Source organism: Roseateles agri (assembly GCF_034043675.1).
In the GTDB taxonomy this organism is placed as follows: Bacteria; Pseudomonadota; Gammaproteobacteria; order Burkholderiales; family Burkholderiaceae_C; genus KK5.
The window spans coordinates 55,606-113,276 of sequence record NZ_JAXCLA010000006.1; the positions used below are offsets into that span (position 1 = coordinate 55,606).

The 57,671-nt window shown below is 67.9% G+C and carries 40 protein-coding genes (2 of these 40 only partly in view); 19 read left to right on the forward strand and 21 right to left on the reverse strand.

The genetic code is table 11. The features are described 5' to 3' along the window. On the forward strand, nucleotides 1-118 hold the final stretch of the coding sequence (locus tag SNE35_RS18405; protein ID WP_320424427.1) for an L-threonylcarbamoyladenylate synthase. The gene continues 521 nt to the left of window position 1, outside the view; 118 of the gene's 639 nt are visible here — the last part of the coding sequence; its start codon lies beyond the left edge, outside the window; it ends in the stop codon at nucleotides 116-118. Here the strand turns inward: SNE35_RS18405 and SNE35_RS18410 are convergent. From SNE35_RS18410 to SNE35_RS18435, 6 genes are read right to left on the reverse strand one after another with little or no spacing between them, the layout of a single operon-like run. Beyond that, nucleotides 87-467 (reverse strand): glutaredoxin family protein, encoded by a 381-nt coding sequence (locus SNE35_RS18410; protein WP_320424428.1) that lies wholly within the window; start codon nucleotides 465-467, stop codon nucleotides 87-89. The two genes, SNE35_RS18405 and SNE35_RS18410, sit on opposite strands and share 32 nt — an antisense overlap. An 8-nt stretch (nucleotides 468-475) precedes the next feature. Then, nucleotides 476-826, reverse strand: coding sequence for a RidA family protein (locus SNE35_RS18415; RefSeq protein ID WP_320424429.1), 351 nt, complete (start codon nucleotides 824-826; stop codon nucleotides 476-478). After that, complete coding sequence (plsY, locus tag SNE35_RS18420; RefSeq protein WP_320424430.1) at nucleotides 823-1,500, reverse strand: glycerol-3-phosphate 1-O-acyltransferase PlsY; 678 nt, start codon at nucleotides 1,498-1,500, stop codon at nucleotides 823-825. Before plsY ends, SNE35_RS18415 begins: the two co-directional genes overlap by 4 nt. A gap of 6 nt (nucleotides 1,501-1,506) precedes the next feature. Then, complete coding sequence (locus SNE35_RS18425) at nucleotides 1,507-2,001, reverse strand: aminoacyl-tRNA deacylase (RefSeq protein ID WP_320424431.1); 495 nt, start codon at nucleotides 1,999-2,001, stop codon at nucleotides 1,507-1,509. Nucleotides 2,002-2,038: 37 nt separating this feature from the next. Continuing rightward, the gene (locus SNE35_RS18430) at nucleotides 2,039-2,242 is read right to left on the reverse strand and encodes a hypothetical protein (RefSeq protein WP_320424432.1); all 204 of its coding nucleotides are present in this window, start codon (nucleotides 2,240-2,242) and stop codon (nucleotides 2,039-2,041) included. Beyond that, the gene (locus tag SNE35_RS18435) at nucleotides 2,239-2,820 is read right to left on the reverse strand and encodes a flavin reductase family protein (RefSeq protein WP_320424433.1); all 582 of its coding nucleotides are present in this window, start codon (nucleotides 2,818-2,820) and stop codon (nucleotides 2,239-2,241) included. Before SNE35_RS18435 ends, SNE35_RS18430 begins: the two co-directional genes overlap by 4 nt. Before the next feature lie 75 nt (nucleotides 2,821-2,895). Between SNE35_RS18435 and SNE35_RS18440 the strand changes: the two genes are divergently transcribed. The 6 genes from SNE35_RS18440 (at nucleotide 2,896) to SNE35_RS18465 (ending at nucleotide 7,157) form a co-directional block, all read left to right on the forward strand. Beyond that, a complete protein-coding gene (locus SNE35_RS18440) occupies nucleotides 2,896-4,335 on the forward strand; it encodes an aldehyde dehydrogenase family protein (protein WP_320424854.1) in 1,440 nt (479 codons plus the stop codon). 132 nt (nucleotides 4,336-4,467) lie between these two features. Beyond that, nucleotides 4,468-4,665: a hypothetical protein gene (locus tag SNE35_RS18445; RefSeq protein ID WP_320424434.1), complete on the forward strand. Its 198-nt coding sequence runs from the start codon at nucleotides 4,468-4,470 to the stop codon at nucleotides 4,663-4,665. A gap of 80 nt (nucleotides 4,666-4,745) precedes the next feature. Further along, nucleotides 4,746-5,114: a hypothetical protein gene (locus SNE35_RS18450; protein WP_320424435.1), complete on the forward strand. Its 369-nt coding sequence runs from the start codon at nucleotides 4,746-4,748 to the stop codon at nucleotides 5,112-5,114. Further along, nucleotides 5,111-5,653 carry a cell division protein FtsI gene (locus SNE35_RS18455; protein WP_320424436.1) on the forward strand — a complete coding sequence of 181 codons (543 nt, stop codon included), beginning with the start codon at nucleotides 5,111-5,113 and terminating at the stop codon, nucleotides 5,651-5,653. Before SNE35_RS18450 ends, SNE35_RS18455 begins: the two co-directional genes overlap by 4 nt. Before the next feature lie 39 nt (nucleotides 5,654-5,692). Further along, the gene (locus SNE35_RS18460) at nucleotides 5,693-6,412 is read left to right on the forward strand and encodes a flagellar basal body L-ring protein FlgH (RefSeq protein WP_320424437.1); all 720 of its coding nucleotides are present in this window, start codon (nucleotides 5,693-5,695) and stop codon (nucleotides 6,410-6,412) included. Nucleotides 6,413-6,428: 16 nt separating this feature from the next. Continuing rightward, complete coding sequence (locus SNE35_RS18465) at nucleotides 6,429-7,157, forward strand: Crp/Fnr family transcriptional regulator (protein ID WP_320424438.1); 729 nt, start codon at nucleotides 6,429-6,431, stop codon at nucleotides 7,155-7,157. On the opposite strand, the gene SNE35_RS18470 is transcribed toward SNE35_RS18465, so the two are convergent. After that, nucleotides 7,120-8,496: an MATE family efflux transporter gene (locus SNE35_RS18470; RefSeq protein WP_320424440.1), complete on the reverse strand. Its 1,377-nt coding sequence runs from the start codon at nucleotides 8,494-8,496 to the stop codon at nucleotides 7,120-7,122. The genes SNE35_RS18465 and SNE35_RS18470 overlap by 38 nt on opposite strands. Before the next feature lie 56 nt (nucleotides 8,497-8,552). Next, nucleotides 8,553-10,733, reverse strand: coding sequence for a catalase/peroxidase HPI (katG, locus tag SNE35_RS18475; RefSeq protein ID WP_320424441.1), 2,181 nt, complete (start codon nucleotides 10,731-10,733; stop codon nucleotides 8,553-8,555). Between the two features lie 266 nt (nucleotides 10,734-10,999). Here katG and SNE35_RS18480 point away from each other — a divergent pair, with 266 nt between their 5' ends. After that, complete coding sequence (locus SNE35_RS18480) at nucleotides 11,000-11,374, forward strand: hypothetical protein (protein ID WP_320424443.1); 375 nt, start codon at nucleotides 11,000-11,002, stop codon at nucleotides 11,372-11,374. 70 nt (nucleotides 11,375-11,444) lie between these two features. Here the strand turns inward: SNE35_RS18480 and SNE35_RS18485 are convergent, their stop codons facing one another. Together SNE35_RS18485 and SNE35_RS18490 are read right to left on the reverse strand one after the other, a co-directional pair. After that, nucleotides 11,445-12,077 carry an excisionase family DNA-binding protein gene (locus SNE35_RS18485; protein ID WP_320424444.1) on the reverse strand — a complete coding sequence of 211 codons (633 nt, stop codon included), beginning with the start codon at nucleotides 12,075-12,077 and terminating at the stop codon, nucleotides 11,445-11,447. A 120-nt stretch (nucleotides 12,078-12,197) separates the two neighbouring features. Further along, complete coding sequence (locus tag SNE35_RS18490; protein ID WP_320424445.1) at nucleotides 12,198-12,584, reverse strand: Hpt domain-containing protein; 387 nt, start codon at nucleotides 12,582-12,584, stop codon at nucleotides 12,198-12,200. 206 nt (nucleotides 12,585-12,790) lie between these two features. Between SNE35_RS18490 and SNE35_RS18495 the strand changes: the two genes are divergently transcribed. Both SNE35_RS18495 and SNE35_RS18500 read left to right on the forward strand, forming a co-directional pair. Further along, the gene (locus SNE35_RS18495) at nucleotides 12,791-15,316 is read left to right on the forward strand and encodes a hybrid sensor histidine kinase/response regulator (protein ID WP_320424447.1); all 2,526 of its coding nucleotides are present in this window, start codon (nucleotides 12,791-12,793) and stop codon (nucleotides 15,314-15,316) included. Between the two features lie 20 nt (nucleotides 15,317-15,336). Then, nucleotides 15,337-16,440 (forward strand): HD-GYP domain-containing protein, encoded by a 1,104-nt coding sequence (locus SNE35_RS18500; protein WP_320424448.1) that lies wholly within the window; start codon nucleotides 15,337-15,339, stop codon nucleotides 16,438-16,440. On the opposite strand, the gene SNE35_RS18505 is transcribed toward SNE35_RS18500, so the two are convergent. Then, a complete protein-coding gene (locus SNE35_RS18505; protein WP_320424449.1) occupies nucleotides 16,404-17,381 on the reverse strand; it encodes a GlxA family transcriptional regulator in 978 nt (325 codons plus the stop codon). The two genes, SNE35_RS18500 and SNE35_RS18505, sit on opposite strands and share 37 nt — an antisense overlap. A 131-nt stretch (nucleotides 17,382-17,512) precedes the next feature. Here SNE35_RS18505 and SNE35_RS18510 point away from each other — a divergent pair, with 131 nt between their 5' ends. Beyond that, on the forward strand, nucleotides 17,513-18,316 hold the full coding sequence (locus SNE35_RS18510) for an SDR family NAD(P)-dependent oxidoreductase (RefSeq protein ID WP_320424450.1): 804 nt from the start codon (nucleotides 17,513-17,515) through the stop codon (nucleotides 18,314-18,316). Between the two features lie 48 nt (nucleotides 18,317-18,364). On the opposite strand, the gene acpA is transcribed toward SNE35_RS18510, so the two are convergent. Further along, on the reverse strand, nucleotides 18,365-20,068 hold the full coding sequence (gene acpA, locus SNE35_RS18515) for an acid phosphatase (protein WP_320424451.1): 1,704 nt from the start codon (nucleotides 20,066-20,068) through the stop codon (nucleotides 18,365-18,367). Nucleotides 20,069-20,286: 218 nt separating this feature from the next. Here acpA and SNE35_RS18520 point away from each other — a divergent pair, with 218 nt between their 5' ends. The 3 genes from SNE35_RS18520 to SNE35_RS18530 all read left to right on the forward strand — a co-directional run bounded on the left by SNE35_RS18520 (nucleotide 20,287) and on the right by SNE35_RS18530 (nucleotide 25,650). Next, complete coding sequence (locus tag SNE35_RS18520; RefSeq protein WP_431312766.1) at nucleotides 20,287-21,531, forward strand: cytochrome-c peroxidase; 1,245 nt, start codon at nucleotides 20,287-20,289, stop codon at nucleotides 21,529-21,531. Nucleotides 21,532-21,727: 196 nt separating this feature from the next. Further along, the gene (locus SNE35_RS18525) at nucleotides 21,728-24,658 is read left to right on the forward strand and encodes a di-heme oxidoredictase family protein (RefSeq protein ID WP_320424453.1); all 2,931 of its coding nucleotides are present in this window, start codon (nucleotides 21,728-21,730) and stop codon (nucleotides 24,656-24,658) included. After that, nucleotides 24,655-25,650: a glycoside hydrolase family protein gene (locus tag SNE35_RS18530; protein WP_320424454.1), complete on the forward strand. Its 996-nt coding sequence runs from the start codon at nucleotides 24,655-24,657 to the stop codon at nucleotides 25,648-25,650. Before SNE35_RS18525 ends, SNE35_RS18530 begins: the two co-directional genes overlap by 4 nt. Here SNE35_RS18530 and SNE35_RS18535 read toward each other — a convergent pair. Next, nucleotides 25,647-27,482: an ATP-binding protein gene (locus SNE35_RS18535; RefSeq protein WP_320424456.1), complete on the reverse strand. Its 1,836-nt coding sequence runs from the start codon at nucleotides 27,480-27,482 to the stop codon at nucleotides 25,647-25,649. The genes SNE35_RS18530 and SNE35_RS18535 overlap by 4 nt on opposite strands. A 77-nt stretch (nucleotides 27,483-27,559) precedes the next feature. Here SNE35_RS18535 and SNE35_RS18540 point away from each other — a divergent pair, with 77 nt between their 5' ends. The 4 genes from SNE35_RS18540 (at nucleotide 27,560) to SNE35_RS18555 (ending at nucleotide 31,330) form a co-directional block, all read left to right on the forward strand. Then, nucleotides 27,560-27,976: a hypothetical protein gene (locus SNE35_RS18540; RefSeq protein WP_320424457.1), complete on the forward strand. Its 417-nt coding sequence runs from the start codon at nucleotides 27,560-27,562 to the stop codon at nucleotides 27,974-27,976. Nucleotides 27,977-28,017: 41 nt separating this feature from the next. After that, on the forward strand, nucleotides 28,018-28,638 hold the full coding sequence (gmk, locus tag SNE35_RS18545; RefSeq protein WP_320424856.1) for a guanylate kinase: 621 nt from the start codon (nucleotides 28,018-28,020) through the stop codon (nucleotides 28,636-28,638). 12 nt (nucleotides 28,639-28,650) lie between these two features. Further along, nucleotides 28,651-28,854 (forward strand): DNA-directed RNA polymerase subunit omega, encoded by a 204-nt coding sequence (rpoZ, locus tag SNE35_RS18550; RefSeq protein ID WP_320424458.1) that lies wholly within the window; start codon nucleotides 28,651-28,653, stop codon nucleotides 28,852-28,854. A gap of 199 nt (nucleotides 28,855-29,053) precedes the next feature. Next, nucleotides 29,054-31,330, forward strand: a complete 2,277-nt coding sequence (locus SNE35_RS18555) for a RelA/SpoT family protein (protein WP_320424459.1) — start codon at nucleotides 29,054-29,056, stop codon at nucleotides 31,328-31,330. Nucleotides 31,331-31,336: 6 nt separating this feature from the next. On the opposite strand, the gene greB is transcribed toward SNE35_RS18555, so the two are convergent. After that, nucleotides 31,337-31,900 carry a transcription elongation factor GreB gene (gene greB / locus SNE35_RS18560; RefSeq protein ID WP_320424460.1) on the reverse strand — a complete coding sequence of 188 codons (564 nt, stop codon included), beginning with the start codon at nucleotides 31,898-31,900 and terminating at the stop codon, nucleotides 31,337-31,339. 34 nt (nucleotides 31,901-31,934) lie between these two features. Here greB and SNE35_RS18565 point away from each other — a divergent pair, with 34 nt between their 5' ends. Further along, a complete protein-coding gene (locus tag SNE35_RS18565) occupies nucleotides 31,935-33,050 on the forward strand; it encodes a CaiB/BaiF CoA transferase family protein (protein WP_320424461.1) in 1,116 nt (371 codons plus the stop codon). Nucleotides 33,051-33,053: 3 nt separating this feature from the next. On the opposite strand, the gene SNE35_RS18570 is transcribed toward SNE35_RS18565, so the two are convergent. The 7 genes from SNE35_RS18570 to SNE35_RS18600 all read right to left on the reverse strand — a co-directional run. After that, nucleotides 33,054-35,579, reverse strand: coding sequence for an FG-GAP-like repeat-containing protein (locus SNE35_RS18570; RefSeq protein ID WP_320424462.1), 2,526 nt, complete (start codon nucleotides 35,577-35,579; stop codon nucleotides 33,054-33,056). Nucleotides 35,580-35,756: 177 nt separating this feature from the next. Beyond that, on the reverse strand, nucleotides 35,757-36,569 hold the full coding sequence (locus SNE35_RS18575) for an efflux RND transporter periplasmic adaptor subunit (RefSeq protein ID WP_320424463.1): 813 nt from the start codon (nucleotides 36,567-36,569) through the stop codon (nucleotides 35,757-35,759). Beyond that, nucleotides 36,566-38,551: a preprotein translocase subunit SecA gene (locus SNE35_RS18580; RefSeq protein WP_320424465.1), complete on the reverse strand. Its 1,986-nt coding sequence runs from the start codon at nucleotides 38,549-38,551 to the stop codon at nucleotides 36,566-36,568. Before SNE35_RS18580 ends, SNE35_RS18575 begins: the two co-directional genes overlap by 4 nt. Continuing rightward, a complete protein-coding gene (locus SNE35_RS18585) occupies nucleotides 38,548-40,719 on the reverse strand; it encodes a site-2 protease family protein (RefSeq protein ID WP_320424466.1) in 2,172 nt (723 codons plus the stop codon). The genes SNE35_RS18580 and SNE35_RS18585 overlap by 4 nt, the downstream gene beginning before the upstream one ends. Next, complete coding sequence (locus SNE35_RS18590) at nucleotides 40,707-42,563, reverse strand: efflux RND transporter periplasmic adaptor subunit (protein ID WP_320424467.1); 1,857 nt, start codon at nucleotides 42,561-42,563, stop codon at nucleotides 40,707-40,709. Before SNE35_RS18590 ends, SNE35_RS18585 begins: the two co-directional genes overlap by 13 nt. A gap of 56 nt (nucleotides 42,564-42,619) precedes the next feature. Then, nucleotides 42,620-43,195, reverse strand: coding sequence for a COG1361 family protein (locus SNE35_RS18595; RefSeq protein WP_320424468.1), 576 nt, complete (start codon nucleotides 43,193-43,195; stop codon nucleotides 42,620-42,622). A 36-nt stretch (nucleotides 43,196-43,231) separates the two neighbouring features. After that, a protein-coding gene (locus SNE35_RS18600; RefSeq protein ID WP_320424469.1) for an Ig-like domain-containing protein crosses the window boundary here: on the reverse strand, nucleotides 43,232-57,671 show its 3' portion. It continues 28,556 nt past the right edge of the window; only the last 14,440 of its 42,996 coding nucleotides appear in the window; its start codon lies off the right edge, out of view; its stop codon occupies nucleotides 43,232-43,234.

Consider the following 57,671-nt stretch of genomic DNA (forward strand, 5'->3'; position numbering starts at 1 on the left):
CGGCGCCTGCGCGGCCAAGCCGACCACGGTGATCGACATGACGGCCGACGAACCGGCCATCGTGCGCATCGGCGGCGGCGATCCGGCTAGCCTGGGACTGCAGCTCGAGGAAGGCTGAGGATCTCGGCGACCCGCTTGGGATCGAAGCCGACCACGGTACGCCCACGCACCACCATCGTCGGCGTGCCCAGGCCGCCACGCGCCTGGAACTCGGCCAGGCAGGCAGCGTCGGTCTCGATCATGCATTCCTTGAACGGCACCTGCTGCTCGCTCATCCACTCGCGGGCGCGCTCGCAGTAAGGGCAGGTCTGCGACGACAGCATCACGATGTCGCCCGGCTTGGCCGCCGCGCGTAGGGCCTGGGCCTGCTGGTCCTTGTGCCGGCCCTGCAGTAGTTGCACACCGCCATAGACCAGCCCGACGATCAAGGCCAGCGAGACATAACTGCGAACTCGCTCGGACAGCATTTAGGGCCTTAAACGGCGGCAGTAACGACCACTTCCAGCCGCCAGCCCGGACGGGCCAGGTTGGCCTGTACGGTGGCGCGCGGCGGGGTGTTGCCGGGCGTGACCCAGGCGTCCCAGACGGCGTTCATGCCGGGGAAGTCGGCCAGGTCGACGATGAAGATCTGCGTCATCAGGATGCGGCTCTTGTCGGTGCCGGCGCGGGCCAGCAGCGCGTCGATCGCGCCGAGCACCTGCTTGGTCTGGGTCTCGATGTCGCTGGTCTGGTCGCTGGGCACCTGGCCGGCGAGGTAGACCACGCCGTTGTGCACGGCCATTTCGGACAGACGCGCGCCGACGTCGAATCGCTTCACTTCGCTCATTTGGAATGACTGCCTTTCTTTTTGACGGAATGGGGTTGCGCGGGCTTCGCAGCAGAGGCACCGGCCTTCTGGCCGATCTTGCTCTCGGTGCCCGCCATCAGCTTCTTGATATTGCCCTGGTGGCGCCAGACCAGCAGCAGCGCCATCACGACCAGCACGCCCGCAGTGGGCGGCGAATCCCAGACCAGCATCTCGTAGACCGGCGCCAGTGCGGCGGCGACGATGGCCGCCAGCGATGAATAGCGGCTGAAGTAGGCGACGGCGAGCCAGGTCGCCAGCGTCGCCAGGCCAAGTTCCCAGTTCAGCGCCAGGATCACGCCCAACGCGGTGGCCACGCCCTTGCCGCCTTCGAACTTGAAGAACACCGGCCACAGGTGACCGAGGAAGGCGCCCAGGCCCACCAGCGCGGCGGTGCCTTCATCGAGGCCGAAGCGCTCGCCGTACAGCTTCACCAGCAGCACCGGGATGAAGCCCTTCAGCGCGTCGAACACCAGCGTCAGCACGGCGGCCTTCTTGTTGCCCGAGCGCAGCACGTTGGTGGCACCCGGGTTGCCGGAGCCGTAGCTGCGCGGGTCCGACAGGCCCATCGCACGGCTGACGATCACGGCAAAGGACAGCGAGCCGATCAGGTAGCCGCACACCGCGGCCAGCAGGGGAAAGAGGGTTTCTTGCATAACCATCTATTGTGCAATGGCGCACTGCACGGGCCGGGCGCCGACAAGCCCCGGCAGCAACTTGGGGTCGATGCCGACGAGGTAGCCGCGCCGGCCGCCGTTGATGCAGATCGTGGGCAACTCCAGGATCGTGGACTCGACGAACACCGGCATCTCTTTGCGCGTGCCGAAGGGCGAGGTACCGCCCACCATGTAGCCGCTGTGGCGCTGCGCCACGTCCGGCTTGCAGGGCTCGACCTTCTTGCACGGGATCTGGCGCGCCAGCTCCTTCAGGCTGACCGTGCAGTCGCCGTGCATCAGCACGATCAGCGGCTGGGCCTTCTCGTCCTGCATCACCAGCGTCTTGACGACGGCATGTTCCTCGACGCCGAGCTGCTTCGAGGACTCGGCCGTGCCACCATGTTCCACGTAGTCGTAGACGTGTTCGGTGAACGGGACCTTGTGCTGGCGCAGGAACTGCGTGGCCGGCGTTTCGCTGACGTGGGCGCTCTTTTTCGACATGGCCGGCATTCTCGCTCGCGTGCCTGACTGCTGGGTCTCAGCGGCGCACGAAGTACGGCACCGCCGCCAGCACGACGCCGACGACGACCATCAGCCAGGTGTTCGTCACGAAGTACGGGAACACGGCCAGCGCGATGCCGCACAGTAGCGGCACGATGGCGCCCTGCTTCTTGCCGTAGACGAAGTAGCCTGCGCCCAGCGAGCCGAACAGCAGGCCCCAGAGCAACTGCGCGCTGTTCACGGCTCGCGCCTGTCCAGCGTCCGCGCCTGCACCGTCAGCGAGGGCACGGCGAACAGGCCGGCGCCGAGGTGATGCAGCGTGTGCAGCTCGGTGTTGTCCTCGCGGAAGGACCAGCGGCCGTGGGTGAACACGCGCGGATCGGACTGCGCGGAGACGACCTCGACGAAGAAGGTGTCGTAAGCTTCCTCAGAGCGCGGCTCGCGGATCAGCCGGCATTCGAGCCAGGCGATGCAGCCGGCCACCAGCGGCAGGCCCAGCACCGGGCCGTCGAAGGCCTCGATGCCGTAGGCGTCGAACTTGTCGATGCCGGCGCCATGCACGCTGCCGGCCGTGTAGGCCACGTCCGCATTGGCCTTGCACGGGATGCTCAGCGCCAGCTCGCCGCTGGCCAGCGCCAGTTCGCGCGTGGTGGTGCTTTTGTCGAGCACGATGGCAATGCGCGGCGGCGTGAACTCCACCGGCATGGACCAGGCGGCGGCCATCACCGTGCGGCGGCCTTCGTGCCGTGCGCTGACGAGCACGGTCGGGCCATGGTTGACGAGGCGGCTGGCGTGGGAGAGATCGACGGTTTCGCGCATGGCCGGCATTGTCTCCGCTCCCGTCGTATCCTGTGGAGCTTGACGACGATCGCATTGCTGAAGGAGACACCGACCATGCGCGACTACCTGAAGTTCTACATCAACGGCCAATGGGTCGACCCGCTGAGCCCGCGCTCGCTGGACGTGATCAACCCCGCCACCGAGGCCGTGGCCGGCCGCATCTCGATCGGCTCCGCGGCCGACGTGGACCGCGCGGTGCGTGCCGCACGCGCCGCCTTCGCCACCTACTCGCAGACCTCGCTGGACGAGCGCGTGGCGCTGCTGGAAAAGATCATCGAGGAGTACAAGAAGCGCTACGCCGACATGGCCGCCGCGGTCACCGAGGAGATGGGCGCGCCGGCCAAGCTGGCCAACGATTCGCAGGCCGCCATCGGCATCGGCCACCTGAGCACCGCGCTGTCCGTGCTCAAGGAATACAAGTTCCAGGAGGCGCGCGGCACCACGACCCTGTTCAAGGAACCGATCGGCGTCTGCGGCTTCATCACGCCCTGGAACTGGCCGGTCAACCAGATCGCCTGCAAGGTGGCACCGGCGCTGGCCGTGGGCTGCACGATGGTGCTGAAGCCCTCGGAGATCGCACCGTTCTCGGCCCAGGTGTGGACCGAGATCCTCGATGCCGCCGGCGTGCCGGCCGGCGTGTTCAACCTCGTCAACGGCGACGGGCCGGGCGTGGGCACGGCGATCGCGAGCCACCCCGAGGTGGACATGGTCTCGTTCACCGGCTCGACCCGCGCGGGCATCGAGGTGGCGCGCAATGCGGCGCCCACGGTCAAGCGCGTGCACCAGGAGCTGGGCGGCAAGTCGCCCAACATCATCCTGCCCGATGCGGACTTCAAGCGTGCGGTGACGAGCGGCGTGCGCGGCGTGATGCAGAACTCCGGCCAATCGTGCAACGCGCCGACGCGGATGCTGGTGCCGAATGCACGCATGGCCGAGGCGCTGGAGTACGCCAAGGCCGCGGCCGAGGCCACGACGGTGGGCGACCCGGTGAGCAGCGGCGCGACGATCGGCCCGGTCGTCTCGGCCGCGCAGTGGGACAAGATCCAGACCTTGATCGCCAAGGGCCTGGAAGAAGGCGCGACCTTGGTGGCCGGCGGCCCGGGCAAGCCAGAGGGCCTGTCGACCGGCTACTACGTCAAGCCGACGATCCTCGGCGGCGTCAACAACGCGATGACGGTGGCGCGCGAGGAGATCTTCGGGCCGGTGCTGGTCATCATGGGCTACGACACCGTGGACGAGGCGGTCGAGATCGGCAACGACACGGTCTATGGCCTCGCGGCCTACGTGTCCGGCGGCGACATCGACGCGGCCCGCAAGGTGGCCTCGCGCCTGCGCGCCGGCCAGGTCAACATCAACAGCGCGCCGACCGACCTGAACGCCCCCTTCGGCGGCTTCAAGCAATCGGGCAACGGCCGCGAATGGGGCGAGGACGCCTTCGGTGAATTCCTCGAAACAAAGGCGGTGGTGGGCTTTACACCGCGCAGCAAGACCTGACCCTGAGGTATCCCTTCGGTGACATCCGTCACCGAGGAGCCGATCTGGCGCGTTCGGAAGGCCCTTTATCGGGCCTTCTCCTTTTAGTGGTCTGGGAACAATGGATTCCACGCCAACAACGAAGGTGCCGCGATGCAGATCCACTCCGCCACTCCCAGTTCCCACACGGCCGCGCGCACCGATGCGCACAAGCCGGCCGCGGGCAAGGCCGCCGGCGCGCAGGCCGCAAGCGGCGGTGCTGCGTCCTCCTTCGCCGCCCAGCTCGATTCCGCCCGCACGGCGCAGGCGCAGCCGGCGGCGGCAACACCTGGCACCGCCGCACGGCCATGAGCTGGCTGTCCATCGGCAGCGACGCGGCCGTGAGCCGACCCGCCGGAACATTTCAGTCGACGCCACCAAGTGGACATACGGTGGCAAAGACCGCAACAAACAATGCGCTGAAGCACGCAGGCCAGGGTGTGCAGGCCAAGTTCAGCCCGAAGGGGCTGGAGCTGGCTGCTCAGGGCGCGGACAAGCTGGCCACCGCCGCCCGGCTGACCGCGCAGGGCCTCGGCGAGATCAGCTCGGCCACCGCGGGCGGCATCGGCTCGATGGCCCAGGAAACGGGTGACGCGATCGGCAGCGCCATCGCCGGCGTGCAGTCGGCGGCGCGCGGCTCGGTGAACACCGTCAGCAATGCGGTGTCCGCCGGGGTCGATCAGGTCAGCGATGCGCTGGACTCGGTCACGTCTGCCGCGGCGCTGACCGGCCTCGTCGGCCTGGCGATCGTCGGCGCGTGAACAAGACCGGCGTCATCGCGGTGGCGGCCCTGGTGCTGCTCCTGTCCGGCTGCTCGGTGCTCGGCGGGATCACCACGGCGGAGCTGCTTAGCAGCGCCGCCGGTCCGGTGGCCAGTGCGGCACTGGGCCGTGCGTCGGGCCAGGCCAGCAACACCGTCCATCACGGCGACGCGCCGGTGAAGGCGCTGTGCATCGAGTTCAACCGCTCGGCGCCGCTGCCCGACCTGGTGCCGGCGCTGCAGGCGGAACTGCGCAGCCAGCGCGTGGACAGCCGCGTCTACGAGGCCGACACGCAGACGCCGGGCTGCGAGGTCTGGCTGCGCTATGCGGCCAGCGTCGAATGGGGCAAGCCGCCACTGTCCGACAACTACCGGCCCTATCTCAGCTCGGCTTCGCTGAGCCTGCGCCGGGCGGACGGGACGGTGATGGCGACCAGCGACTACCGGCTGGACCCGGAGATGGGCATGAGCCGCTGGGCCGACACCCGGCGCAAGCTGGCCAGCACGGTCCGTGCGCTGATCACCGGGTTCGAGGATTGAGATCGAGGAGGGATCGATGAAGAACTACGAGCAAGAATCATGAAGAAGCATCCCGAGCAAACCGCAGCGACCACGCGCGCGGCGCTGGCTGCGGCGCTGACCGTCGCACTGGCAACCACGGGCTGCTCCAGCACGCCGCCGACAGTCGTGCCCGGCCCGCTGCAGGCCGCGCCGCTGCAACCTGCGCTGTTCGTCGAGCGGCCCAACAACGGCGCGATCTTCCAGCCCTACATGACGGCCAACTCGCTGTTCTCCGGCGAGCGCCGCCCGCAGGCGATCGGCGACACGCTGAAGGTCAACATCGCCGAGAAGATCAAGGCCGAGCAGGACCTGGGCACGACGACGAGCCGCAGCAACCAGATGGCCGTCAAGGGCCCCGGCGGCAGCAGCAAGTCGACCTTCATCAACTCGCTGCTGAACGCGAACACGAGCGCCTCGGGCAGCGACGGCTATACCGGCAGCGGCAAGGCGACGTCCAACGGCAGCTTCGACGCGCAGTTGGCCGTCTCCGTCATCAACGTGCTGCCGAACGGCCACCTGCTGGTGGCCGGCGAGCGGCGCATCGGCCTGGACGCCAGCGCGCAGGTGCTGCGCTTCTCGGGCGTCGTCGATCCGCAGAACATCCGGCCCGGCAACCAGGTGGATTCTGCCGACGTGGTCAACGCGAGCCTGGAGAACGTGGCGCAGGGTGACATGTCGGACGCGGCGCGCCGCAACTGGCTGCAGCGCGTGCTGACGCGGGCGACCTCGGTGTGGTGACGGAGCCCGGTAGACGATGAAGTTGGTTCAAGGACTCGGCCACCTGGCCGAAGGCCGCCACGCCAAGGGCACGCTGATCATCACCGAAGGCGCCGTGCTGGAGGAGTGGATCCTGATCGACAGCGGAGTGGTGAGCCTGTGCGCCCGCGTCGCTGGCATGGAGGTCGCGGTGGCCACGTTGTGGCGCGGCGACGTGATCGGCTGGGATTCGCCGCTGGGCCGCGAGCAGGCGCGCTTCGACGTGCGCGCGATGGGTGAAGTGCGCACCTTGCGGCTGCCGGCCGGCCAGGCCCCGCAAATCCATGCGCAGATGGCGGCGGCGACCGAGGCACGGCTGCAGCAGCAGATCTTCATGCGCCTGGCCGGCAACGGGCTGCAGCGCCTGGTCAGCGTGCTCGCGACGCTGGCCGCCGCGCTGACCGAGGCCGCGCAGCGCCTGCCGCCCAGCCTGGCACTGCCGCTGGTGCAGGGTAGCCTGGGCGATCTGTCGGGGCTGTCGAGACGGCAGACCTGGATCTACCTGGGCCAGTTGTCCCAGGCGGGCTGGGTCCGCACGACCCGCACCCGCGTGCTGCTCGACGGCCTCGATGCCTGGCTCGCGCTGCCGGCCGAGATCGAGCGCGAGGGCCTGGCCTGCATCGCGACCCTGGAGCTATGCACGGCGGCGCTGGAGCGGCTGAGCCGAGGAACCGCCGAGATCCGCGCGCTCACACCAGTCGCACGATCTTCCGCTTCCGCCAGATGAGCTGGTAGTAGCCGGCCTGCAGCACCAGCATCGTCAGGAAGGCGATCGGATAGGCCATCCACACGCCGGTGATGCCGAAGTGCCCGGCCAGCGCGTAGGCCGAGGGCACCTCGACGGCCGCGATCGCGGTGATCGACAGGGCCGTCGGCACGATCACCGCGCCGGACGCGCGCATCACGCCGCTCAGCACCGCCGCGAAGCCGTAGATGATGCTGCCCCACAGCATCACGTGCAGCAGCGTCTGCGCCAGCTCGACCACCGGCTGGCTGGTGATGAACAGGCCCAGCAGGTCGCGCGACAGCGCGTAGCCCAGCAGCACGAGCCCGCCGGTCAGCAGCACGTTCATCTGCAGGCCGGTGCGGGCGATCGCACCGAGGCGATCGGCACGGCCCGCGCCGATCGCCTGCGCGCCGAGGATGGACGAGGTGATGGCGATCGACAGCGCCGGGAACTGCACGTAGTTCACCACCTGATTAACCGCGCCGTAGGCGGCCGTCGCGTCCGGGCCGAAGCTGTTGACCAGCGCCAGCAGCGCGATCTCGGCCAGCGACATCACGATCACCTGCAGGCCCGTGGGCAGGCCGATCTTGAGCACGAGCTTCAGCAGCTTCAGGTCGATGCGCAGCGCGCGCAGCATCTCCATGTCGGGCGCGAGCGGATGCTTGCGCCAGCGCATGTACAAGGTGAGGCCGGTCAGCGCGATCAGGAAGGCGCAGATCGACGCGGCCGCGGCCGAGGTAACGCCGAGCATCGGCAAGCCCCACCAGCCGCGGATGAAGGCCGGCGTCAGCACTGCGGAAACGGCGGTGGACAGGGTCAGCGTGAGCAGTGGCGTCACCGTGTCGCCGACGCCGCGCATCAGCGCGGTGGACAGGATGTAGACCAGCAGGCCCGGCATGGCCCACATCATCAGCCGCGCGTAGCCGAGCGCCTCGGGCAGCACCTCGGGCGGCGTGCGCAGCAGCTTCAGCATGCCCTCGGTGAAGAGGCCGCCGAGCAGCGCGATCACGACGCCCAGCACGAGGCAGACAGCCAGCGCCGTGCCGGCGATCGCCTTGACCTTGTGCGTCTCGCGCGCGCCCCAGGCCTGACCGATCAGCACCGAGGCGCCGGCCCCGACGCCGATCACCAGCGAGATCAGGAAGAACACGACCGGAAACACCGAGGCCACCGCGGCGAGCGCGCGCGTGCCCAGCATCTGGCCGATGAAGACGTTGTTGAAGGTGCCCGACAGCGCCTGCAGCACATTGCTGAGCACCATCGGGCCGAGGAAAACGAGAAACACGCGCCACAGGGGGCGCGTGTCGGGCGGGCGGGAAGACGATGAAGGGGGCGGCATCAGGCGATTGTGATGCACGCCCTTTTCTGGATCGTCAATCGACCGGTCAGGACCGGTCAGCGCAGGTCGAAGCGGTCCAGCTCCATCACCTTGTTCCACGCGGCGACGAAGTCACCCACGAACTTGCCCTTGGCGTCCGCGCTGGCATAGACCTCGGCGAGCGCGCGCAACTGCGCGTTGGAGCCGAACACCAGGTCCACGCGCGAGCCGGTCCACTTCACGGCGCCGGTCTTGCGGTCGCGGCCCTCGAAGGCCTCGGCGGCCGGCGAAGTGGGCGTCCAGGCGGTGGACATGTCGAGCAGGTTGACGAAGAAGTCGTTGCTCAAGGTGCCGGGCTTATCGGTGGACCGGCCCAGCTTGTCAGCACCCAGCACGCGCAGGCCGCCGATGAGCACCGTCAGCTCCGGTCCGGTCAAGGTCAGCAACTGCGCCCGGTCGATCAGCAGCGCCTCCGCCGGCACCGCGAAGCGCGCCTTCTGGTAGTTGCGGAAGCCATCGGCAGCGGGCTCCATCGGGGCGAAGGATTCGACGTCGGTCTGCGCCTGCGAGGCATCCATGCGGCCCGGGCGGAAGGGCACCGTCACCGGTTGGCCCGCATCGGCCGCCGCCTTCTCGACCGCGGCGGCACCGGCCAGCACGATCAGGTCGGCCAGCGAGATCTTCTTGCCGCCGGTCGCCTTGGCATCAAAAGCCTCGCGGATTGCTTCGAGCTTCGCCAGCACCTTCGCCAGTTGCTCGGGCTGGTTGACGGCCCAGTCCTTCTGCGGCGCCAGCCGGATGCGTGCGCCGTTGGCGCCGCCACGCTTGTCGGAACCACGGAAGGTGGAGGCCGAGGCCCAGGCGGTGGACACCAGTTCCGCCACCGTAAGACCCGAGGCGAGCACCTGCTGCTTCAACGCGGCGATGTCCTGCGCGTCCACCAGCGGATGGTTTACCGCCGGGATCGGGTCCTGCCAGATCAGTTCTTCGGCCGGCACCTCGGCGCCGAGGTAGCGGGCGCGCGGGCCCATGTCGCGGTGGGTCAGCTTGAACCAGGCGCGGGCAAAGGCGTCGGCAAACTGTTCCGGATGGGCGAGGAAGCGGCGCGAGATCTTCTCGTAGGCCGGGTCGACGCGCAGCGAGAGGTCGGTCGTCAGCATCGTCGGCAGGATGCGCTTCGAGGCATCGTGCGCATGCGGGATCGTGGCCGTGGCGTTCTTCGCGACCCACTGGTGCGCGCCGGCGGGGCTCTGGGTCAGCTCCCATTCGTAGCCGAACAGGTTCTCGAAGAAGTTGTTGCTCCACTTCGTCGGCGTGGTCGTCCAGGTAACTTCCAGGCCGCTGGTGATCGCATCGGCGCCGTGGCCCTTGCCGAAACTGTTGCCCCAGCCGAGGCCCTGGGCTTCCAGTTCGGCGGCCTCCGGGTCCGAGGACACATGGCTGGCCGGTCCTGCGCCGTGGGTCTTGCCGAAGCTGTGGCCACCGGCGATCAGGGCGACGGTTTCCTCGTCGTCCATGGCCATGCGGGCGAAGGTCTCGCGGATGTCCTGGGCGGCGGCCAGCGGGTCTGGATTGCCGTTGGGGCCTTCCGGGTTCACGTAGATCAGGCCCATCTGCACGGCGCCCAGCGGGTTCTCCAGCGTGCGGGTGCCAGGCTCGCCATCGGCGTAGCGCAGGTCGCCGCCGAGCCAGGTGGTCTCGCGGCCCCAGTAGACGTCGAGATCCGGCTCCCAGACGTCGGCGCGCCCGCCGGCGAAGCCGAAGGTCTTGAAGCCCATGGTTTCCAGCGCGACGTTGCCGGTCAGGATCAGCAGGTCGGCCCAGGAGATCTTCTGGCCATATTTCTGCTTGATCGGCCACAGCAGGCGGCGCGCCTTGTCGAGGTTCCCGTTGTCGGGCCAGCTGTTCAGCGGCGCAAAGCGCTGCTGGCCGCGGCCGGCGCCGCCCCGCCCGTCACCGACGCGATAGGTGCCGGCGCTGTGCCAGGCCATGCGAATGAACAGCGGGCCGTAGTGGCCGAAGTCGGCCGGCCACCAGTCCTGCGAGTCGGTCATCAGGGCGGCCAGATCCTTCTTGACGGCCGCCAGATCGAGGGTCTTGAACTCGGCGGCGTAGTCGAAGCCGCCGCCAAGCGGGTCGGATTTGTCGGAATGCTGCTGGAGGAGGTCCAGCCGCAGTTGTTTGGGCCACCAGTCACGGTTGGTGGTACCGCCGCCGGCGCCGGGGTTGAAGGGGCACTTCGCTTTTTCGCTTGCCATCACGGCCTCCTTGGGTTGGGAGGCCAAATTCTGTGCCAGCACCCCGGCCAAAGCGACTTGGAAAACTCAATCCCGGCGATAGCCGTCGGTCATGCTGCAGTGCATCATTCCTATTTCTTGAATGGTCACTTCAGAATTCCCTAGTGTTTACCCTCGGTCACAACTTGTACAGTTCAACCCATGGATGAAGCGTGTGCCGAGTCCAACAACAACCGGCTGCCAGACCTTCGAGGGACCCAGGCAGCCAATGTAAAGAGGATCGCATCATGAAGACCGTTCTGACCATCGCCGCCGCCCTGCTCTCCACCGCAACCCTGGTTGCCGCCTCGCCGGCCGAAGCAGCTCAAGGCTACGACCAATACCGCCGCGCCGTGCTCGGCGACACGACCGTCGCCTCGGCTGACGCCAACGTGCAAACCCGCGCCGTGCGCGTTCCCGGCTCCTACGCCCAGTACCTGATCAACAACGGCGCCGACAAGTCCGCCGCCCTGATCACTGCCGCCCACGCTGGCGAGCAACCGGTTCTGGCACAAGTCGCCGTGCAAGCGAAGCAACCGCGCCTGACCCCGGCACAAGCCTACGCCAAGTCGATCGGTAACGACGTGCGCGTCGCCAACGAAGCCGTGACCAGCGCCGAATAAGTTCAGCGCTAGAAGCGTAAAAAGCGCGAAGGCCGCCCAATCGGGCGGCCTTCGCTTTTTTGCGAGCAGTTCAGGGCAGTTTGGCTGCGGGAACCTGGGAGGGGGCGATCGCAGCGACAGCGCGCTGCAAGAGCCGAATGAAGGTTTCCGGATCGATCGGCTTCGGGATGAAGACGACACCTTCAGGAAAACTGCCCAGCGTTGCCAGTTCGGCCGGGGTCTGGCTGGAGACGGCAATCGTCACGCGGGGCTTGCTGGCGGGATCCGCCGTGAGGTGGCGCAGCATCTCGACGCCATTCATATGGGGCATGACGATGTCGGTCACCATCACGTCCGGCAGGGCCTGACGCACCGCCAGCAGCGCTTCGAAGCCGTTCTCGGCGGTCGTGATCTCCGCGCTGGGCAGCGAGGCCCCGACGAGTGCGGACAAGACGTCCCGGTCGTCGATGTTGTCGTCCACGATCATCACGCGCAGCCGGGAAGCCGGCGCCTGATCCGCTGTGGCCGGCCCCGACTGCGCCTTGATCAGCGCCTCGACGCTGGCAGCATCGATCCGACGATGCCCACCCATCGTCTTCCACGCTCGCAGATGACCGGAGTCCACCCAACGCTGGATCGTAGGTACGGACACATTCAGCCGACGCGCGACTTCGGCGGTGGAGTAGGAATCGCTGGGGACTGGAGCAGGTTGAGCAGGTTGCACAGGGGTGAATCTCTGCAAGGAGAACTAAGCGGGCCATGGCGGCGAACTGCCAGCGCTCATCATGGCACGATGCAGGACGATCACGCTCCGGTTCCGAGCTAGCGTGAGCAAAAGTGGTGCCTAGCCGCCGACATGTTTCCTGATTGATGCAATCGCGAGCGCGTGTTCGCGGCCAAAGACGCTCAGGCATTCTTCCACCCGCGCCGGCTCCTGCTTGAGTGCCTGCTGCAGCGCACGCGCCGCCTCGGAGAGCGCAGTTGCTCCCAGGGTTCCCGCGGTTGAAATCATCGAGTGGGCCATCATGGCTGAATCGGTCAGATCGCCGCCGAGCCACAGGCTGCGGATATCGTCGGGTACGGTGAGCCGCGTCGTCAGGAAACGATCCAGCAGGCGGCGGTACAGCTCGGCATTGCCCACGCATCGATGCAGGCCCAGCGAGAAAGAGACCGGCTCCTTGACCTCGGATTCCCCGAGCTCACCATTGAATCGCGCGTCGTGTGTAGTCATTCTTCCGCTTGCAGCCAAATAGGGGTCGAGGCTAGCCGCTTAAACACGACCCGTCGATAACGACCAAGCCGTCGCGAGCGTTGAATTTGATGCTATGTCAAAAATCGGTCGATTGGTAGCAATTGTTCGATTCTTTCTCCTTGTTCAATTTCGCATCTCCACGACACTGATTTGATCGCCCTTGCGGTCCGGGCGCGAGAATCAGCATGCGTTGGCGAAGCATCGGACTTAGGTTAAATACCGTTTTCATTGCGCTGATATCGACAGCGCTGGCCGCATTCGGTTGGCTCTCCTTCATCGACAGCAAGGATCGCCTCCAAACCCAGCTTGCTTCGCATCTTCGGAACGTCGAAGAACGCCTCTCGACCAGCCTGACGGAACCCATGTGGCACATGGACAGGGAGTCGGTGCAGCAGATCATCCAGGCGGAAATCGAGGCGCCGGTCGTACGAATCGTCGTTCGCCAGTCCGGAAAAGATCTTATCTACGCGCTATCGGATTCGGAAGCACCTCCGGAGCCGCCGCAAGAGCAGATCACGCGGAAGTTCACGGTGAGATTTGCCAACTCCGGACAGATTCTGAATCTCGCCGATGTCGAGATAGTCGCATCGCGCGCGGGATTCATCGAAGACCTGCAGCGCCTCTTCATTCGACGCGCCGTCGGAATATCCATTCTCATTGCCATATTGGCGCTGGCTCTCTCCTATACCCTTTATAGCCTTCTGCTGAAGCCGATGAGGATCTTGCAGAAAGCCCTCGAGGGCGCCGCACAGGAAGGTGGGGAGCGAACGCTCGCGGCATTGGCAGCCGCTCGAGACGACGAGTTGGGCGACCTGGTGCTCGGCTTCAACAAGATCGCCCAGCGCCTGTCCACGGACCTGGCCCGCCGCAAAGAGGCCGAACAGCAGTCCCGGCTGGCCTATGAGCAGCAACAGGTCCTGGTCTCGGCGCTCGAACAGAGCATGAATGAAGCAAAGGAGGCCTCACGCGCCAAATCGTCTTTCCTGGCGAATATGAGCCATGAGATACGGACGCCGATGAACGCCATATTGGGCCTGTCCCAGTTGATGCGCCAGTCGGACCTTGACCTGAAGCAGAGCCAGTATCTCGGGAAGATCCATCAGGCCGGGCAACACCTGCTGGGCATCATCAATGAAATTCTGGATTTTTCAAAGATCGAAGCCGGCAAGCTTAAAATTGAGCAAACCGACCTGGATCTCGATGGCGTTCTTGAGAACGTCTCAGCCCTTATTTCCGGAAAGGCGCAAGCCAAAGGCCTCGAACTGGTATTCGATGTCGCAAACGATGTGCCGCGCCAGTTGGTCGGAGATTCCCTGCGTCTCGGCCAGGTATTGATCAACTACGCGAACAACGCCGTGAAATTCACGGAGTGGGGGAAGATTTCAATCCTCGTGCGCGTGGAAAAACAATGGGGAGACACGGCCGTTCTCCGGTTCAGCGTGCAGGACACCGGCATTGGTTTGAGCCCCGAACAGATCGCGCGCCTGTTCCAGAGTTTCGAGCAGGCAGATACCTCGACGACACGGAAATTCGGCGGGACTGGGCTGGGCCTGGCAATCTGCAAGCGTCTGGCGGCGTTGATGGGCGGTGTGGTGGGGGTATCGAGCGAGTTAGGCCGGGGCTCCACGTTCTGGTTCACTGCGGAGCTTCGAACCCGCCGTTCGCCCTCGCGGAAACAATTTCTCGGGCCTGAAGCTCAGTCGATATCGCGCGAGCGCCTGCAGGGTCAACGGGTATTGCTGGTCGAAGACAACGAAATCAATCAGGAAGTGGCCAAGGGCCTGCTGTCCTCATTTGGCGTGCAGGTTGATATTGCATCCAATGGCCTGGAAGCGCTCTCGCAGGTCCGATCGGCGCAGTACGCGATAGTCTTCATGGACATGCAGATGCCGGTCATGGATGGAATCACGGCAGCGACAGAAATACGCAAGATCAGGTCGCTTGCAGGCATGCCCATCATCGCAATGACCGCAAACGTGCGGGCCGAAGATCGCGAACGTTGCCTGCAGGCTGGCATGGTCGATTTCGTTGCGAAACCGATCGATTCGGCCGATCTCCTACGCGCGCTGCTGCGGTGGACTGGCGTAAATTCAGTGCCCGAACCCGCGACGCCCACCGATACCGCTGGAGAACTGCAAATTCCCGGCCTGAATTCTTCGCAAGGCCTGAGCCGGGTTCTCGGGCGGATGGATCTCTACATCACCTTGCTGCGGAAATTCTCGGAAAACTACCGCGAAGAGATCGTCAACCACATCGATACGGCGATTGCCAAAGGCGACTTCCCATCTGCCGAGCGTCTGGCACACACGATCAAGGGCGTGGCAGGAAATATCGGCGCCGATGAGGTATCCAGGGCAGCGTCTGAACTCGAATCAGCCTTGCGCCATGATGAACAGAATCTCGGCGAGAAATTGACGGCCTTGCGCCGAGTGCTTGTGCCCCTGATTTCGGCTCTGGATCAGTATTTTTCTGAATCTGCACATCCGGACGACCGGCTCGCCCATCGAAATGAAAGCCAGGCCGATGTTGAAGAAGCCTTCAAGCGCCTGAAACAGCTTGTCGAGGACGACGACCCTTTTGCATCGAGTTGGATGGTTGAGCAGAAGAGCCAATTGGACAAGGCCCTGGGCGTGCGGTACGACCAGCTCAAAGAAGCACTTGACGATTTCGACTATGAAACTGCGGAAGACATTCTGAAATCTGCCTATTGATTCGGCCGCGGAGGGCGCGCATGGAAACCGGAAATACTGTGGAGATGCCGACGATCCTGGTGGTCGACGACACGCCGGACAATCTTCAGTTCATGAACGGGATACTTCAGTCCAGCTACAAGGTCAAAGTAGCGAACAGCGGGGAACGCGCGCTGAAGGTCCTGGAGCGCGGCCCCCTGCCCGATATCGTCCTGCTCGACGTCATCATGACGGGAATCGACGGCTACGAAGTCTGCCGGCAGATGAAGGCGAATCCCGCAACGGCGGCGGTCCCGGTGATCTTCCTAACGGCGCGAAACGAGGTCGAGGACGAAACCCGCGGCTTCGAGAGCGGCGCCGTCGACTACATCACCAAGCCCTTCATCGCCGCGGTGGTGCTGGCGCGCGTCAAGGCGCAGCTCGGGCTGAAGCGCATGGCGGACTTCCTGCGCGATCAGAACGATTTCCTGGAGGAAGAAGTCGGCCGGCGGACGCGCGAGGTTTCCGCGATCCAGGACGTCACCATCCTGGCCATGGCCTCCCTGGCGGAGACCCGTGATAACGAGACCGGCAACCACATCCGTCGCACGCAGCATTACGTCCGAGCGCTCGCCCTGAAGCTCCAGAAGGACCCGCGCTTTGCCCGCGAGCTTGGCGACAACACGATCTCGATGCTGTTCAAGTCGGCACCGCTCCATGACCTCGGAAAGGTCGGGATCGCCGACAGCATCCTGCTGAAGCCCGGCCGCCTCACCCCGGAGGAATTCGAGGTGATGAAAACCCACACAACCTTGGGGCGGGATTCCATCCAGCACGCCGAGGATTCGCTCGGGCTCCAGGTCGAGTTTCTCCAGTTGGCCAAGCAGATCGCCTATTCGCATCAGGAGAAATGGGATGGCAGCGGCTATCCGCAGGGTTTGAAGGGGCTCGACATCCCGCTCTCGGCCCGGCTGATGGCCGTCGCCGACGTCTACGACGCGTTGATCAGTGTCCGCGTCTACAAGCCGGCCATGAGCCATGAGGAGGCGGTGGACCTGATCGTCAAGGGCAGCGGCAGCCACTTCGACCCGGACCTGGTCGACGCCTTTATCGCCATCCAGGACGAATTTCAGGCCATCGCGCGCAAGTTCTCGGATGGTGACTGAGCAGGCCGTGCCTGCCGCCTAGCGGCTTGCGGCGGCACGCCGCAGTGGCGCACGAAGACTTCGCGGAGATGGCGCCGGTCGCGGAACCCGGTCTCGCGAGCAACCACATCCAGCGAATGCCGGCTCTGCTCGATCATCACCCGCGCGGCCTCGAGCCTCAGACCCTCCACGGCCTTGGCCGGCGGCAAACCCGTTTCCGCGACGAACACCCGGCTGAACTGGCGCGGGCTCAGCGCGGCGACCTCGGCAAGCGCCTCGACCGACAGCGGCTTCGCTAGGTTCAAGCGCGCATAGACGAGCGCCTTCTGGATGCGGTCGGACTTCGGTGACAGCTCCAGCATCTCGGAGTGCTGCGATTGCCCGCCGCTGCGCCGCTGCTGCATCACGAGCTTGTGGGCGACCGATCGCGCCACCGCCTCTCCCAGATCGTTCTCGACCATGGCGATCGCCAGATCCAGGCCGGCCGTCATGCCCGCGGAGGTCCATATCGATCCGTCGACGACGAAGATCCTGTCGCTGTCGACCTCCACATCGGGATAGCGGTCCGCCAGCGCGCGGGCGAAATGCCAGTGCATGGCAGAGCGGCGGCCGTTGAGCAGCCCCGCCTCGGCCAGCACGAAGCCGCCGGTGCAGATGCCGGCGATGCGGCGCGCCCGTGTCCCTGCCCGCCTCAGAAAGCGGATCACCTCTTCCGGCGCCTGCTGCTGCACCGGATCGCTGACCCCCGCCACGAACCACGTGTCCGCCTGGCTGATCGAGGTGAGCGGCCGCGCCATGACCTCCGCCCCCATCGAGGACTTCACCGCACCGCCGCCCGGCGCGAAGCTGGCGGTCTCGTAGTGCTCGCGGCCCAGGACGAAGTTGGCCATCTCGAACACGGCCTGGGTCCCGAGCGCAAGCAACTGGAATCCTTCGCTGATCACATAGCCGATGCGGTGCATGGTGCCATTCCTACGATTCCGATTCGAATGGCATGAATCATAACCATCTACGTCATTTACGCCATATGTCTTAATTTCTACCATAGACATACTTTCAGCCACTCGAGCCTTCGGGCTTCAAGGAAATCACCATGTCCGCTTCCCCTTCCCCACTCGGCACCGCCTTGATCACGGGCGCGTCCACAGGCATTGGCGCCGTCTATGCCGATCGACTCGCGCAGCGCGGCTACGACCTGATCCTCGTCGCACGCCAACGGAGTCGTCTCGACGTCCTCGCGGACCAGCTCGCCACGCGCTACGGGCGAAAGGTCGAATCGCTGGCGGCCGACCTGGCCGAGCCCGCCCAGTTGCTGCGCATCGAAGACCGGCTGCAACAGGACGCGAGCATCACGCTGCTGGTCAACAACGCCGGCATCGGCACCCACACCCCGCTGCTGGAGAGCAATGCCGACCAGATGACGCAGCTGCTGCAGCTGAACGTCGTCGCGCTGACGCGTCTGGCCTATGCGGCGGTGCCGGGCTTCATCGCTCGCGGCCGGGGCGCCATCGTGAACATCGCCAGCATCGTGGCGATCGCGCCCGAGCTGTTGAACGGCGTCTACGGCGGCAGCAAGGCCTTCGTGCTCGCCTTCAGTCAATCGCTGCATCACGAGCTCAGCAAGCAAGGGCTGCATGTGCAAGCCGTGCTCCCCGGCGCCACCGCCACCGATTTCTGGGCCCTCGGCGGCCGGCCAGTCGAGCACCTGCCCAAGGAGATCGTGATGAGCGCCGAGGACATGGTCGACGCCGCCCTGGTCGGCTTCGACCGCGGCGAACTCGTCACGATCCCGGCGCTGCGCGACGAGTCCCAGTGGCAGGCGTTCGAGGCTGCGCGGCAGTCGATGTTCAACGAGCTGTCGCGCAGCACGCCGGCCCCTCGCTACGCGAAGGCCTGAAAGAAAAACAGCACCCGAGGGTGCTGTTTTCTCCTTACCGCAGCGCTATCACTGCGGATTCTGCGTCAGGTCCAGCGCATTCACCAGGTCGCCCATCGCCTGACCGCCTGCGGCCTTGAGGGCCGTGTCGCGTGTGGCCAGGCCCGGCAGCGTGTCCAGGCCGAAGCGGCGCGAGATCAGGCGCAGCACCGAAGCGGTGTCGTACTGCGTGTGGTCCACGGTGCCCTTCTTCGAGTACGGCGAGATGATCAGCGCCGGGATGCGGGTGCCGGGGCCGAGCTTGTCGCCCTTCGGCGGGGAGACGTGGTCCCACTGGCCGCCGTTTTCGTCGTAGGTGATCACGATGACCATGTTCTTCCACTGCGGGCTGGCCTGCAGCTTGGACACCAGGTCGGCGATCTTCTGATCGGCGTTGACGATGTTGGCGTAGCCCGGGTGCTGGTTGTACAGGCCTTCGGGCTTGTAAAAGGTCACGGCGGGCAGCTTGCCGGCGGCGGCATCGGCCACCAGGTCCGTGTAGTCCTTCATGTGCGTCGCACGATCGGCGGCGTGGGTGGCCGGATCCATGTTCGCGTAGAAGTTGAACGGATGGTGGTGGGTCTGGAAGTCCACCGCAGCCGTCGTCGCCACGCCGTTGGCGTTGCCGGCGTAGATGACGCCGCGCGGCGCCGTCGGGGCCTGCATGCCGTCCTGCAGCGCAGCGTTCCACGAGCCGGCGTACCAGGCCCAGCTGATGTTCTTGCCGGTCAGCAGGTCGCCGATGTTCTTCTGCGTCTGCGGCGGCAGCGTGGTGTTCTTGGTGGTGTCGGCGTACAGGGCGTCGTTGCCGGTGATGTCAGCCGGGGCGTTGCCGCTGGGCTGGTAGGCCGGCTGCATCGTGTTGACCGCGTAGAACTTGCCGTCGCCGAAGTAGTTGGCCGGCGTGATGTTGCCGGTCATCAGCACCGGAGCGCCGTCCAGTGCCGAAGCCTTGGAGGTCGAGGCCACGGTGAGGCGGCTCGTGTAGCTGCCGTCGGCGTTCTTGTCGACGACGTTCAGCGTCGGCTTGGCGGCGGCCGTGTCGGCGTTCGGGTACTCAGGCGCGCAGGCGCAGATCAGGTACTGGTGGTTCAGGAAGGAACCGCCGAACGCGCCCTGGAAGAAGTTGTCGGCCAGCGTGTACTGCTGCGCGAGCTTGTACAGCGGCGAGGCGCTGTAGTCGAAGTAGCCCATCACCAGGCCGCCGGAGTCGGCCCAGGCGGCGAACATGTCGTTCTTGCCGCCGTTGATCTGCATCTGGTTCTCGAAGAAGCGGTGGTACAGGTCACGCGTGACCACGCTGCCGTCGATGGTGGCATTGGCGCTGGTCTTGAAGGCCGTGCCGATGTTGAACGGCGAGTTCGCGAGGCCGGCGCTCTGCGCCTGCGTCACGGTCACGCTGCTGCCCGCGGCGGTCACGCCACCCCAGGTCGGCGGCAGGGTGGCCAGCGTCGTGGTGCCGTCGCGGTCCTTCTGGGGCACGTAGGCCGCCAGCGGCTTGCCGGTCGAGTCGACCACGGCGCTCAGGCCGTTGGCGTTGGGGAAGTTGCCGTACAGATTGTCGAAGGCGCGGTTTTCGGCGTAGATCACGACGATGTTCTGCACCTTGGCCTGCAGCACGTTCGTGGTGTCTTGGGGGGTCAGCGTGTCGTCGCCGAAGCAACCGCCCAGGGACAGCAGCGAAGCGAGCGCGACCGGCGTCAGCAGCGCGGTCATGCGAAGAGATTTTTTCATGGGGTCCTGCCAGGATCGATGAATGAAAACGGTGTGGACAACTCGTACACCTTTTCCAGTTTGCAAACGCTCCGTGACAATGCCGAGACGGTCCGGATCAGGTGTTGCACCAAGCGCACGCCGGCCTGCACGGTTCGTCATCGGATCGTCATCGTTGCTCGCTACGCTGACGCGGGTACCGCGCCTATGGCGCCTTCGCCATAGCTGCCCCGACCCCTGTGATCCGCCGTCTTCTCATCGCCCTCGTTTCGGTCCTTTCCGCCGCCGCACCTGTCGCCCATGCCGCCGAATGGCGCGTCGTCGCCAACGAGGCCAAGCCCGCGCCCTTCTACGCCACACCGTTCGAGCGCCGCGCCAGCGCGCAGGAACTCACCGAACTCGGCCGCACCCTGTTCTTCGACCGCGCGCTGTCCGCCTCCGGGCGCCTCGCCTGCGCCTCCTGCCACGACCCGTCGCACGCCTACGGCCCGCCGAACGCACTGGCCGTGCAACTGGGCGGGCCGGACGGCCGGCAGCCAGGCGTGCGCGCCGCGCCATCGCTGATGTACCGGCAGACCACGCCGCCCTTCGCCGAGCACTTCTTCGACAACGACGGCAACGACAGCGTCGACCAAGGCCCCACCGGCGGCTTCGCCTGGGACGGCCGCGCCAGCTCCGCGCACGACCAGGCCGAGGCGCCGCTGCTCTCGCCCTTCGAGATGGCCAACACCGATCGCCGCGCGGTGATCACCCGCCTGGCGCAATCGCCCTCCGCCAATGCCATGCGCGCGGCCCTGGGCCCACACGTGTTCGACAGCCCGATGCTGGCCTGGAACGGCCTCGTGCTGGCGCTGGAGGTGTTCCAGCAGAACCCGGCGGACTTCTCGCCCTACCGCAGCAAGTACGACGCCTTCCTGCGCGGCCAGACCAAGCTCAGTCCGGCCGAGACGCGCGGCCTGGCGCTGTTCAACGACCCGACCAAGGGCAACTGCGCCGCCTGCCACATCAGCGTCGTCAAGCGCGGCGCCTTCCCGCTGTTCACCGACATGGGCCTGATCGCGCTGGGCGTGCCGCGCAACCCGGCCATCCCGGCCAACCGTGATCCGCACTTCATCGACCTCGGCCTTTGCGGTCCGCTGCGCACCGACCTGCGCGATCACCCGGAGTACTGCGGCCTGTTCAAGACGCCATCGCTGCGCAACGTCGCCACCCGCAGCGTGTTCTTCCACAACGGCGCCATGAAGACGCTGGAAGATGCCGTGCGCTTCTATGTGCAGCGCGATACGCAGCCGGCGCGCGTCTATCCGCACGATGCCCGCGGCCACGTCCGCAAGTACGACGACCTGCCCGCGGCCAGCCATGGCAACGTCAACACCGAGCCGCCCTTCGGCGGCAAGCCCGGCGACAAGCCGGTGCTGAGCGCCGCGGAGATCGCGGACGTGGTCACCTTCCTGAAGACGCTGACCGACCTGCCCGCACGCTGAACTCGCGCTGACTTCGCGCTGACTTCGCACCAGGCGACGCGCGGCCGCGACGGTCCGCGCCATGTTCGTGACGTATTCGTAACCAGTGGTCAACAGGGCTTAAGTCCGAGGGCCTGGTGTCGCCTTTCCCCTGCGGGAGTGCGGCAGGATGCACGCCCTTGCGTGCCTGCGTCACACGAACAACAAAGAAACGAACATGCAGAAAAAGAGCATCAGCCTTCCTCCGCTGCCCAGCATCGCCGCACTGATCGCCGCCGCGGCCCTGGCCGCCTGCGGCGGGGGAGGCGGCGCGGGCTCCAGCCCGGCCGACCAGCCCGCCGCCCCGCCGCCGGCACCGCCGTCGGCGCCGGCCTCGTCCCCCACGGTCGATCCGGTGCTGGAACCGCCGCCGGTGAGCGTGCCGGTGGACCTGCCAACGGGTTCGCCTGCGGCCACGCCGCCACTGCCGCCCGCGCTGCAGTTGCCGGCCGGTGTCGACGTCAGTCAACCGGGAGCGCCGGTCAAGGTCGCCACGGCGAGTTCCTCAGCCATCGAGGGCGCCTATCGCGCCGACCTGGCCATCGACGGCGACCTGGGCACGCGCTGGTCCAGCGCGCAGGACGACGCCGCATGGATCCAGTTCGACTTCGGCGCCAAGACCCAGCTCGGCTACCTGAAGCTGTCCTGGCAGGACGCCTACGGCAAGGAGTTCGCGCTGCAGGGCTCGGACGACGGCCAGACCTGGTACCTGATCCGCTACGTGACGAACGGCCAGGGCGGCACGCAGGAGTTCTTCAACCTGAACGCCAACGTCCGCTACGTGCGCCTGCAGGGCGTGGCGCGGGCCACGCAGTATGGCTACTCTCTGCTCGAAGTGGCCTTCAAGTCACCAGGCAGTGACAACACGCTGCCGGTGCTCTCGACGACCGCGCTGGCCTTCCCCGCCAACGGCTCGGCGCTCGCTCCGCCGGCCGCGGCACAGGCGCCGCTGGAGACGGTGCAGTTCACCCTGCCCGACGGCACCCTCGTCACCCGCTTCGGCATGGTGGGCCGCTCGCGCCACGGCCGCGAGCGCGGCGAGGACTGGAACGAAATCGGCTTCGGCGTCAACGACACCGTCGACGCGAACGGCAACCCGCAGGACAAGGGTCCGGGCGCCTATCTGAACTTCGTCGCCAACTACTTCAAGAACCGCACCTGGGGCGTCGAGTTCATCGACAACAGCCGGGTGGCCGGCGTCACCAAGCCGACGATCGTCGTCAACCAGTACTACCAGCAGGCGCAGAAGGGCGGCGGCCAGTCCTTCTTCCGCCGCTTCGACGAACCGACGGTGACCGGCTACGGCTGGATGTCCCCCGGAGACCTGCTGGACGACTCCACCTACAGCCAGGGCCAGCAGGACATCGCCGCCTGCGGCGTCGTGCCCAAGCCGCCGCAGACCGCGCTCGCCACGCCGGGCGCCGGCTACATGGGCGTGAAGTACGCCAACGACGGCTGCAGCGTCGTGCTGGACAACGTGCCCGGCTACAACGCGCTGTCGGCCAACGCCAACGGCGTGATGGTGCCCAACGGCACGAACGTGGCCTCGCGCGCGCTGAAGGTCGGCGACGCGATCGAGTTCACCGGCTCCTTCTTCTCCACCCGCGCGGCCATGGACGCGGTCGGCGACAGCGGCGCCGTGCGCTACTACACCAACGAGGTGACCTACGTCGTCGGCACCGGCCTGCGCCCCTGGTATGGCGTGCAGCCGCGCCTGCTGAACGCGCCGCTGCCGGACGAGACGCTGCAGGGCGGTACCGGCTCCGTCTCCTACGATTACGCGGACAACTCGACGTTCATGTTCCAGCAGCCGAACAGCCAGATCGGGATGCAGAACATGCAGCGCTTCGTCGAGGGCCGCCGCTGGGTCCACACGAATATGTGGACCGGCGACCACAACGAGACCGGCAACGACCGCAATGTGGACGCCGTGGGCCTGCAGGGTGCGCACTTCAACCAGTCGTCCTGCTTTGCCTGCCACATCGGCAACGGCCGCAGCCTCGCGCCCAGCACGATCAACCAGCGCCTGGACACGATGGCCGTGCGCACCGCGACGACGGACGCCAACGGCAAGCAGGTGCCGCATCCGATCTACGGCGTCACCGTGCAGATGAACGCGCGCTCGCTCGCCAGCGGCACGGCGCAGGACTGGGGCACCAGCGTGCGCGTGGCGGGCTTCGACGTGAAGACTGTGACGCTAAACGACGGCAGCACCGTCGAGCTGAGCAAGCCGCGCGTCGCTTTCGACGGCCCGACGCCCAGCGTGTTCTCGCTGCGCAGCGCGCAGCCGATGATCGGCATGGGCCTGCTCGAAGCCGTGCCCGACGCCGACATCCTGGCCCGCGTGCGCAGCAGCCCCGATGCCGATGGCGTCAAGGGCACCGCCAACTACGCCTATGACCCCGAGACCGGCGCCGTGCGGCTGGGGCGCTATGGCTGGAAGGCCTCCAAGGTCAGCCTGCGCCACCAGGCCTCCGCGGCGGCGCTGCTGGACATGTCGGTGACGAGCCCGCCCTACCCCAACCGCGATTGCCTGAGCGGCAAGTGCACGCCGTCCAAGGTGGAGAAAGGCCTCACCGAGGACGAGCTGACCCTGGTCACCCGCTACCTGAGCCTGCTCGCCGTGCCGGCACAGCGCAGCCTGGCCAGCGGTTTCCCGAAGGGCGTGTCGCCGCTGGCCGCCCTCGACGTGAACCCGACCCAGGTTGCCGCGGGCGCCCAGATCTTCCAGGACAACCGCTGCACCGCCTGCCACGTGGCCTCGATGAAGACTGGCGGCACTTCCGAGTTCGCCGAGCTGCGCAACCAGCTGATCAAGCCCTACACCGACCTGCTGCTGCACGACATGGGCCCCGACCTGGCCGACAACTTCGTCGAAGGCCAGGCCAGCGGCAGCATGTGGCGCACCTCGGCGCTCTGGGGCATCGGCTACACCGAACGCATCCCCGGCAGCACCGGCAAGGTCGGCTACCTGCACGACGGCCGGGCCCGCACGCTGACCGAAGCCATCATGTGGCACGGCGGCGAAGCCACCACCAGCCGGCAGCGCTTCGAGGCGCTGTCCGCGGCCGACCGCGCCGCGCTGATCGCCTTCCTGAAATCGCTATGAAACCGACCCTCGATCATTCGCGTCGCCGCCTGCTGCTGGCGGCGGGTTTCTCGCCGCTGGCGGCGACGGTGCTCTCCGCCTGCGGCGGCGGGGGTGGCGGTGCCGATGCCTCAGGCCCGGCGCCGGCCGCTCCATCGCCGGGGCCTGGGCCCGCATCACCTCCTCCGCCACCTCCTCCGCCACCTCCTCCGCCGCAGCCCCCGGCCCCTCCCGCGCCGAAGAGCGCCAAGCGCGGCATCGCCTACGACCTCGCCACGCCCGAGGATCTGCAGGCGATGTCACCCGGCGTGAGCTGGTGGTACGACTGGGGCCAGAAGCCCAACGGCGGCGTGCCGACGGACTACGCCGCTCGCTTCGGCATGGACTTCGTCCCGATGCTGTGGCGCGACTTCACCGCGTCGGACATCGAGGCCTATCTGGCCGCCAACCCCGGCATCAAGTACCTGCTGCTCCTCAACGAGCCCAACCTGACGGACCAGGCCAACCTGACGCCCGACGCCGCCGCGCAGCTGTGGCCGCAGTACGAGGCGGTCGCCGCGAAGACGGGCGTCAAGCTGGTCGGCCCGGCGATCACCTGGGGCACGATGGCCGGCTACAGCGATCCGGTCGTCTGGCTCAATGCCTTCTATGAGGCGTATGCCAACGCCAACGGCGGCCGCTTTCCGCAGATCGACTACCTCGCCTTCCACTGGTACGACTACGGCCTGAAAGACCAGCTCGACCGCCTGCTGAAATACGGCAAGCCCTTCTGGGTCACCGAGATGGCGAACTGGCACACCGGCGACGGCAGCGCGCAGATCGACACGGTGGCCAAGCAGAAGGACCAGATGGCCGAGATGGTGGCGCTGTGCGAGGGCCGGGCCGACGTGTTCCGCTACGCCTGGTTCACCGGCCGCTGGAACAACGACGTCCACTTCACCAGCCTGCTCGGCGCCAACGGCGAGCTGACGGAGCTGGGGCAGTACTACCTGAGCCTGCCCTTCCAGAGCTAGAGGTCGACGGGCCGCAGCAGGCGCAGCAGCACCTGTTCCACGGCCTCGTACTCGACCGGCTTCACCAGGTGGGCATCGAAGCCCGCCGCCGCGGTGTCGACCCGGTCGGGCTGCGGGCCCCACCCCGAGATCGCGACCAGGGCGAGTGGCAGCGGCCCGGCAGCCTCGCGCAGGCGCCGGGCGAGCTCGATCCCCGAGATGTCGGGCAGGCCGATATCCAGCAGGGCGGCGCGCACGGGACTCTGTTCGCAGGCCCGCAAGGCATCGGCCCCGCAGTAGGCCACGCTCACGTCGAAACCGGCCTGCCGGAGCGCCTCCGCCAGCATGTCGGCACCGTCGACGTTGTCGTCGACGACCAGCACGCGCGTGCCCTGGATCGTCGCGCTCGCTACCGGCGCGTCCAGCGCCTGGCGCGGCAACGCGACGCGCCGGGTCAGCGGCAATCGCACGGTGAAGCGGCTTCCCTTGCCGCCGCCGGCGTCGCCCACCTCGATCGTGCCGCCGTGCAGTTCCACGAGCCGCCGCGACAGGGCCAGGCCGATGCCCAGCCCGGCCGGGGCCGACGCACCGGCATCGACCCGGGTGAACATGTCGAAGATCCGCGCACGCTGCGCCGGTGCGATGCCGATGCCCGTGTCGGAGACCGACAAGACCGCCTGCCCCGCCTCGGCCGCCACGCTGACGCTCACTTCCCCCGGGCCGGTGCTGTACTTGGCCGCGTTGTCGAGCAGATTCACCAGCACCTGCTGCAGCCGCGTCGTGTCGCCCTCGACCCACACCGGCTCCGCCGCAGTCTCCAACTTCACGAGCTGATCGCGCGCCTCCAGCGCCGGCGCGGCGGACTGGATGGCCTGCGCGGCGGCCTCGCGCAGGTCGAGCGGCTGGAGCTGCAGCACGATCGCGTCGCGCGTGATCCGTCCGATGTCCAGCAGGTCGTCCAGCAGCCGAGCCATGTGCGCCGACTGGCGGGCGATGATGTCGAGCGCGCGATCGCGCTGCTGGGCGGACGGCGCATGCCGGAGCATCGCCACCGCGTAGCGGATCGGCGCGATCGGGTTGCGCAGCTCATGGGCCAGGGTCGCCAGGAAGGCATCCTTGTTGAGCCCTTCCTGGCGCAGGCGTTGCTGGGCCTCGGCGAGGTCGCTCACGTCCACGGTCACGCCGGAGATCTGCACGGCCCGGCCCCGCGGGTCGGTCATCACGATGGCGTCGGTCTTCGCCCAGACCACCGCGCCGTTGTCCTTGCGCAGCATCCGGCAGGTGAAGCTCAGCGGGCCGCCCATCAACAGCGACGCATCGCAGGCGCGGCGCACCTCGTCGAGGTCTTCGGGATGCACGGAGGCAAGCATGTCCTCCATGCTGGCCCATGACGCGCCGAAGAACTGCGCCGTGCCGCCGGCCACGGAGCCGTCGCCCGAACCGGGTTTCCAGTCCCAGGTGACCATGCGCCCCGCCGACAGCGCCATACCCAGTCGCCGCCGGCTCAGCCGCTCGCTCCTCATCAGCTCGCCCACCCAGGCGGACACGAAGGCGACCAGCGCGCCCGATGCCAGGAACACCGCCATCAGGATCAGGTCGGACACGCGCCGGATCGGCCAGACCTCGCCGATCGGCTCGATCCAGTAGTAGAGGATCGCGATGCATGAGGCCGCGAGCAGCACCAGGGCCGGCCGCGCGCCGCAGAACAGCCCCACGAAGACCAGCGGCGGGAAGAACGGCAGCAAGGGCGCGCGCCCTTCCAGCTGCGGTTGCAGCAGCATGTTCGTGCCCACGGCCGTCAGGAAGGCCAGCACGGTCACGAGCCACCTGAGCCATGGCCGTTCGAGGATCATCCGAGCCCCCGCTCCCTTGTGTCTACCTTTTGCGTATCCCCACGGCACTGTAGCGGCATGCGCCGACAATGCAGCCCATGGACGATCCGAACCGCAAGCAATTGCATCTGCAGGACCTGATCGCGCTGGCGGCGGCGCGAAATCCCGGCGAAGCCTGCGCCGCCTGTGCAGCCCTCGTCTGCCTGGGCTGGGAGTCGCTGCCCGGCGGCTTCGACACCTCGGGCCTGGTGCGGGTCGGCACGCTGCGGCAGACGGATGATGATGAAGAGCCGACGCTGGAGGAATACCACCCGCGCGGAACGCGCAACTGGTCCGCCGACGCCCCGATCGCCCCGGCCTTCTTCCCGTACAACCGCTGCGACGCCTGGCAGTGCCGGACCTGCGCCCGCCCCTTCCTGCGCTACACCGAATACGGTGGCTACTACCAGGACGAGCGGATCCGCGAACTGCAGGCCGCGCTGCTCGACGATGCCGTGCCTGGGGGCAAGGGATAATCGGGGCCGTGGGTCCGTCCCAGAACAAGCAATCACCGAACATGGAATACCCCGGCAATCTCTTCGTCGTCGCCGCGCCCAGCGGCGCCGGCAAATCCACCCTCGTCAAGGCGCTGCTGGAGCTGGACGCCAAGCTGGACGTGTCGATCTCCCACACCTCGCGCCAGCCGCGCGGCCAGGAGCAGCATGGCCGCGAATACTGGTTCATCAGCGCGGACGAGTTCAACGGGATGGCCGCGCGCGGCGAGTTCTTCGAGTGGGCGCAGGTCCACGGCAACCTCTACGGCACCTCGCGCGCCGCCATCGAGGAACGCATGGCGCACGGCGACGACGTCGTGCTGGAGATCGATTTCCAGGGCGCGCTGCAGATCAAGAAGCTGTTCCCCTACGCGGTGCTGATCTTCATCCTGCCGCCGTCCTGGGAGGAGCTGATGTTGCGCCTGAACCGCCGCGGCGACACCGCGCCGGACGTGATCGCCGAGCGCATGTCCAACGCGCGCGAGGAAGTCGCCCAGGCCCGGCACTTCGATTTCGTCGTCGTCAATGCAGTCTTCGAGACCGCTCTTTTCGATCTGAAATCGATCGTCCACGCACAACGGCTAAAATACGCGGCTCAGCGCCGAAACCGCTCCGCCGTTTTCCGCGCCCTCGATCTGCCCTGAAGGAACACCACAATGGCCCGCATCACCGTCGAAGACTGCCTGACCAAGATCCCGAACCGCTTCCAGCTGGTGCTCGCCGCGACCTACCGCGCCCGCATGCTGAGCCAGGGCCACGCCCCCAAGATCGAAAGCAAGAACAAGCCCGGCGTGACCGCGCTGCGCGAAATCGCCGCCGGTGAAGTCGGTGTCGAGATGCTGCGCAAGGTGCCGGTCTAAGTACCAGCTTCGGGCCTCATCCCCCCGCTCACGGGCGCCTTCGGGCGCCCGTTGTCGTTTGGGCCGAGCGCCGGGCCGCTCCCAAGCCGGCCCACCTGACGATGTGCTTGCGGCTCGATGCCGCAAGTATCGTCGCCCCCTCTGGGGGCGGATCAGGGTACTCCCTGGGCCGGGGGCATATTTCAGTTAACCTTCCGGGATGGGACTTCGATCATTTGCCGCCGCTCGCCTGCCTGCCGCCTTGTCCGGGCTGTCGGGTTTCCGCGCGAGCGAGCCGGCCGAACCGACGGTGGCCGAGGCCGCCTCGTTCGACGCGCTGGTCCCGCGCTTGAACTACCTGCCCAAGGCCGACGTCAAGCGCATCCGTGAGGCCTACAAGTTCGCCGACGAGGCCCACCTGGGCCAGATGCGCAACAGCGGCCTGCCCTACATCACGCACCCGATCGCCGTGGCCGGCATCTGCGCCGAATGGCGGCTCGACGCCCAGGCCATCATGGCCGCACTGCTGCATGACACGATCGAGGACTGCGGCGTCACCAAGGCCGAGCTGATCGAGCGCTTCGAGGCGCCCACGGCCGAACTGGTCGACGGTCTGACGAAACTGGACAAGCTGCAGTTCTCGACCAAGGAGGAATCGCAGGCCGAATCCTTCCGCAAGATGCTGCTGGCGATGGCGCGCGACGTGCGCGTGATCCTGATCAAGCTCGCCGACCGCCTGCACAACATGCGCACGATGGACGCGATGCAGCCGGTCAAGCAGCGCCGCATCGCCCGCGAGACGCTCGACATCTACGCCCCGATCGCCCACCGCCTGGGCCTGAACCAGATCTACCGCGAACTGCAGGAGCTCTCGTTCAAGTTCAACTACCCCTGGCGCCACAGGGCGGTGGAGAAGGCCGTAGCCAAGGCGCGCGGCAACCGGCGCGACCTGGTCTCGCGGATCGAGCAGGACGTGCGCAAGGCCTTCACCGAGTTCGAGGTGCCCTGCGAGATCCAGGGCCGCGAGAAGACGCTGTATTCGATCTACAAGAAGATGAAGGACAAGCACCTGAGCTTCGCCCAGGTCAGCGACATCTTCGGCTTCCGCATCATCGTCGGCGACCTGCCCACCTGCTACCTGAGCCTGGGCGTGCTGCACCAGCTCTACAAGCCGCAGCCGGGCCGCTTCAAGGACTACATCGCGATCCCCAAGCCCAATGGCTACCAGTCGCTGCACACCACGCTGGTGAGCCCGCTGGGCACGCCGGTGGAGTTCCAGATCCGCACCGAGGCCATGCACATGGTGGCCGAGAAGGGCGTGGCCGCGCACTGGATGTACAAGACCGGCCCCAACGCCCAGAGCGCCCAGCAGCTCGGTGCGAACTGGCTGCAGTCGCTGATCGACATCCAGGACGAGACGCGCGACGCCAACGAGTTCCTCGAACACGTCAAGATCGATCTCTTCCCCGACGCCGTCTACGTGTTCACGCCCAAGAGCAAGATCATGGCCCTGCCCAAGGGTGCGACGCCGGTGGACTTCGCCTACGCGATCCACTCCGACGTCGGCGACCACACGGTGGCCGCCCAGGTCAACGGCGAACCGGTGCCGCTACGCACCGAGCTGCACAGCGGTGACGTCGTCGAGGTGATCACCGCGCCCGGCGCGCGGCCCAACCCGGCCTGGCTCAGCTTCGTGCGCACCGGCCGCGCACGCTCGAAGATCCGCCACTTCCTGAAGAACCTCGAGCAGGACGAATCGCGCGGCCTGGGCGAGAAGATGCTGGCCCAGGCGCTGCGCGCGGAGGGCCTGGCGCTGCCGAGTCTCAACGACGAGGACTTCGAGGCCGCCCAGCTCTGGCAGCAGCTCGCCCGCTGGGCCGGCAACCGGCATGTGGACGAGTTGCTGGTCGAGGTCGGCATGGGCCGCAAGATCGCCTCGATCGTCGCCAAGAAGCTGGCCCGCATGCTGGCCGAACAGGGCCAGCGGCCGGACGCCGTGATGCTCAGCATGGGCCGCTTCGCCACCGACGACGCACCGGCCCAGGGCTCGGTAACGATCGACGGCAGCGAAGGCGCCTCGGTCCGTCTCGCCCCCTGCTGCCGGCCGATCCCCGGCGACGAGGTCAAGGGCTACCTCGGCCGAGGCGAAGGCCTGGTCGTGCACACGGCCGAATGCTCGGTCGGCAAGCGCCTGTTCCAGCGCGACAGCGAGCACTGGATCGCGGTGAACTGGGCGGAAGAGCTGACCCGCTCCTTCGAGGCCGCCATCTCCGTCATGCTGCACAACGGCAAGGGCGTGCTGGCCCAGGTCGCCTCCGCCGTCAGCGCCGCCGAAGCGGACATCACCCATATCTCGATGGGCGAGGAACCGCAGAACGGCAAGGACGCGGAGATGAACCTGCTGCTGTCGGTGCGCGACCGGCTGCACCTGGCCGACGTGCTGCGCACCTTGAACCGCTCGCCGGCGGTGCGGCGCGCGAAGCGGGTCAAGCCCTGACCGGACTCAGTCGGCCTTAGGTGCCGGGTAGTTCACCTCCAGCACCTCGATCTTCTCGACGCCCACCGGCGTCACCAGTTGCAGCTCGTCCCCCTCCCGCGCCTTCAGCAGCACGCGCGCGATCGGCGAGATCCAGCTGACCTCGCCCTTCAGGCTGTCGCTCTCGTCGATGCCCTTGATCGTGATCGTGCGCTCCTCGCCTTTGGAGTTCGCGTAGGTCACCGTCGCGCCGAAGAAGACCTGATCCTTGCCGTGGTGGACGCTCGGGTCGGCCACCTCCGCGACGTCCAGGCGCTTGGTCAAAAAGCGCAGGCGGCGGTCGATCTCGCGAAGGCGCTTCTTGCCGTACAGGTAGTCGCCGTTCTCCGAGCGATCACCGTTCTTGGCGGCCCAGGAGACGATCTCGACGATCTTCGGCCGTTCCACGTCCAGCAGCTCGACGAACTCGGCCCGCAGCCGCGCGTAGCCGGCCGGCGTCATGTAGTTGCGCGTGCCCTGCGGCAACGCAGGCAGCGAGACCTCGTCGTCGTCATCGCCGCTGTCGGATTCCTTCGTGAATGCCTTGCTCATTCGAGTATTGTCCTGTGAGACGAAGGAGACTGACATGGAGCAAGAACACGGCCCGCTGCACGGGCTGCGCGTGATCGAGATGGCCGGCCTCGGGCCCGGCCCGTTCTGCGGCATGCTGCTGGCCGACATGGGCGCCGACGTGATCGTGATCGAGCGGCCGGCGGCGCTGCGCGTCGTCCAGGCCGGCGATGCGATGAACCGCGGCAAGCGCTCGATCTGCCTGGACCTGAAGCAGCCCGAGGCCCTGGCCGCCGTTCGCCAGCTGATCGACGGCGCCGATGCCCTGATCGAAGGCTACCGCCCCGGCGTGATGGAACGCCTGGGCCTGGGCCCGTCGAGCTTCGAGGCCAGCAATCCGAAGCTCGTCTACGGCCGCGTCACCGGCTGGGGCCAGACCGGGCCCTTGTCCCAAGCCGCCGGCCACGACATCAACTACGTCGCGCTGAGCGGCGCCATGGCCGTCAGCACACGCCCCGGCACGGCACCGAGCCTGCCGGTGACCCTCATCGGCGACATGGGAGGCGGCGCGATGTTCCTCGCCTTCGGCATCGTCTGCGCGATGTTGGAGGCCAGAAATTCCGGACGCGGCCAGGTGGTGGACGCCGCGATCGTCGACGGCGTGGGCATGCTCACCGCACTGATCCGCTCGATGCGCGGCGTCGGCATCTGGAACGACGACCCCGCGCGCAATCTCTTCCTGCACCAGTCGCCGTTCTACGACGCCTTCGAATGCGCGGACGGCAAGCACGTCACGCTCGGCGCGATCGAGCCGCAGTTCTACAACGAGCTGCTGCAGCGGCTCGACCTGGAAGACGTCGACCCCGCCGGCCAGCACGACTGGCGCCAGTGGCCGGTCCTGCGCCAGCGCGTCGCCGCGCGGATCAAGAGCAGGACGCGCGACGAATGGCAGCGGCTGCTGGAGGGCACGGACGTCTGCTTCGCTCCGGTGCTGACGCTGCAGGAGGCCGCCGAGCACGAGCACCAACGCGCCCGCGGCAACTTCGTCGCCGTCGACGGGCACTTGCAGCCGGCGCCTGCGCCGCGCTTCTCGCGCAGCGTGCTGCGCGAACCGCAGCCGGGGCCAAAGCCCGGGGCTGACACCGAAGCGATCCTGGCCGAGTTGAGGATCGAACAGACCAGGCGGTCGTGACGCTCAGCGCACCCGGGACGCACCTGCCAGCACCTTGAACGCCTGCTTGAGCTTCGCCAGCAGATCCGTACCGGCAGCAGCCGGTCGGGCCGATCGCACTGCCTGCGAGTTCACGGGTACAGGACGCTGAATCAGCAACTCACCGGAGACGACGACGTCGGGCCGCCCATCGCTGTTGAAGTCGCCGACTGCAAGTGCCCCGATATCGGCGCCTCCCCCGTGAAAGCCATGTGGATAGTGCGCCTCGTCGGCGAAGCCGCCGCTTGACAACTGCAAGCGCACGACCATTGACGTGCCATCGTCATAGACGAGGTCCGCCAGACCATCGCCATTGATGTCCAAAGCCTTCAGTCCACCACCGGAATTGGTGGCCAGTTGCGCCGGTGCGTCGACTAGATTGCCTCCGCCATTCTGCAGGTAGAAGAAGATTGGCCCGTAACCCGAGTACAGGGCCACATCCGGCCGGCCATCGCCGTTGAAATCAGCGACCGCCAGCCCGGCGCCTCCTCCGTTGCCGGCACTGAACCACTGCGACACGGCGCTGAAATGACCGTCACCGCCCTGCGGCAAAAGACCGGCCGCGACGCGAATGCTACTGGACAGGCCGCTGCCACTGAAGGCGATGTCGGGCCGCCCATCGCTGTTTAGATCGCCGACGACCAAGTCCGATGCCGTCATGCCGAAGTCGCCCACCACCAGTCGGTCATTCAACATCCAGCCGCCGGGCAGGTTCAGCCAGACTTCCACGGTGCCGACGATACCGACGCCGATGATGCCGGTATCGCGATTGCCGAAGGCAACCAGGTCGGGACGGCCATCCCCATTCAGGTCCACCATCTGGATGCGCGGACTCGCCGAGACCGGAATGATGGCGCTGGGGACCCAGGCCCCGCTACCGTCGCGGAGGAAGACCTGCACGCCGTATTCGCCCATGCCTGCGAGCAATTCGTTGCGGCCATCCCCATCGACATCGGCGATCGCCACCGAGGTCACCGGGTAGCCGGTCGGCAACGCGGCGCTCGGCCCCAACGCTAGGCTGCCGTCCGGCTGCTGGAGGTAGGTCTGCACACCAGACACCCAGCCGCCCTGCGTTGAGTCGTAGCGCAGTACGGAGGCGGCGATGTCGGCGCGGCCATCCCCATCTAGATCGCCGATCGCATTGACGTCGCCGACATTGGAATCCGCCGTGGGCAGCGGCAGCTTCACCGCAGCGCCGAAGCGCCCCGGATCGGTGTTGAACGCGATCGACAAGGGGCTGATCGCATTGCCGGCCAGGTCCTTGACGCCGTTGACATAGAGCCAGTAGCTGGTACCGCGCCTCATCGGCTCGGCCGGCGTCAGCGTGACCATGCTGCCACTGACCTGGTAACTCAGCGTCACGTTGTAGCTGCCGATGCTGATCGTCTGCGCGTTGACCGTGGCGGGGTCGACGGCCTCGCTGAACTGCAGTTGCAGCGCGCCGCTCAATGGCACGTCCGCAGCACCGTTGGCCGGCGTGCTCTGCAGCAGCGAAGGCGCGGTCGCATCGATGGTGAAGGCCCAGCGCTGCTCGGTGGCCAGCGGGTTGCCCAGCAGGTCTTGCGCCGATACAGCCAGCACCGCCGTGTAGCTGCCGCTGGCCCAGGCCGTGGCAGGCGTGAACTGCAGTCCCGTGCTGCTTGAGCTGATGCTGCCGGCGACCGGTTGCCCAGCGGCGTCGAAAACCTGCAGCGCATTTGCCAGCGTGCGGGCATCCATGGCTTTGCTGAACGTGACGGCGATCTTCGTCAGCGGCCCCAACGGCGTGCTGCCGTCGAGACCGGCGACACTGGCCGTCGGGGCGACCGTATCGCTGCTCTGGCCGCCGACCTTGTAGCCCAGGATCTTCTCGGTGTACGAGGCGACCGCCACACCGGCGCTGCTCGTGCTGGTGGACGAACTGACCAGGCCGATCCGCGAGGCATACCAATCGTCGGTGACGCTGGTGATGTCGACGGTCCTGCCGAGCAGCGTCGACTGCACGGAAGCCACAACCGTCGTGCGCAGGTGCAGCGCGTCGCTGAAGCTGCCCACGGCCGTACTGATCGACTCGACGCCGATGACCTGGGTGCTGGCCGTCACGGACGCGCTGTCCGCCTTGCCGTCGCCATCGAAGTCCACGACCGGACCGATGGAAGCCTTGGCGGCGGTAAAGCTGTCGCCGACGTGCATCGGATACTTCATCAACTGCACAGGCCCAAGCGCCAGCGTGAGCGGATCGGCACCGGTCCCCGGCACCTGGCTGATGCCGCTGCCGGTCTCGACGAGCACCGACTCGCCATCGTCCGGATCGGTGGACGACATCACGGCGCCCGTGTTGCCGGAAACGCTGCGCGTCCCGGTGATCTCCTGAATGACCGGCGCCCCATCGCCGTCGGAATACTGGTAGACCCAGCGGCTGCCCGTCTGCAGGGGCAGGTATTGCTTCGTGGACAGATCGGCGCCGTCGACGCTGCTGCCCCCATCGCCACCACCGCCACCACCGCCGCCACACGCGCTCAGCGCCGCCACGGCAGCAACCAGGGCCATTCGCAAGCCCATCCGATGCATCGTTCTCGTCATCACCGTCCCTGCTCCGTCTTGTGTTCTTCGCCTCAACGAGGCGCGCGCGATCGTGTCACGCCAGAAACAATCCGGCCATCGGGTCGATCCCAAGACCGATCCGGAATGAGCACCAAACCAGGGGGGTCAGGGAAAGCTGACCTTGCAGCGCACACCCGCCGGGATGTCACCCTTCGGGTTCGCCAGTTCCAACCGCACGCCGAAGGAGCCGCTGGCGGAATCGAACACGCGGTCCACCACCTTGATCTGTGCCTGCCAGCGGCCCTGCAGCGGCGCCTCGGGCACGACCTCGGCCCGGCGGCCGGCGCTGAGCTTGCCCATCATCGCGACGGGCAGCACCACTTCCACGCGCAGCGGGTTCGTCTGCGCCAGCCGCAGGATGGGCTTGGCCGAGCCTTCGCCGGTGAAGGCCAGCTCGCCCGGTTGCTGCAGCCGCTCGGTCACCACGCCGCTGAACGGCGCGCGCAGGGTGCGCTGGCGCAGCACGGCGTTGAGCCGCTGCATCTCGGTACCAGCCATCCTGCGGTTGTCCATCGCCAGCGCCAGTTCGGCCTGGGCGACGCGCAGCTCGGCCGCGGAGTCGTCGCGGTCCTGCGAGGAGATGTAGTTCTGCGACAGCAGGTCCTCGCGCCGGCGCAGCTTGTCGGCCGCATAGTCGGCGCGGGCGCGAGCGACGCGCACCTCCGCCTCGGACTCGGCGCGCTGCTGCGCCTGCGCCAGCGCCTCGCGCTCGACGCTGCCGTCCAGCACCACCAGCACATCGCCTGCCTTCACCGTGCTGCCACGGTCGACCAGGATCTTGTCGATCAAGGTGTTCGCGGGGCTGCGGATGTCGATGCGCTGGTTGGGCTCGATCAGGCAGTCGAAGGTGTTGGACTGCTCCGGTGCCGCGAACGAAAGGCACGGCAAAGCGATCAGCAGAAGCGGCGGAACTTTCATATCTGGTTTCCAGCGAATCCGAGCATGTTGTCGAGTTGGCGATCGGCCTTGAGCGTGCGGCGGCGCATCGCGGCGTGCAGCCGGCCAGCGTGAGCCTGCGCGGCGCGGCGAAGCAGTTCGGAAGCCCAGGCAGGCAGTTCCTCGCGGCCGGCAAATACGCGCGCCAGCAGCGCCTGCAGGCCTGCGGCGTGGTCGCGAAAGATCTCGTCGTCCAGCGCGACGATGGCCTGCGCCACGCCCGGGTCGCCCTGGCGCGCGCCGCGGCCGACCAGTTGCCGGTCGATCCGCGCCGAGTCGTGGAATTCGGTCAGCAGCACCGTCAGCCCGCCGCTGGCATGCACGCCCTCGCCCAGGTGGATGTCGGTGCCGCGGCCGGCCATGTTGGTGGCCACCGTCAGCGCGCCCGGCTGGCCGGCGCTGGCGACGATGTCGGCCTCCTCGGCATCCTGGCGTGCGTTCAGCACGCGATGGACCTGGCGCGGTCCCAGCACGGCGGAGAGCGCCTCCGAGGCCCGTACCGAGCGCGTGCCCACCAGCACCGGCCGGCCCGCCGCGAGCTGAGCTTCCACCACCGCACGCGCCGCCGCCCATTTGGCGGCCTGGTCGCGCAGCAGCCGCGGTGGCAGCGTCAAGCGGCGGCTGGGCTTGTGCGTGGGCAGGCGCACGACGTCGAGCTTGTAGACGGCGTTCAGCTCCGGCGCCACCTCGGCGGCGGTGCCGGTCATGCCAGCCAGGCGAAGGTAGCGGCAGAAGAAGCGCTGGAAGGTGATGCGCGCCAAGGTGCGGGCCGGCTCACTGAGATCGAGCCCCTCCTTCGCCTCGATCATCTGGTGCAGGCCGCCTTCCCAAGTGCGGCCGTCGAGCACGCGGCCGGTGTACTCGTCGACGATCTGCACCTTGCCCTCAATGACGACGTAGTGCTGGTCACGATGGAACAGGTGCAGTGCGCGCAGCGCCTGGCCGACCAGGTGCTCGCGCCCGCGCGCCACGCCCCAGACACCGCCGAGATCGGCCGCCGCGTCGCGCACCGCCGGCAGGCCCGCCGCCTCGAAGTACAGGTTGCGCCGCGCCGCATCGATGCCGAAGTGCTCGCCGAACTTCAGCGTCGCGGCGATGGCGAGCGCCTGGCGGTAGTCGGCGTCGTCGGGCGGCTTGCCGTGGATCTCCGAGAGGATCAGCGGCGTGCGCGCCTCGTCGATGAGGATGGAGTCGGCCTCGTCGACGATCGCGAAATGCAGGCCGCGCAGCAACAGCGGCCGAGGCAACTGGCCGTGCAGCGAGCGCGCATGCATCTGCGCGGGGCTGACGCGCCCGCCAGCGGAGACGCGGTCGCGCAGGTAGTCGAAGACCAGGCTCTGGTTCGTGCAGTAGGTGATCGGGCGCTGGTAGGCCAGGCGCTTGGCGTCCTCGCCGAGGCTCGCCCACACGACGCCGGCGCTCAGGCCGAAGAAGGAGAACAGCGGCTGCATCAGCTCGGCATCGCGCCGGGCCAGGTAGTCGTTGACGGTGACGACGTGGGTCGGCAAGCCGGCCGCACCGGCGATCGCGGCCGCCAGGCCCGCCGTCAGGGTCTTGCCCTCGCCCGTCTGCATCTCTGCCAGCCGCCCTTCCAGCAGCACCGCAGCGCCCATCAGCTGCGTGTCGAAGGGCCGCTTGCCCAGTGCGCGCCGCGCGCCCTCGCGGACCAGCGCCAGCACTTCGGCCAGGCCCGCGGCGCGGCCGGCTTGCACGGCAGCGGGGGCGGCGGCGAACAGGCGGCGGCGCAAGTCCTCGTCGCGCAGTTCGAGCAGACTCGCTTCAAGAGCACCCGCTGCCTTCGCCACGCCGCGCAAGGCCGGTACCGCGGGCCATAACTGCCGTTTCAAGCGCCACAAAAGACCACGGGCAAAGCGATCATGAGCCGCCTCGTCGACGTCGCGGCGCTCCGGGAAGATGCCGTGCGCGAGCTGCTCGCCGATCTCCAGTGGAAGCGTCGCGCTCATAGCTGGAAGTGCGACAGGAACAGCCGCCGCAAGCCGTCCCACAAGCGCGCCGCCAGCGGCTCGGATTCATGCTCCAGCCGCACCAGCACCCGCGCGCCGATCTGCCGGTAGGGCATGCCGGCGTCCAGTTGCAGCTCGCTCTCGAACAAGGTCTGCAGCGCCTGCACCCCCTTGGTGTCGTGCGGATCGAGCGGGATGTCGCCACCCGCCGCCGTGCCCAGCGCGGGGCTCGGCAGCTCGCGGCCGGCGGCCGGCACGCTGCGCACCAGCGTGGCCGCGAAGGTGCGGTCCGCCTGCTGCGGTAGCCGCACTTCCAGCCCGCGCACGGCGGCCGTCTGCCACTGCGGCAGCACGAGGCGCACCCGCGCCGGCTCGCCGGTCTCCACATGGCCGATCACCTCGCCGCGCTTCACGTAGCGCCCCGGCAGGTCGTCCGGCCGCGCCAGCAGCAGGGTGCCGGCCACCTCAGCGCGCACGACCAGCTTCGCCGCCTCGTCCTCCAGCGATGCCAGCGCCGCCTGCTCGCGCCGCATTTCCTCGGCCAGCAGGGCCGCACGCGTCGGCGAAACCCCGAAGGCCGCGTCGTACTTGGCCTGCGCCAGCGCCAGCCGGCCACGCTGCTCGCCGAGCCGCGCATCCAGCGCCGGGTCGACCAGCTCGGCCACGGTCTGCCCCGGCCGCACGCGCTCGCCCGGCCGCAGCAGCAGCTTGGCGATGAAGCCGGCGCCGCCGGCGCGCAGCACCGCGTTGTCGCTGGGCCAGACCACGCCCGTCGCGACCGAGTGGTGCGGCAGCGGCACCACGAAAAGCAGCAGCGCAAGACTTGACCCCGCGATCCACAGCACGCGCCGCACGCGGTTCGCCTGTGGCTCCAGTGCCGGGTCGCCGGCCAGCCGCTTCAGGCCGCGGAACCAGGGAATCAGCAGGCTCGCGAAAATGCCCCAGGCCGCGATCAGCACGCCGACGAAGAAGTAGCGGCTGGCGATGAAGATCGCGATGCTGAACAGCACGAAGAGCCGATAAGCCAGCGCCAGCGGCGCGTACACGAGGAACCAGCGGCGCTCGCCGGGTGTGCTCAGCGGCGGCTCGGCCTGGTGCTGGCCGAACAGGTGGTAGCGCATCAGCCAGGCCCAGTAGTCGGTGGCGCGCTGGCCGAGGTTGGGACTCTCGATCGCGTCCGCGAAGATGTAGTAGCCGTCGTAGCGCAGCAGCGGATTGGCGTTGAACATCAAGGTGGTCATGCTCGCCAGCACGATCACGTTGAAGGCCAGCGAGCGCACGAAGCCCGGCTCCAGCACCAGCCACAGGTAGAAGGCCAGCGCGGCGATGAACAGCTCGGTCAGCATGCCCGCCGCGCCGACCAGCATCCGCGGCCAGCGGCTCGCGAATGCGCTGGAGCTGCTGGCATCCACATAGGGCACCGGGAAGAACACCAGCAGCATCACGCCCATCTCGTGCACCTCGCCGCCGAAGCGCTTGGCAGCGAGGCCGTGGCCCATCTCGTGCGCGGCCTTCAGCAGCGGGAACAGCAGCGCCAGCAGCACCAGGTTGTCCACGGTCAGCAACCGCTCATTGATGTTGCCGGTCAGCTCGCTCCAGTGACTGGGCGCCAGCAGCACGGCGGGCAGCACGACGGCCAGCCACAGCAGCAGGCCCGGCAGCCGCGCCAGCGGCCCGGCCGCGGCAATTACGCGGCCCAGCCAGGCATCGGGGTCGACCAGCGGGAAGCGCAAGGACACCGGGTTGGCGAAGCGCTGCAACCACTTGCTGCGCCGCTGCCGGCCGCCGCGCTCGAACAGCTCGGCCACGTCCGGTGTCACGTCGCACTGGATCAGGTCGGCGGCGTAGAGCTGGCCGAACAGGTTCACCAGTTCGTCCTGGCTGGGCGTGTGCTCGTCCATCGCGGCCGAGAGCCGCTCCCACACCTGCTGCAGGCTGCGCTCGCCGTCCAGCAGGCCGATCACGCGGTAGCTGCCGGGATTGAAGCGGTGGTACTTGCCGGCCACCCGGTCCTCCACCACGTACCAGATCTCGCCGCGGTAGACGTGCCGGTGGATCCGCACATGGCCACGCAAGCGCGGCTTCAGGTTGGCAACGCGGTACCAGTTCCCGGAGAACAACGCGTCGCCGAGCGGGCGTTCCGCGCTAGCGGGGGCTACGGAGTCCATTGCCACAGGGCCAGCGATACCCAATCGGTGAAACGGTGCGTCCAGACCCACAGCAGGCTGCGCTCGCCGGCGACGACCTTGGCCACGCCTTCCATGTTCGGCTTGAGCGCAGCCCCACTGCCCGGATCGGCCAACTCGGCTTCCGCCCGGAAGTAGTTGCGCCCTTCCTCGACGACCGACACCGGCGTCACCGACTTGAGCGTGAACTTCCAGCGCTGGCCCGGCGCGCCGGTGAGCACCAGCTCGCCCGCCTGCCCGGCCTGCACGCGGGCGATGTCGCGCTCGTCCACCTTCAGCATCACGCGCCAGCTCGCCAGCGGCGCCAGCTCGAACAAGGTCTTGCCGATCTCCAACGGCGCGCCGAGCTGCTGCGACAGGTCGCCCTTGACGACCACCGCGTCGAAGGGCGCCGTCAGTTCCACGCGGGCCAGCTTGGACAGCACGAGGTCCAGGTTCGCCCGGGCCTGGTTCGCCTGCGCGGCCGAGAGGCGCTGGTTGACGCGGTCGGCCTGGGCCATCGCCTCGCGCTCCTTGCGCTGGGCCATCTCCAGCTCGGTCTCCCAGCGCACCTTCTCCAGCTGCAGCTCGCGGTCTTCCATGCGCGCCAGCACCTGGCCGGCCTTGACCGTGTCGCCGGCCCGGGCCGGCGCATCGCGCAGGAAGCCGTCGAAGGGCGCCACCGCCGCGCGCTGCACCGCGCCCTCGATGACGGCCGGCGCGGAGACCCGGTCTTCCACCGGCACCAGCGCCGCGATCAGCAGCGCCAGCGCCAGCACGCCTGCGCCCAGTTTCAGGCCTGGATGCGAGGCATCGGTGAGCCGCGCCGCCGCATGCCGGGCGCTGCGCCGCAGATGGGCCAGCAGACCTTCGTCGCGCGCATGCTTGTGCTCCAGCACCGGGGCCAGCACGCCGGCCAGCAGTTCCATGCCCTTCAGCTCGGCCGGCACGAAGGGCGTGCCGCGCTCGAACAGCAGCACGGCGAACGGTGGCGCCGCGCCGATCGCCAGCGGGATCGAGGCCAGCGCCGCGCTGCCGGAGTCGGCGGCGTAGCGCGCGTGGGTCATGCGCAAGACCTGACCCTCGGCGCTGTCTTCCGGCTCCGGCCAGATGACCGGCCGGCGCTGGTCGAAGGCCTCGCTCATCGCGCCGCGGGCCAGCGCGGTGAGGTTCGCGCGCTCGTCGAACCAGGCCGAATGCGAGACGGCCGAGGTCTCCAGCTGGGGCCCGTTCACCAGCGCCAGCTGCACCTGATGGCAGCCGAAACGCGCGGCCAGCTTGTTGACCAGCGTGAGGCCGGCCTGGCGAAAATCCGGCTCGGCCAGCGCCGCCAGCGACACCTCGAACAGGAAGGCCGATTCGTCCAGCCGCTTGCGCGCGCCGGCCAGCTCGCGCTGGTCGAACAGGTCGGCCATCCAGCCGGCGCCCCAATGCGTCAGCCGCGCGCTGAGCCGCGCCGCCTCGGGACTGGGATCGAGCAGTTCTATGACGACGGCGCCGTGCAAGGTCGCGCCGGCGGACAGCGGGTAGGCGAGCTGCGTCGGATGATCCGCATGCTGGCGGCGCACGCCCTGGCGCGTCGTCAGGCATTCGCGCGCCACGTCGGCCAGGCGCTGCAGCTCGGTGCCCTCGGGCCAAGCGGCGGCGGGCACGTAGGAGCCCTCGGCATCCTGGAGCAGCAGCAGGCCCACCTGGACGCCGGGCACCAGGCTGCACAGCACGGCCAGCCAGGCGCGGCACAGCGCCTCGGCCGATTCGGCGCCGGCCAGCGCCGCCCAGGCCGCATCGGCGCCGAGCGCGCCCGCGGCGGGGGATGACGAAGAGGGAATGTCGTGACGGGCGTTCATCGTCCGGTGCGGCGGAGCGCCCTGCCCGCGCTGGGCCAGCTCCGCATGCGGTCAGATCAGGAAGGGCGGCGGCGACGGGCCAGCAGCGCGAGCACGCCGAGGCCGGCAGCCAGCATCGCGGCGGGCGGCGCCTCCGGCACGGCCGACACGTTCACCGAGGTGGCGAGCGGCTGGGTGAACGCAACGTCGTTGAAATCGCCATCGGTCACGTGCACGTCGATCGTGACGTTCTGCGTGCCCGTGGCGAGAGCCTTAAAGGTGAAGCTCACCGTCGCGTTGCCAGCCTCCAGAGTGATCGGGCTCAGCGGCCCTACCAGTTGCAGCGAGTACGCGCCCGGGCCGGAATTCTCAACCGTGAACTGTGGATCGAACAGGCCGATGAAGCTGTTCAAGTCCCCGCCGGCCACGGACGCGTCAACGCCGGTGAATTGCAGGCCAGCATCCCAGTTCAGGTACAGGCTGGCGCCCTGCAGGTCGATCGCGTCGGACAGCGTCGTCGTCAGCAAGACGGTGGTCGTGCCCCCGACCGTCGTCGAGACGGCGGGGGCGCTGCCACTCAGCGTGGCCGCGGATGCCGACCCTTGGGCGATGGCCAGCGCGGCGGCCAGCAGACTCAGGCGATATAAGCTCATTGCTTTCTCCTCAAAGACTCCAAAAACCCGTCGTCCCTAGATCGTCAGCTTCCAATCATTGGGCACTGTTTGACGTGATCCCGCAACCCAGTCATTCACCCAGGTGTTGCTGGCCAGCGGTGCTTCGAGACCGAAGTCCAGCGCCGCGCCGAGCCGCACGACCGGCGCGGGCGCCGCCGCTGCCGCAAGGGCAGCCGGCACGGCCAGCGTCGGTGCCGGCGGGGTGCTCGGCAGACCCGAGGACACCTTCACCGGCGCGGTGATCGGCATCGGCCGCAGGGTGCCGCCGCCCGTGAACGGCTTGCCGGTGCGCAGCGGCGCGGCCGCGGTGACCGTCTGCACGCCCTGGTCGGTCCGCGCGGCCAGGCCGTCGACCGTGGCATCGAGCAGCTTCAGCAGCCGCGCCGTGCCGACAGCCGCCGAGGCGGGCACGCTGCTGTGAATCGTCACCAGCTCGCGCAGCGCGCCATCCGGCAGGCCGGCACCGAGGCTCAACTGCACGACCAGCCGGCCGGGCTGGCTCGCATCGGCTTTCAGCAGCGCGCCGAGCGGCAGGCCAGCGGCCAGCACCACGTCGTCGATCTGCAAGGTGGCGGGGTCGTAGGCCAGTTCGAAAGACAGGCTGCGTGCGCCGGCCGCGCCGTCGATCTTCAGCGTTAGCGCCTGGCCGGTACTGCCGGCCGTTGCGCTCAAGTCGTCCAGATGCACGACGGCGCCGCTGGCCGCCGGCACGCGGAAGCCCGTCACGAAGTCGTCGCCGCCGGTGCCGTCCGCATTGCCGTCGAGCTGCTTGCCATCCTGGCCGACGAAGCCGCTGGCGCCGGACTTCAAGGTCAGCGTGTAGGCACCCGCGGACAGCACACCGCCCGAGGACACGAAGCGCAGGCCCTTGCCGTCGGCATCGATGAAGATGCTGCCAGCCAGCGCGCCCGAGGGGCCGCTCAGCTGCAGGTCCGCCGCATCGATCAGCGAGGCGTTCACTGCGCGGTCGAAGCGCAGGCTGAAGCCGTCGTTCTCTGGCGTGACGCGGGTCACGACGAGGTTCGGCACCGTCACCACCGTCGGCACCGCCGCCACCACCGTGCCGCGGCTGGCGGCCAGCACCATCGCGGAGTCGGTCGCGGTCACGATGCCGTCGCGGTTCGCGTCGGCCACCAGCAGCGGGTTGACCAGCGTGTACGCGGCGAGCCCCGAGTCGGCACGCGCGGCGAGGCGTTGCAGCTGCGTCACGTCGGCGGCGGTCAGCGTGTGATCGCCGTCGGCATCGCCGAGCTGCGCGACGACATGGATGCCATCGTCCGCCCGGCCCGCGCCCACATTGCTCGCGATGCCCTCCAGCCTCAGCACCTGGGCGGCGCCATAGGCGGCCGACAGCGGCACCATGCCCTTCACCAGCACCAGCTTGTGCACGGCGTTGTCGGCGTAGGCCGTGCCCAAGGTCACCTCGACATGCAGCAGGCCCGGTTGCGTCACCGCCGCGCTGACGGTGCTGCCCGCTGGCAAGCCGGTCATCGCCGCGGCCGACTGCACGTTCAGCAGCGTCGGGTCGTAGCGCAGGTCGAAGCTCAGGTGGTTCAGGCCGTTCGCGTTCTGCACGCTGATGGCGAAGCCGCCCGCCGCCGGGTCGTAGCTGGCCGCCTGGCCAGGCGCACGGGCGAAGTCCTCGACCGAGACTATCGGCGCCGACGAGGCCGCCACGCTGAAGGTCTTGAGGTAGTTGTCGCCCGTCGTGCCGTCGCCATTGCCGTCCAGCCTCAGGCCGCCGAGGCTCACGAAGCCATCCGCGCCGGCATTGAGCTTCAGCGTGTAGTCGCCCGCCGCCAGCACGCCGCCGGCCTTGACGAAGCTGAGGCCCTGGCCGTCGGCATCGAACACCACGGTGCCGTTCACGGCCGTCGTGCCCAGCACCAGGCTCAGGTCCGGCACCAGCGCGCCCGTGCCGTAGAGCTGCACCAGGCTCGCGTCCACTGCCTTGTCGAAGCGCAGGCGGAAGCCGGTGTCGGTGGCCTGGAAGCTGCTCACGTGCAGCGCCGGCTGGGCGATGACGTTCAACTCCACCAGCCCGCTCGCGGTGCCGCCCAGGCCATCGCTCAGCACGTAGCTGAAGCTGGTCGTGCCGATGAAGTCGGCCGTGGGCGTGAACACCAGGTGGCCGTCCGCCGTCAGCTGCACCGTGCCCTGCGTGCCGGCGGCATCGAAGGATGCGATGGACAGCGGGTCGCCATCGGCATCGCTGTCGTTCGCCAGCAGGCCCGGCGCCGACAGGTTCAAGGTCTGGCCGGCGAACAGGGTGAAGCTGTCCTTGGCCGCGACCGGCGCGGTGTTGGTGACGCTGATGCGGACGATGGCGTCGGCCGTGCCGCCCTTGCCGTCGCTGACGGTGTAGCTGAACTGCGTGTTGCCGACGAAGCCAGCCTGCGGCGTGAAGGTGAGGCTGCCGTCGTCGGCGAAGACGACCGTGCCCTGCGTGCCGGTCGTGTCCACGGCGCTGAGCTTCAGCGCGTCGCCGTCCGGGTCGCTGTCGTTGGAGAGCAGGCCCGGCGCGGCGATCACCAGCGGCTTGCCGGCGTGGACGCTGTAGCTGTCGTCGCTGGCCACCGGCGGCCGGTTGCTCTGCGTGACGGCCAGGCTCAGCGGATCGGCGGCGAAGCTGCCGTCCTCGTTGGTGGCCGAGACGACGATCGCGAAGTTGCCGACCGCGCCGTAGCTGTGCGAGGCCGTCGTTGCATCGCCAGCCAGTGTGGTCTGCTGGCCATCGCCCCAGTCGATCGTCCATTGGCTGATCGTGTCCTGGCCGGGATCGGTGGCGGAGAAGCTGATCGCATAGGGCTCGCCGGTCTTGGACGTCGCCGCACCGCTGACGGCCAAGGTCGGCGCCACGTCCTGCACGTCGACCGCGAAGCTCGCGCTGCTCTTGCCGCCCGCGCCGTCGTCAGCCTGCACGGTGAACGAGAAGCTCGCGTTGCCGTCCTTGGCCAGCCAGGTCAGCACGCCGGTGTCGGCATCCAAGGTGGCGCCGTCGGGACCGTCGAGCAGGGTCCAGGTGACCGGGTTCGGGCCGTCCGGATCGGTGGCGGACAGGTGGACCGTCAAGACCTGGCCCTCGTCGACCGACTGCCGCGGCACGTCCGAGATCACCGGCGCGTGGTTCACCGCGCTGACGGTGATGCTCACCGTCGCGGTCGACGACTTGCCGCCCGCGTCGGTCACCTTGAAGACGAAGCTGTCGGCGCCGCTGTAGTCGTCGGCCGAGGTGTAGCGCACCACACCCGTTGCCGGGTCGATCGCGCCCAGCGTGCCGTGCGCCGGCCCGCTGACAAGGCTGTAGACCAACGCACTGCCCTCGGGGTCGGAGCCGCTGAGCTGGATGTCCTTCGGCTGGCCTTCGCTGGCCGTCACGCTCTGCGCGTTGGCGACCGGCGGATCGTTGAACTCCATGTGCACGCTCAAGGTGCTGGGCGGATGCGCGCCGTCCTCGTCGGTCGGCGTGACCTTGATCGTGTAGTCGCCGTCCTGGCCGTCGGCGTAGGTGTGCGTCAGGCTCTTCGGATTGCCGTTGATCGTCTCGACGATGCCGTCGCCCCAGTCGACCTGCAGCGAGCTGATCGTGTCCTGGCCCGGGTCGGTCACCGTGTACGTGAAGGTGTAGGCCTGGCCGGCCACGCCGTTGCCGTTGTTGGGCTTGGTGAACACCAGCACCGGCGCCACGTCCATCACCAGGATCTTGAAGCTCAGGTCGCTGTAGGCCTCGGGGCTGCCGCCGTCGCTGACTCGCACCAGCACGTCGAAGCTGCTGGGGCCGTCGGCGGGCGTCCACTTGAAGAGGCCGGTGGCGGCATCCAGGGTCGCGCCGGCGGGGCCGCTCAGCAGGGTCCAGGTCTTGCCCGGACCGTCAGGGTCGGTGGCGGTCAGCTGCACCGTCAAGGTGGAGCCCTCGTTGACCGTCTGGTCCGCCACCGGCGTGATCACCGGCGCGGCGTTGACGTGGAGCACGTTGAGCGTGAAGGTCGCCGTGTTGGAGGTCGCGGCGTTGCCGTTCGAGCCGTCCGGATCGCCGCGGTCCTTGGCGCGCCAGGTGAAGCTGTCGGTGCCGACGTAGCCGGCATCCGCCGTGTAGACCCAGGCACCGTTGGCGCCCTGCGTGATCGTGCCGTGCTGCGGGCCGGTGACGAGTTCGAACGTCAGGTTGGCACGCGCTGTCTCGGCATCGGTGGCGGCCAGCAGCAGGTTCAGCGTGCCGTTCTCGTTGAGCGAGCCGCTCTGGTCTTGCGCCACCGGCGCGCTGTTGACCGGCGTGATGTTGATCGTGATCGTGGCCGAGGAGACGCCGGTCTTGCCGTCGTCCACCTTGAACACGAAGCTGTCGATGCCGTTGTAGCCGGCGTCCGGCGTGTAGATGAGCTGGTGCGTGTTCGGGTCCAGCGCGGACAGGGTGCCGTGCTGCACGTCGGTCGGGATGCTCCAGGTCAGCGGGTCGCCGTCGGCGTCGGTCGCGGCCAGGGTGATGACGATGCTGCCGTTCTCGGCCACGGTCACCGTGGCGGGCGCGGCCACCGGCGCGTGGTTGGCGCTGCGGTCGATCGTGAAGGTGCGCACGTAGTCGCCGCCCGGCGTGCCGTTGCCGTCGCCGTCCAGCGCGTTGCCGGCGGTGTCGAAGATGGCCTTGGTGCCGGACAGCGTCAGCCGGTACTTGCCGTCGGCCAGGATGTCGCCGAAGTTCAGGGTCAGGCTGGTCTCGGGGAAGCTGTAGAACGGGCTCAGCTTGATCAGCACGTCGTCGCCGGTGTCGAAGATGCCGTCGGCGCCGGCGCCGCGCAGCTCGTAGTTGGCCGGGCTGCGCGCGGAGACGCCGTTCAGCGCCTCGCTGAAATCGACCTGGATGGACGTGAACGCGGCCGCCGTCGTGCCGCCGCTCGGCGGCAGCTGCGAGATGCCGGTCACCGTCGGGCCGACGGTGTCGCCCGAGTTGCCCTGGAACTCGTAGGCGCCGATGTCGTAGTAGACGAGGCCCGGCGTGGGCTTCCACAGCAGCGAGTTGGCACTGGCCAGGCTGGATTGGCCGTCGTAGCTCGACAGCACGTAGCTGACGCCGTTGCCGGCGGACAGGCCCACCGTGGGCGTCAGGCCCGTGTTGCCCGCGCCGTAGTCGAAGCGCACCGAGCCGTCGGCGAACAGGGTCAGCGCGGCATTGACGTCGGTGTTCGTGCCTTGCAGCTTGGCGGCCCAGCGGATCGTGTAGCTGGTGGCGGTGGACGTGATGAAGATGTCCTTGCCGGTCGGGCCGGTATCCAGGTCGTCCCACAGTGCGGCGATGCGCACGTTGCGCAGCAGCAGCTCGGTGCTGTTGGCATTGCCGCTGTAGGCCGAGTCGGGGCCGGCGAACTGGATGAAGCCATTGACGTTGATCCAGGCCTGCGTGTAGGTCTTGCCGTAGAAGGTGAAGGCGAAGGGCAAGGTGACCTGCAACGCGTAGTCTCCGGTGCGGAAGTTCTGCGCCGTGCCGCCGGCGGTGAACAGGCTGGCGCCGGCATCGGTCGGCACGAACAGGTCCCAGCCAGTGCCCTTGTTGGGGCTGGACGGGTCGTCGCGGCGGTCGCGGCCTTCCAGATCCTTGGGCGGCGCGAGGTAGGCATTGGCAGCGTCGATCGCCGACGAACCGGCGGCCAGCTCGAAGTTGTCGTCGCTGCCGTTGCCGGTGGACAGGCCCTGCTCGCCGAGGATGTTGTCGGCGCCGTCGATGTCGATGAACTTCGGATCGCCGCTGACCGAGTTGGCGTCCTGGCCGCTGGCGGCCTGCCAGCCGGCCAGGGTGCCCTGCGTGGCGCCGGCCCAGATGCCGATGAAGGCATTGGCCGCCGGGCCGCGGTACAGCAGGTTGTTGTTGCTGACGAAGCGGGTCGCGCTGCCGGCGTCCACCGACATGCCGTAGCCGGCCTGCACGTCGACGATGTTGTTGACGAACACCACGTCGGAGGCGCCGCCGGTGAGCCGCACGCCCTCGCCCACCAGCTGGTAGATCGTGTTGTTGAAGAAGCCGTCGCCGTCGCCCACCGTGTGGCCGCCGGTGATGCGCACGCCCTGGTTGGTGTTGGCGTAGATGACGTTGTTGATGACGCGGCTGTAGCCGTTCTCGACCAGGCCGACCGAGTTGCTGTAGAGCCGGTTGCCCTCGATCAACGACTGGTAGCTGATGACGCCGTTGGTGTTGGCATAGATCGAGTTGCCCTTGACCCAGCCGCCCTGGTTCACCTCGATGCCGGTGCCGTTGTGGTGGACGATGTTGGCCTCGAAGTACGGATTCCCGTACAGCCCGTAGAGGCCCGTGCCGGCCTGGTTGTAGACCTCGTTGGCCCGCACGATCAGGCCGGTGTCGCTGTAGAAGTAGCCGCCGAACTGCGAGTTGTCGTGGATCTTGTTGTTGCTGACGACGTTGCTCGCGTTCGTGTAATCGATCTCGAAGCCGACGCGGTTGTTGCGCACGTCGTTGCTGTCCCACAGGTTGCCGCTGCCGTACTGCTGGTAGGCACCGCGGTTGCCGTTGTTGCGCAGGATGTTGTTGCTGAAGGTGTTGTTGTCGTTGGTGCTGCCGATCCAGATGCCGTCCTGCGTGGCGGCGTGGATCTCGTCGTTGACGATCGTGTTGCCGTCGCTGTCGGCGTTGTCCAGGAAGACGATGCCGTACTGGCCGCCGGTGACGGCGACGTTGCGCAGGGTCACGTTGTCGGCGCCGGCGAACTGCACGGTGTAGGCCGCGCTGTAGCTGGCGTTGCCACGGTCCAGCGTGGCGGTATGCGAGAGGCCGGTCGGGCCCTGGATCGTCACGCCCGAGTCCTGCACCTGCAGCATCAGGTTCGTGTACTGCATGTAGGTGCCGGTATCGACGTAGATCGTGTCGCCGGGGTTCAGGTCGTAGGCGCGCAGCAGCGCCGTCAGGCTGGCCATCGGGTGGGCCGCGTCCTTGCCGCTGTTGAGGTTGTTGCCGACGGCCGTCGTGTACTCGTCGCCGGCGGTGGAGCCATCGTTGACGTAGAACACATTGCCGCCGTTGGCGATCAGGAAGGGCTCGTCGGACACGTCGCTGGCCACCGTGCTGCCGTCGGCCGCATGGGCCACCGCGCGGATCAGCGCGGTGTTGCCGGCCGAGGCCTGGTCGGGCGTCCAGGTGTAGCTGCCGTTGCCGAAGCGGTCCATGTGCAGGCCGCTGGCGATCGTGGTCCAGGTGTTGCCGTTGTCCAGGCTGGTCTGCAGGTCCACGGTGGCCTGCGGATCGCCGCCGGGCACGACCCGCAGGATCTCGATGCCGCTGATCTCGGCGCCGCCGACGCGGTTGATCAGGTCCAGGTCGATGCCCTGGCCGCCGCTGGCCACGACGTTGAACTCCTTCACCACCGCCTTGCGCACCGCGCCGGCCTCGGCGCGGATGTCGAAGTTCGCCTGCACCGTGGTGCCGTTCAGCACGATGTCGAACTTGCGGGTGCCGGGCTGCGAATAGATGTAGTCGTCGGCGAAGTGCAGGCGCACGATGTACTGGCCGTCGTCCACCGGCAGCGCCCACGAGAGGCCCTGGCCCGGCGTGCCGTTGCTGTAGGCGATGCTCTGGTACACCGCCTGCGGTGCCGGGTTCGTCACGCCGCTGATGTCGACCGGGTCGCCGTAGCTGGTGTAGCCGTAGGCCTGGGTCATGTAGTTGTTGCGCAGCCAGTTGCCGAGGCTGCCGGCGCTGACCGGGCCGGTGTTGCCGGCATTGAGCAGCAGCGCCGGCTCCGTGCCGATCAGGTCGGCCGTGTGCCAGGTGATCGTCGTTGGCGTGCCCACCTCGAGCTTGGCGTAGCCGTCGGGCCCGTTGACCTGGATCACCGGCGCGGGGCTCTGCGTGGCCTGCGGCGTGTTGCCGAAGGCGCCCTGGTCGATGCGCGCGCCGTTGTGCACCGGCTCGTTGACGAAGTCGCTGGTCGGGTCGCCGCCGTCCACGCCGGCGCTGCCGGCGGCGAGGCGGAAGTCGTTGTCCGCGCCGCCGTCGCCGACGATCTGCTGGATCTTGATCGCGTCCGCGAGGATCTTGCCGTAGGCGCCGCCGTCGCTGATGCGCACGGTCAAGGTGTCGCCGGTGACGACGATGGTCATCACGTCGCGCCACTTGGCGCCGCCCTCGGTGTAGTCCGTCGGCAGGCTGTTCTGGCCGACTCTCACGTTGCGCGCCAGGTTGCCGGTCCTCGCCAATCCGTCGTAGGCGCTGAACAGCGTGTTGCCGGCCACGGCGCTGGTCTCGTTCCAGGTGGCCGCGATCACGTAGGTGCCCGCGGTGAGGCCCGTGAAGGTGTAGGTCGCGTAGTTGGCGCCACTGCCGGTGACGTAGCCGCCGGCCTCGCGCCGATCGCTCTGGTAGCCGGAGGTGCCCGTGGTGACGGTCGTCCAGTTGCCGGTGAAGGCCACGCCGATGTCGCCGTCGTCGAGGATCTTCGAGGCGCCCACCGGCGCCGCGGACCAGCCGGAGACACCGTCCGCGCCGTTGGCATTGACGAAGTTGGCGTTGCCGATCTGGCTGTGCAGGTCGTTGCCGGTCTCGAAGCGCCAGTTCAGCAGGGTGTCGAAATCGTGGCCCTGCCAGTTGATGCCGATCGGCGCGCTGGCGCTGTCGCCGGTGCCCGAGAACAGGTTGTAGTCGCTGAAGTAACCGCTTTGTGAGTTGGACGGAACGACGATATTGGTCGCGCCGGCGGAGGTGGCGAAGATGTTGTTGACGATGCGCACGTTGTTGGCATTGGCCTGCACGTCGATCGCGCGGCCGCCCTGCTGGCGGATCGTGTTGTTGACGATGCCCTGCTGCTCGTCGCCGCTGTAGCCGCCGCTGACGCGGATCGCGTTGACGTTGTCCCACAGCAGGTTGTTGCGGAACATCGCGCTGCCGTTGATCGAGGCGCCCAGCGTGTTGCCGTAGATCCGCAGGCCCGAGGCGGTGCCGCTGCTGATGTTGATCCCCAGCGTGTTGCTGTAGAGCGTGTTCGCGCCGATGGTCTGGCCGTTGGTATCGATGCCGGTGTTGCTGCCCCAGACGGTGTTGCCCGTGACCGTGCCGGCCTGGTAGGCGCCGATGCCGCGGTCGCTGGCGGCCCAGACGCTGTTGTCCAGCAGTTGGCCGTCGTACAGGATCTGCAGGCCCAGGCCCACGTCGTGCACCTGGTTGTTGCGGATGATGGTCTCGTCGCCGGCCACCGGGCTGCTGCCGATCGAGTAGTTGTAGATGCCGGTGCTCTGGTTGTAGACCTCGTTGCCGCTGACGACGAGCCGGTAGGTGTACTGCGAGTAGATGCCGGTGCCGCCGTTGTCGTGCACCAGGTTGCCGGTGACGCGGCCGTCGGCCACGTTCTGGCCGATCCAGATACCGCCGGAGCTGTTGCCGTAGACCTCGTTGCCCACCAGGTTGAAGCGGTGCGAGGCCGAGCTGTCGCCGACGACGAGGCCGTACTGGCCACCGGTCAGCTTCAGGTTCTGGATCGTCACGTCGGTGGCGCCGGCCAGCTGCAGCGGGTACTGGCCGCCGCCGGTGTTGTTGCGGTCCAGGATCGAGGCGCCGACGGTGGCGCCGACGATCTTCACGCCCGAGTCCTGCGCGCCGACGACCACGTTGGTGATCAGCGTGTAGTGGCCGGTGTCCACGTAGATCGTGTCGCCGGGGTTCAGGTCGTAGGCGCGCAGCAGCGCCGTCAGGCTGGCCATCGGATGGGCCGCGTCCTTGCCGCTGTTGGCGTTGTCGCCGATCGCCGTCGTGTACTCGTCGCCGGCGGTGGAGCCGTCGTTGATGTAGTAGGCGGTGCCGCCGTTGGCAATCAGGAAGGGTTCGTCCGAGGTGTCGCTGGCGATCGTCGCGCCGCCGGCGGCGTGGGCGATCGCGCGGATCAGCGCGGTGTTGCCGGCCGTGGCCTGCTCGGGCGTCCACTGGTAGCTGCCGTCGCCGAAGCGGTCCATCGAGAGACCGCTGGCGATCGTCGTCCAGGTCAGCCCGTTGTCCAGGCTGGTCTGCAGATCCACGGTGGCGGCGGCATCGCCGGCCGGCACGTTGCGCAGGATCTCGATGCCGCTGATCTCGGCACCGCCGACGCGGTTGATCAGGTCCAGGTCGATGCCCTGCCCGCCGCTCACGGTGATCGTGTATTCCTTCACCACGGCCTTGCGCACCGCGCCGGCCTCGGCGCGGATGTCGAAGTTCGCCTGCATCGTCGTGCCGTTCAGCACGATGTCGAACTTGCGGTTGCCCGGCTGGTTGTAGATGTAGTCCTCGGCGAAGTGCAGGCGCACGGTGTAGGTGCCATCGTCCACCGGCAGCGCCCACGACAGGCCTTGGCCGGCCGTGCCGTTCGCATACGAGAAGCTCTGGTAGACCGACTGCGGCGCCGGGTTCGTGACGCCGCTGATGTCCACCGGGTCGCCATAGCTGCCGTTGCCGTAGCTCTGCGTCATGTAGCCGTTGCGCAGCCAGTTGCCCAGGCTGCCGGCGTTGACCGGGCCTGTTGTGCCGGCGTTGAGCAGCAGGGTCGGCTCGGTCGTGACCACGCCGGCGGTGTGCCAGGTGATCGTCGTGGGCACGCCCACCTCGAGCTTGGCGTAGCCGGCCGGGCCCATCACCTGCACCATCGGTGCCGGGCTCTGCGTGGCCTCCGGCGTGTTGCCGTAGGCGCCCTGGTCGACACGCGCCCCGTTGTTGACCGGCTCGCGAACGAAGGCCTGCGTCGGGTCGCCGCCGTCCACGCCGGCGCTGCCGGCCTGCAGGTGGAAGTCGTCATCCGCGCCGGCATCGCCGACGATGCGCTGCAGCTTGATCGCGTCCGCGAGGATCTTGCCGTAGGAGCCGTTGTCGCTGATCTGCACGGTCAGGGTGCCGCCGGTGACGACGACCGTCATCACGTCGCGCCATTTCGCGCCATTGGCCGTGTAGTCGTTGGGCAGGCTGTTCTGGCCCACGCGCAGGTTGCGCGTCAGCGCGGCGCTGCCGAGCGCGCCGTCGTAGGCGGTGAACAAGGTGTTGCCGGCCACGCCGTTGGTGTCATTCCAGCTCGCGGCGATCACGTAGGTGCCGTCCACCAGGCCCGTGAAGGTGTAGGTGACGTAGTTGGCACCGGTGCCGGTGACATAGCCGCCGGCCTCGCGCCGGTCGCCCTGGTAGCCCGAGGTGCCGGTGGTGACCGTGGTCCAGTTGCCGGTGAAGACGACGCCGGCATCGCCGTCGTCGAGGATGCGCGCCGCGCCTATTGCGGAAGTCGACCAGCCGCTGATGTTGTCCGCGCCGTCGGTGTCGACGAAGCTCGCCTCGGCGATGCGGCTGTTGACGTCGTAGCCGGTCTCGTAGACCCAGTCGGGCCGGCTGGTGAAGTCACGGCCTTCCCAGTTGAACAGCACGCTGCCGGCACCCTGGCCGAACAAGTTGTAGTCGCTCTGGAAGCCGCCTTCGGAGTTGCTGCTGACGACCACGCCGGCGGCGCCGCCGCGCAGGTTGATGATGTTCGACGCGAGGTGCGCGTTGCTGGCGTTCTGCACGCGCAGCGCGGTGCCACCGGTCTGCACCAGTGTGTTGTTGATGAAGCCCTGCGTCTCGTCGGCGCTGTAGCCGCCCTGCAGGACGACGCCGTTGGTGTTGTCGTAGACGATGTTGTTGCGGAACATCGTGCCGCCGTTGATCGACACGCCCAGCGCGTTGTCATAGCTGCGGTTGCCTTCGGCCAGCACGCTGGACATGTTCAGGCCGGTCGTGTTGGCGTAGGCGATGTTGTTGCGCAGCGTGGTGTTGTTGACGTCGATGCCGGTGTTGCTGCCCCAGACGGTGTTGCCCTGCACCAGGCTGATCTGGTAGCCGCCGATGCCGCGGTCGCTGGCGCCCCAGACGAGGTTGTCGAGGATCTGGCCGTTGTAGATCGCCTGGATGCCCAGGCCCACGTCGTGCACCTGGTTGCCGCGGATGACCGGGTCGTCGCCGGCCACCGGGCTGCTGCCGATCGAGTAGGTGTAGATGCCGGTGCTCTGGTTGTAGACCTGGTTGCCCGTGATCTCCAGGCGCAGGGTGTACTGGCCGTAGATGCCGGTGCCGCCGTTGTCATGCACGAGGTTGCCGACGATGGTGCCGTCCTGCACGTTCTGGCCGATCCAGACACCACCGCTGCGGTTGCCGGTGATCTCGGTGTTGCTCAGTGTGAAGCGGTGCGCGGCCGAGTTGTCGAGCGCGACGAAGCCATACTCGCCGCCGGATAGCACCAGGTGATCGATCGTCACGTCGGTGGCGTTGGTGCCGAGCTGGAAGGCGTACTGGCCGCCGTTGGTGTTGCCGCGGTTCAGCACCGTGCCGTGGGTGATCGCGCCGCGGATCGTCACGCCGCTGTCCTGCGCGTCCACCAGCAGGTTCGTGCTGAGGTTGTAGACGCCGGAGTCGATCAGGATGATGTCGCCCGGCTTGAAGTCGTAGGCGTTCAGCAGCGCCTGCAGCGAGGCCTTGGGCTTGTCGGGGCTGCGGCCGTCGTTGGCGTCGTCGCCGATCGCGGTGGCGTATTCGTCGCCGACCAGCGAGCCGTCGTTGACGTAGAAGACCGAGGTGGTCGAGGCCAGGCGGAAAGTGGCGTCCGACACGTCGGACACCGCCGGCTGCGCCACCGAGCTGACGCGCAGGATGTAGTTGCCGCCCGGGAACTGGCCGGCCACCGGGATCCAGGCATAGCTGCCGGTGTTGTCCACGTTGGCGGCCACGCTGAGCCAGGTCGTGCCGCCGTCGCGGCTGATGTCGATGTTGACCTGGCCGGTGAAGCCGTCGGAGCGCCAGCGCACCGTCGTCGTCTCGCCCTCGGCCACCGTCTCGCCGCCGTTGGGCGACATCACGCGCACGTAGACGGCCGGGCTCAGCGAGGCCAGGCGGGTGTTGCCGTCGGCGCCGATGTTGACGTAGCCGCCGCGCGGTGCGGGTTCCTGGTCGAAGGGCTGGTCGGCCACGCCGCGGTCGATGCCGGGGGAGTCCTGCGCGTCGTTGGTCAGGGTGCCGTTCAGCAGCATCGGCAAGCCGTTCGTGCCGATCACCGGCGCGAGCGAGGCGCCGTGGTAGCTGCCGTGGGTGCTCTGCAGGTGGAAGTCGTCGTCGCGGCCGTCGTGGCTCGCGTCTGTGTAGCCTAGGCTGCCGTCGGCGCCGAGCATGTTGACGAACAGCGGGTCGGTGGCCTGGCTGTCGGCATCGCCGAAGCTGGCCTGCTGCCAGGCCGTCAGCGTGCTGCGCTGCGTGCCCTGCCACATGCCGACGGCACCCTGGAAGATGTTGTAGTTGGAGACGAAGCCGTTCTGCGAATCGGCAGCGATGTTGAGCCCCACGCCGCCGCCGACCACCCACAGGATGTTGTCGATGAACTTCGCGTTGTTCGCGTTGCCGTAGAGCTGCACCGCGTCGCCCATCACCTGGTAGACGGTGTTGCCGATGAACTGCGGGCTGCTGCCCTGGAACTGCACGCCGACCGAGCGATTCGCGTAGATCAGGTTGGAGCGGACGACCGCGTTGCCGTTGGAATACAGGCCGATGTCGTTGCTGTAGACGGTGTTGCCCGTCACCGTGCTCGACGGCGCGTAGATGCCGTAGCCGGCGTTGTTGTAGACGCGGTTCTCGGCCGCCGTGGAGCTGCCCGCGTAGAGGCCGTTCACATTGCCGTAGATCACGTTGCGGCGCGCCTCGCCGCTGCTGACCCAGATGCCGTAGCTGCCGTTGCCGGTGTTGCCCGAGGCCACGTTGCCGGCCACCAGCACATTGCCGCTGAAGCTGGCGCCGCCGTTGGCATTGCCGATGAAGCGGTTGCCCAGGCCCAGGCTCAGGTCGGTGCTGCCGATCAGCGCCTGCGTGCTGCTGCTCACCGGCATGTTCAGGCCGGTGTTGCCATTGCCCTGGAACAGGTTGCCCTGGACGCGCGTGGCGCCCGTGTAGTACAGGTAGGCGCCGAAGCGCGAGTTGCCCGAGAGCGTGCTGCCAGTCAGGAAGCCGAGGCTTCCCGATTCCCAGTACAGGCCGTCGGTGCGGTTGCCGGTGCTGGTGAGCTGGTCGATGCCGCCCAGCGTGCCGTAGCCGACCAGGCCGGTGCCGGCGTTGTCGTGCATGAACAGGCCCGTCCAGGTGGACAGCGGCGAGGTGGTGTTCGCGTTGATGCCTTCGTAGACCATGCCGGAGGCCTCGATGTAATCGAGGTCCACGGCCTCCGCGCCGCCGTAGATCAGCAGGCCGCGCTGCGCGTCGCGCAGCTGCAGGTGGCTGATCGAGACGAAGTCGGTGTCGGACAGGTCCAGGAGCGCCCACGAGCGCTCGTTCGGCACGATCGGGAACAGCGAGGCGGTGTGGCCGGCCTGCGTCGGGCCGGTCATCACGAAGCCCTCGTCGATGCCGTAGCCGCGCGACGCCGTGCCCGACAGGGTCAGCGACTCGAACTGCGGATAGTTGCCGGTGTCGACGTAGAGCGTGGCGCCGGCC

What these genes read in the sequence shown, in the direction of transcription:
- SNE35_RS18595 (WP_320424468.1), bottom strand. Translation starts at nt 43,195, where the DNA reads ATGAGCTTATATCGCCTGAGTCTGCTGGCCGCCGCGCTGGCCATCGCC.
- katG (WP_320424441.1), bottom strand. Translation starts at nt 10,733, where the DNA reads ATGGCAAGCGAAAAAGCGAAGTGCCCCTTCAACCCCGGCGCCGGCGGC.
- SNE35_RS18440 (WP_320424854.1), top strand. Translation starts at nt 2,896, where the DNA reads ATGCGCGACTACCTGAAGTTCTACATCAACGGCCAATGGGTCGACCCG.
- SNE35_RS18495 (WP_320424447.1), top strand. Translation starts at nt 12,791, where the DNA reads ATGCGTTGGCGAAGCATCGGACTTAGGTTAAATACCGTTTTCATTGCG.
- SNE35_RS18580 (WP_320424465.1), bottom strand. Translation starts at nt 38,551, where the DNA reads ATGAGCGCGACGCTTCCACTGGAGATCGGCGAGCAGCTCGCGCACGGC.
- greB (WP_320424460.1), bottom strand. Translation starts at nt 31,900, where the DNA reads ATGAGCAAGGCATTCACGAAGGAATCCGACAGCGGCGATGACGACGAC.
- acpA (WP_320424451.1), bottom strand. Translation starts at nt 20,068, where the DNA reads ATGAAAAAATCTCTTCGCATGACCGCGCTGCTGACGCCGGTCGCGCTC.
- SNE35_RS18465 (WP_320424438.1), top strand. Translation starts at nt 6,429, where the DNA reads ATGAAGTTGGTTCAAGGACTCGGCCACCTGGCCGAAGGCCGCCACGCC.
- SNE35_RS18565 (WP_320424461.1), top strand. Translation starts at nt 31,935, where the DNA reads ATGGAGCAAGAACACGGCCCGCTGCACGGGCTGCGCGTGATCGAGATG.
- SNE35_RS18585 (WP_320424466.1), bottom strand. Translation starts at nt 40,719, where the DNA reads ATGGACTCCGTAGCCCCCGCTAGCGCGGAACGCCCGCTCGGCGACGCG.
- SNE35_RS18525 (WP_320424453.1), top strand. Translation starts at nt 21,728, where the DNA reads ATGCAGAAAAAGAGCATCAGCCTTCCTCCGCTGCCCAGCATCGCCGCA.
- SNE35_RS18415 (WP_320424429.1), bottom strand. Translation starts at nt 826, where the DNA reads ATGAGCGAAGTGAAGCGATTCGACGTCGGCGCGCGTCTGTCCGAAATG.
- plsY (WP_320424430.1), bottom strand. Translation starts at nt 1,500, where the DNA reads ATGCAAGAAACCCTCTTTCCCCTGCTGGCCGCGGTGTGCGGCTACCTG.
- SNE35_RS18530 (WP_320424454.1), top strand. Translation starts at nt 24,655, where the DNA reads ATGAAACCGACCCTCGATCATTCGCGTCGCCGCCTGCTGCTGGCGGCG.
- SNE35_RS18590 (WP_320424467.1), bottom strand. Translation starts at nt 42,563, where the DNA reads ATGAACGCCCGTCACGACATTCCCTCTTCGTCATCCCCCGCCGCGGGC.
- SNE35_RS18500 (WP_320424448.1), top strand. Translation starts at nt 15,337, where the DNA reads ATGGAAACCGGAAATACTGTGGAGATGCCGACGATCCTGGTGGTCGAC.
- gmk (WP_320424856.1), top strand. Translation starts at nt 28,018, where the DNA reads ATGGAATACCCCGGCAATCTCTTCGTCGTCGCCGCGCCCAGCGGCGCC.
- SNE35_RS18490 (WP_320424445.1), bottom strand. Translation starts at nt 12,584, where the DNA reads ATGACTACACACGACGCGCGATTCAATGGTGAGCTCGGGGAATCCGAG.
- SNE35_RS18575 (WP_320424463.1), bottom strand. Translation starts at nt 36,569, where the DNA reads ATGAAAGTTCCGCCGCTTCTGCTGATCGCTTTGCCGTGCCTTTCGTTC.
- SNE35_RS18540 (WP_320424457.1), top strand. Translation starts at nt 27,560, where the DNA reads ATGGACGATCCGAACCGCAAGCAATTGCATCTGCAGGACCTGATCGCG.
- SNE35_RS18425 (WP_320424431.1), bottom strand. Translation starts at nt 2,001, where the DNA reads ATGTCGAAAAAGAGCGCCCACGTCAGCGAAACGCCGGCCACGCAGTTC.
- SNE35_RS18510 (WP_320424450.1), top strand. Translation starts at nt 17,513, where the DNA reads ATGTCCGCTTCCCCTTCCCCACTCGGCACCGCCTTGATCACGGGCGCG.
- rpoZ (WP_320424458.1), top strand. Translation starts at nt 28,651, where the DNA reads ATGGCCCGCATCACCGTCGAAGACTGCCTGACCAAGATCCCGAACCGC.
- SNE35_RS18480 (WP_320424443.1), top strand. Translation starts at nt 11,000, where the DNA reads ATGAAGACCGTTCTGACCATCGCCGCCGCCCTGCTCTCCACCGCAACC.
- SNE35_RS18445 (WP_320424434.1), top strand. Translation starts at nt 4,468, where the DNA reads ATGCAGATCCACTCCGCCACTCCCAGTTCCCACACGGCCGCGCGCACC.
- SNE35_RS18435 (WP_320424433.1), bottom strand. Translation starts at nt 2,820, where the DNA reads ATGCGCGAAACCGTCGATCTCTCCCACGCCAGCCGCCTCGTCAACCAT.
- SNE35_RS18555 (WP_320424459.1), top strand. Translation starts at nt 29,054, where the DNA reads ATGGGACTTCGATCATTTGCCGCCGCTCGCCTGCCTGCCGCCTTGTCC.
- SNE35_RS18470 (WP_320424440.1), bottom strand. Translation starts at nt 8,496, where the DNA reads ATGCCGCCCCCTTCATCGTCTTCCCGCCCGCCCGACACGCGCCCCCTG.
- SNE35_RS18410 (WP_320424428.1), bottom strand. Translation starts at nt 467, where the DNA reads ATGCTGTCCGAGCGAGTTCGCAGTTATGTCTCGCTGGCCTTGATCGTC.
- SNE35_RS18535 (WP_320424456.1), bottom strand. Translation starts at nt 27,482, where the DNA reads ATGATCCTCGAACGGCCATGGCTCAGGTGGCTCGTGACCGTGCTGGCC.
- SNE35_RS18460 (WP_320424437.1), top strand. Translation starts at nt 5,693, where the DNA reads ATGAAGAAGCATCCCGAGCAAACCGCAGCGACCACGCGCGCGGCGCTG.
- SNE35_RS18505 (WP_320424449.1), bottom strand. Translation starts at nt 17,381, where the DNA reads ATGCACCGCATCGGCTATGTGATCAGCGAAGGATTCCAGTTGCTTGCG.